The 55,793-nt window shown below is 64.5% G+C and carries 57 protein-coding genes and 1 riboswitch (1 of these 58 running past the window's edge); of the genes, 25 read left to right on the top strand and 32 right to left on the bottom strand.

Annotation, left to right across the window (positions count from 1 at the left end; genetic code table 11):
- Positions 1–16 precede the first annotated feature (16 nt).
- The 4 genes from K5R33_RS17165 to K5R33_RS17180 all read right to left on the bottom strand — a co-directional run bounded on the left by K5R33_RS17165 (position 17) and on the right by K5R33_RS17180 (position 2,932).
- The gene (locus K5R33_RS17165; RefSeq protein WP_220750314.1) at positions 17–427 is read right to left on the bottom strand and encodes a YonV C-terminus-related protein; all 411 of its coding nucleotides are present in this window, start codon (positions 425–427) and stop codon (positions 17–19) included.
- A 597-nt stretch (positions 428–1,024) separates the two neighbouring features.
- Complete coding sequence (locus K5R33_RS17170) at positions 1,025–2,074, bottom strand: YeeE/YedE family protein (RefSeq protein ID WP_373314191.1); 1,050 nt, start codon at positions 2,072–2,074, stop codon at positions 1,025–1,027.
- A gap of 44 nt (positions 2,075–2,118) precedes the next feature.
- Positions 2,119–2,412: an ArsR/SmtB family transcription factor gene (locus K5R33_RS17175; protein WP_373314192.1), complete on the bottom strand. Its 294-nt coding sequence runs from the start codon at positions 2,410–2,412 to the stop codon at positions 2,119–2,121.
- A gap of 115 nt (positions 2,413–2,527) precedes the next feature.
- On the bottom strand, positions 2,528–2,932 hold the full coding sequence (locus tag K5R33_RS17180; protein ID WP_220750317.1) for a thioredoxin domain-containing protein: 405 nt from the start codon (positions 2,930–2,932) through the stop codon (positions 2,528–2,530).
- A gap of 38 nt (positions 2,933–2,970) precedes the next feature.
- Between K5R33_RS17180 and K5R33_RS17185 the strand changes: the two genes are divergently transcribed.
- The 13 genes from K5R33_RS17185 to hemA all read left to right on the top strand — a co-directional run bounded on the left by K5R33_RS17185 (position 2,971) and on the right by hemA (position 14,074).
- Entirely contained in the window at positions 2,971–3,702 is a 732-nt protein-coding gene (locus tag K5R33_RS17185) for a cytochrome c biogenesis CcdA family protein (protein WP_220750318.1), read from the top strand.
- 13 nt (positions 3,703–3,715) lie between these two features.
- Positions 3,716–4,267, top strand: a complete 552-nt coding sequence (locus K5R33_RS17190) for a thioredoxin family protein (protein ID WP_220750319.1) — start codon at positions 3,716–3,718, stop codon at positions 4,265–4,267.
- Positions 4,268–4,360: 93 nt separating this feature from the next.
- Entirely contained in the window at positions 4,361–4,840 is a 480-nt protein-coding gene (soxX, locus tag K5R33_RS17195; protein ID WP_220750320.1) for a sulfur oxidation c-type cytochrome SoxX, read from the top strand.
- Between the two features lies 1 nt (position 4,841).
- Positions 4,842–5,267 carry a thiosulfate oxidation carrier protein SoxY gene (gene soxY / locus K5R33_RS17200; RefSeq protein ID WP_220750321.1) on the top strand — a complete coding sequence of 142 codons (426 nt, stop codon included), beginning with the start codon at positions 4,842–4,844 and terminating at the stop codon, positions 5,265–5,267.
- A gap of 23 nt (positions 5,268–5,290) precedes the next feature.
- Positions 5,291–5,620, top strand: coding sequence for a thiosulfate oxidation carrier complex protein SoxZ (gene soxZ / locus K5R33_RS17205; RefSeq protein WP_220750322.1), 330 nt, complete (start codon positions 5,291–5,293; stop codon positions 5,618–5,620).
- A 66-nt stretch (positions 5,621–5,686) separates the two neighbouring features.
- The gene (gene soxA, locus K5R33_RS17210; protein ID WP_220750323.1) at positions 5,687–6,532 is read left to right on the top strand and encodes a sulfur oxidation c-type cytochrome SoxA; all 846 of its coding nucleotides are present in this window, start codon (positions 5,687–5,689) and stop codon (positions 6,530–6,532) included.
- Between the two features lie 86 nt (positions 6,533–6,618).
- Positions 6,619–8,313: a thiosulfohydrolase SoxB gene (soxB, locus tag K5R33_RS17215; RefSeq protein ID WP_220750324.1), complete on the top strand. Its 1,695-nt coding sequence runs from the start codon at positions 6,619–6,621 to the stop codon at positions 8,311–8,313.
- A gap of 28 nt (positions 8,314–8,341) precedes the next feature.
- Complete coding sequence (gene soxC / locus K5R33_RS17220; protein WP_220750325.1) at positions 8,342–9,598, top strand: sulfite dehydrogenase; 1,257 nt, start codon at positions 8,342–8,344, stop codon at positions 9,596–9,598.
- Entirely contained in the window at positions 9,582–10,760 is a 1,179-nt protein-coding gene (locus K5R33_RS17225) for a c-type cytochrome (RefSeq protein ID WP_220750326.1), read from the top strand. The genes soxC and K5R33_RS17225 overlap by 17 nt, the downstream gene beginning before the upstream one ends.
- Positions 10,757–11,065: a c-type cytochrome gene (locus K5R33_RS17230; protein ID WP_220750327.1), complete on the top strand. Its 309-nt coding sequence runs from the start codon at positions 10,757–10,759 to the stop codon at positions 11,063–11,065. Before K5R33_RS17225 ends, K5R33_RS17230 begins: the two co-directional genes overlap by 4 nt.
- A gap of 30 nt (positions 11,066–11,095) precedes the next feature.
- Positions 11,096–12,364 carry an NAD(P)/FAD-dependent oxidoreductase gene (locus K5R33_RS17235; RefSeq protein ID WP_220750328.1) on the top strand — a complete coding sequence of 423 codons (1,269 nt, stop codon included), beginning with the start codon at positions 11,096–11,098 and terminating at the stop codon, positions 12,362–12,364.
- A 58-nt stretch (positions 12,365–12,422) separates the two neighbouring features.
- Positions 12,423–12,854 carry a DUF302 domain-containing protein gene (locus tag K5R33_RS17240; RefSeq protein WP_220750329.1) on the top strand — a complete coding sequence of 144 codons (432 nt, stop codon included), beginning with the start codon at positions 12,423–12,425 and terminating at the stop codon, positions 12,852–12,854.
- Between the two features lie 2 nt (positions 12,855–12,856).
- On the top strand, positions 12,857–14,074 hold the full coding sequence (hemA, locus tag K5R33_RS17245; RefSeq protein ID WP_220750330.1) for a 5-aminolevulinate synthase: 1,218 nt from the start codon (positions 12,857–12,859) through the stop codon (positions 14,072–14,074).
- Between the two features lie 68 nt (positions 14,075–14,142).
- Here hemA and K5R33_RS17250 read toward each other — a convergent pair whose 3' ends face one another.
- Positions 14,143–15,027 carry an MBL fold metallo-hydrolase gene (locus K5R33_RS17250; RefSeq protein WP_220750331.1) on the bottom strand — a complete coding sequence of 295 codons (885 nt, stop codon included), beginning with the start codon at positions 15,025–15,027 and terminating at the stop codon, positions 14,143–14,145.
- 257 nt (positions 15,028–15,284) lie between these two features.
- Between K5R33_RS17250 and K5R33_RS17255 the strand changes: the two genes are divergently transcribed.
- From K5R33_RS17255 to hemP, 9 genes are all read left to right on the top strand, one after another.
- Positions 15,285–16,613, top strand: coding sequence for an ABC transporter substrate-binding protein (locus K5R33_RS17255; RefSeq protein ID WP_220750332.1), 1,329 nt, complete (start codon positions 15,285–15,287; stop codon positions 16,611–16,613).
- A gap of 91 nt (positions 16,614–16,704) precedes the next feature.
- Positions 16,705–17,577, top strand: coding sequence for a carbohydrate ABC transporter permease (locus tag K5R33_RS17260; protein WP_220750333.1), 873 nt, complete (start codon positions 16,705–16,707; stop codon positions 17,575–17,577).
- A 3-nt stretch (positions 17,578–17,580) separates the two neighbouring features.
- Positions 17,581–18,408, top strand: a complete 828-nt coding sequence (locus K5R33_RS17265; RefSeq protein ID WP_220750334.1) for a carbohydrate ABC transporter permease — start codon at positions 17,581–17,583, stop codon at positions 18,406–18,408.
- A 33-nt stretch (positions 18,409–18,441) separates the two neighbouring features.
- A complete protein-coding gene (locus K5R33_RS17270) occupies positions 18,442–19,500 on the top strand; it encodes an ABC transporter ATP-binding protein (RefSeq protein ID WP_220750335.1) in 1,059 nt (352 codons plus the stop codon).
- A gap of 462 nt (positions 19,501–19,962) precedes the next feature.
- The gene (locus tag K5R33_RS17275; protein ID WP_220750336.1) at positions 19,963–21,000 is read left to right on the top strand and encodes a LacI family DNA-binding transcriptional regulator; all 1,038 of its coding nucleotides are present in this window, start codon (positions 19,963–19,965) and stop codon (positions 20,998–21,000) included.
- A gap of 35 nt (positions 21,001–21,035) precedes the next feature.
- Positions 21,036–21,746 (top strand): RraA family protein, encoded by a 711-nt coding sequence (locus K5R33_RS17280; protein ID WP_220750337.1) that lies wholly within the window; start codon positions 21,036–21,038, stop codon positions 21,744–21,746.
- Between the two features lie 52 nt (positions 21,747–21,798).
- A riboswitch (TPP riboswitch) is annotated at positions 21,799–21,893 on the top strand.
- Between the two features lie 396 nt (positions 21,894–22,289).
- The gene (gene thiD, locus K5R33_RS17285) at positions 22,290–23,090 is read left to right on the top strand and encodes a bifunctional hydroxymethylpyrimidine kinase/phosphomethylpyrimidine kinase (RefSeq protein WP_220750338.1); all 801 of its coding nucleotides are present in this window, start codon (positions 22,290–22,292) and stop codon (positions 23,088–23,090) included.
- A gap of 326 nt (positions 23,091–23,416) precedes the next feature.
- Positions 23,417–23,581 carry a hypothetical protein gene (locus tag K5R33_RS17290; protein WP_220750339.1) on the top strand — a complete coding sequence of 55 codons (165 nt, stop codon included), beginning with the start codon at positions 23,417–23,419 and terminating at the stop codon, positions 23,579–23,581.
- Positions 23,578–23,739 (top strand): hemin uptake protein HemP, encoded by a 162-nt coding sequence (gene hemP / locus K5R33_RS17295; protein ID WP_220750340.1) that lies wholly within the window; start codon positions 23,578–23,580, stop codon positions 23,737–23,739. The genes K5R33_RS17290 and hemP overlap by 4 nt, the downstream gene beginning before the upstream one ends.
- 19 nt (positions 23,740–23,758) lie before the next feature.
- On the opposite strand, the gene K5R33_RS17300 is transcribed toward hemP, so the two are convergent.
- The 5 genes from K5R33_RS17300 to K5R33_RS17320 all read right to left on the bottom strand — a co-directional run bounded on the left by K5R33_RS17300 (position 23,759) and on the right by K5R33_RS17320 (position 30,480).
- Positions 23,759–24,391, bottom strand: a complete 633-nt coding sequence (locus K5R33_RS17300; protein WP_220750341.1) for a ferric reductase-like transmembrane domain-containing protein — start codon at positions 24,389–24,391, stop codon at positions 23,759–23,761.
- Positions 24,363–24,863 (bottom strand): twin-arginine translocation pathway signal, encoded by a 501-nt coding sequence (locus K5R33_RS17305; protein WP_220750342.1) that lies wholly within the window; start codon positions 24,861–24,863, stop codon positions 24,363–24,365. The genes K5R33_RS17300 and K5R33_RS17305 overlap by 29 nt, the downstream gene beginning before the upstream one ends.
- 578 nt (positions 24,864–25,441) lie before the next feature.
- Positions 25,442–26,185, bottom strand: a complete 744-nt coding sequence (locus tag K5R33_RS17310) for an HAD family hydrolase (RefSeq protein WP_220750343.1) — start codon at positions 26,183–26,185, stop codon at positions 25,442–25,444.
- A 96-nt stretch (positions 26,186–26,281) separates the two neighbouring features.
- Positions 26,282–29,413, bottom strand: a complete 3,132-nt coding sequence (locus K5R33_RS17315; protein WP_220750411.1) for an efflux RND transporter permease subunit — start codon at positions 29,411–29,413, stop codon at positions 26,282–26,284.
- Positions 29,414–29,415: 2 nt separating this feature from the next.
- On the bottom strand, positions 29,416–30,480 hold the full coding sequence (locus K5R33_RS17320) for an efflux RND transporter periplasmic adaptor subunit (RefSeq protein WP_220750344.1): 1,065 nt from the start codon (positions 30,478–30,480) through the stop codon (positions 29,416–29,418).
- Positions 30,481–30,563: 83 nt separating this feature from the next.
- On the opposite strand from K5R33_RS17320, the gene K5R33_RS17325 reads away from it, so the two are divergent.
- A complete protein-coding gene (locus K5R33_RS17325) occupies positions 30,564–31,193 on the top strand; it encodes a TetR/AcrR family transcriptional regulator (RefSeq protein WP_220750345.1) in 630 nt (209 codons plus the stop codon).
- Here K5R33_RS17325 and K5R33_RS17330 read toward each other — a convergent pair.
- Positions 31,190–31,810 carry a TetR/AcrR family transcriptional regulator gene (locus tag K5R33_RS17330; RefSeq protein WP_220750346.1) on the bottom strand — a complete coding sequence of 207 codons (621 nt, stop codon included), beginning with the start codon at positions 31,808–31,810 and terminating at the stop codon, positions 31,190–31,192. The two genes, K5R33_RS17325 and K5R33_RS17330, sit on opposite strands and share 4 nt — an antisense overlap.
- 88 nt (positions 31,811–31,898) lie before the next feature.
- On the opposite strand from K5R33_RS17330, the gene K5R33_RS17335 reads away from it, so the two are divergent.
- Together K5R33_RS17335 and K5R33_RS17340 are read left to right on the top strand one after the other, a co-directional pair.
- Entirely contained in the window at positions 31,899–33,056 is a 1,158-nt protein-coding gene (locus K5R33_RS17335; protein WP_220750347.1) for an efflux RND transporter periplasmic adaptor subunit, read from the top strand.
- Positions 33,044–36,190, top strand: coding sequence for an efflux RND transporter permease subunit (locus tag K5R33_RS17340; RefSeq protein WP_220750348.1), 3,147 nt, complete (start codon positions 33,044–33,046; stop codon positions 36,188–36,190). The genes K5R33_RS17335 and K5R33_RS17340 overlap by 13 nt, the downstream gene beginning before the upstream one ends.
- Before the next feature lie 2 nt (positions 36,191–36,192).
- Here K5R33_RS17340 and K5R33_RS17345 read toward each other — a convergent pair whose 3' ends face one another.
- The 21 genes from K5R33_RS17345 to K5R33_RS17445 all read right to left on the bottom strand — a co-directional run.
- On the bottom strand, positions 36,193–37,077 hold the full coding sequence (locus K5R33_RS17345) for an MBL fold metallo-hydrolase (RefSeq protein WP_220750349.1): 885 nt from the start codon (positions 37,075–37,077) through the stop codon (positions 36,193–36,195).
- 79 nt (positions 37,078–37,156) lie between these two features.
- The gene (hypE, locus tag K5R33_RS17350) at positions 37,157–38,194 is read right to left on the bottom strand and encodes a hydrogenase expression/formation protein HypE (protein ID WP_220750350.1); all 1,038 of its coding nucleotides are present in this window, start codon (positions 38,192–38,194) and stop codon (positions 37,157–37,159) included.
- Positions 38,191–39,336: a hydrogenase formation protein HypD gene (hypD, locus tag K5R33_RS17355; protein ID WP_220750351.1), complete on the bottom strand. Its 1,146-nt coding sequence runs from the start codon at positions 39,334–39,336 to the stop codon at positions 38,191–38,193. Before hypD ends, hypE begins: the two co-directional genes overlap by 4 nt.
- Positions 39,333–39,623: a HypC/HybG/HupF family hydrogenase formation chaperone gene (gene hypC / locus K5R33_RS17360; protein WP_220750352.1), complete on the bottom strand. Its 291-nt coding sequence runs from the start codon at positions 39,621–39,623 to the stop codon at positions 39,333–39,335. Before hypC ends, hypD begins: the two co-directional genes overlap by 4 nt.
- Before the next feature lie 2 nt (positions 39,624–39,625).
- Positions 39,626–41,098 (bottom strand): sigma-54-dependent transcriptional regulator, encoded by a 1,473-nt coding sequence (locus K5R33_RS17365; RefSeq protein ID WP_220750412.1) that lies wholly within the window; start codon positions 41,096–41,098, stop codon positions 39,626–39,628.
- The gene (gene hypB, locus K5R33_RS17370; RefSeq protein ID WP_220750353.1) at positions 41,098–41,913 is read right to left on the bottom strand and encodes a hydrogenase nickel incorporation protein HypB; all 816 of its coding nucleotides are present in this window, start codon (positions 41,911–41,913) and stop codon (positions 41,098–41,100) included. Before hypB ends, K5R33_RS17365 begins: the two co-directional genes overlap by 1 nt.
- Positions 41,913–42,254 (bottom strand): hydrogenase maturation nickel metallochaperone HypA/HybF, encoded by a 342-nt coding sequence (locus tag K5R33_RS17375; RefSeq protein WP_220750354.1) that lies wholly within the window; start codon positions 42,252–42,254, stop codon positions 41,913–41,915. The genes hypB and K5R33_RS17375 overlap by 1 nt, the downstream gene beginning before the upstream one ends.
- Positions 42,247–43,128, bottom strand: a complete 882-nt coding sequence (locus K5R33_RS17380) for a hydrogenase expression/formation protein HupK (RefSeq protein ID WP_220750355.1) — start codon at positions 43,126–43,128, stop codon at positions 42,247–42,249. Before K5R33_RS17380 ends, K5R33_RS17375 begins: the two co-directional genes overlap by 8 nt.
- A complete protein-coding gene (gene hybE / locus K5R33_RS17385) occupies positions 43,128–43,925 on the bottom strand; it encodes a [NiFe]-hydrogenase assembly chaperone HybE (protein ID WP_220750356.1) in 798 nt (265 codons plus the stop codon). Before hybE ends, K5R33_RS17380 begins: the two co-directional genes overlap by 1 nt.
- Positions 43,922–44,749, bottom strand: a complete 828-nt coding sequence (locus K5R33_RS17390; protein ID WP_220750357.1) for a hydrogenase expression/formation protein — start codon at positions 44,747–44,749, stop codon at positions 43,922–43,924. Before K5R33_RS17390 ends, hybE begins: the two co-directional genes overlap by 4 nt.
- Complete coding sequence (locus K5R33_RS17395; protein WP_220750358.1) at positions 44,749–45,138, bottom strand: thioredoxin domain-containing protein; 390 nt, start codon at positions 45,136–45,138, stop codon at positions 44,749–44,751. The genes K5R33_RS17390 and K5R33_RS17395 overlap by 1 nt, the downstream gene beginning before the upstream one ends.
- A gap of 11 nt (positions 45,139–45,149) precedes the next feature.
- Positions 45,150–45,464 (bottom strand): HypC/HybG/HupF family hydrogenase formation chaperone, encoded by a 315-nt coding sequence (locus tag K5R33_RS17400; RefSeq protein WP_308442990.1) that lies wholly within the window; start codon positions 45,462–45,464, stop codon positions 45,150–45,152.
- A gap of 7 nt (positions 45,465–45,471) precedes the next feature.
- On the bottom strand, positions 45,472–46,080 hold the full coding sequence (locus K5R33_RS17405; protein WP_220750360.1) for a HyaD/HybD family hydrogenase maturation endopeptidase: 609 nt from the start codon (positions 46,078–46,080) through the stop codon (positions 45,472–45,474).
- 276 nt (positions 46,081–46,356) lie between these two features.
- Positions 46,357–47,139, bottom strand: a complete 783-nt coding sequence (gene cybH / locus K5R33_RS17410) for a Ni/Fe-hydrogenase, b-type cytochrome subunit (protein WP_220750361.1) — start codon at positions 47,137–47,139, stop codon at positions 46,357–46,359.
- Positions 47,136–47,330 (bottom strand): hypothetical protein, encoded by a 195-nt coding sequence (locus K5R33_RS17415; RefSeq protein ID WP_220750362.1) that lies wholly within the window; start codon positions 47,328–47,330, stop codon positions 47,136–47,138. The genes cybH and K5R33_RS17415 overlap by 4 nt, the downstream gene beginning before the upstream one ends.
- 13 nt (positions 47,331–47,343) lie before the next feature.
- On the bottom strand, positions 47,344–49,137 hold the full coding sequence (locus tag K5R33_RS17420; protein ID WP_220750363.1) for a nickel-dependent hydrogenase large subunit: 1,794 nt from the start codon (positions 49,135–49,137) through the stop codon (positions 47,344–47,346).
- A 3-nt stretch (positions 49,138–49,140) separates the two neighbouring features.
- Entirely contained in the window at positions 49,141–50,238 is a 1,098-nt protein-coding gene (locus K5R33_RS17425) for a hydrogenase small subunit (protein ID WP_220750364.1), read from the bottom strand.
- Positions 50,239–50,432: 194 nt separating this feature from the next.
- A complete protein-coding gene (gene hypF, locus K5R33_RS17430; RefSeq protein WP_255588517.1) occupies positions 50,433–52,652 on the bottom strand; it encodes a carbamoyltransferase HypF in 2,220 nt (739 codons plus the stop codon).
- A complete protein-coding gene (locus K5R33_RS17435; RefSeq protein WP_220750365.1) occupies positions 52,649–54,070 on the bottom strand; it encodes a nickel-dependent hydrogenase large subunit in 1,422 nt (473 codons plus the stop codon). The genes hypF and K5R33_RS17435 overlap by 4 nt, the downstream gene beginning before the upstream one ends.
- A complete protein-coding gene (locus tag K5R33_RS17440; RefSeq protein WP_220750366.1) occupies positions 54,067–55,059 on the bottom strand; it encodes an NADH-quinone oxidoreductase subunit B family protein in 993 nt (330 codons plus the stop codon). The genes K5R33_RS17435 and K5R33_RS17440 overlap by 4 nt, the downstream gene beginning before the upstream one ends.
- Positions 55,056–55,793, bottom strand: partial view of a sensor histidine kinase gene (locus tag K5R33_RS17445; RefSeq protein ID WP_220750367.1) — the 3' portion only. 576 nt of this gene lie beyond the right edge of the window; 738 of the gene's 1,314 nt are visible here — the last part of the coding sequence; its start codon lies beyond the right edge, outside the window; its stop codon occupies positions 55,056–55,058. Before K5R33_RS17445 ends, K5R33_RS17440 begins: the two co-directional genes overlap by 4 nt.

Here is a 55,793-nt window from a genome sequence, read left to right on the forward strand (position 1 = left end):
GGAGAACAGGCTAACTTCAAACCGCGGACCTTTCAGGGGAGCAGGTCAAGGCCGAGATCGCGAAGAGGTCTTCGTTGACCCTAATCCCCTGGGCAATGAAGTGGTTCCGCAGCGGCGGCAGAGCGAACCTATAGGCCAGGTACGCCGTCGCGGTCTTGTGTGCGAACTCGTTTGTGGCCTTGCCCGACGCGCCCCTCTCGAACACGCCCGAGGCGCCTTCCAGAAGCGCGCTCGCCATTGCGCTTGAACCAATGGCGCACAAGGCTCGCTCCAGTGGTGGATCAGCGTCGGGTGACCCTCGAACCGCGTCGCTAGCTCCGGCCACCGTCTGCTCGCCCGTTAGCGCCTCGAGCGCCACCTTCGCCTTGAACGCGGCCGCCTGCCGCGTCCTCTTCGCCATCTCGTCCGTCTGCTTCTCGGAGACCATGAGGGCCTCAAATCGTAGCTTCCGTCAGCGTCCAGCTTCCACGGAGCACCTTAGATCGCTGTCTCGCTGGACGCGATTCCGCCCTACGCCCCCCAATTTGACCCGGAAGGGGAATCCGGGGGAAACTTCACTAAAGAAGTGGTGTCTTGAAATTAAGGCCGACCGACAGTCAGGGTTCGGTGCCCCGGGCGGGGGATGGTGTGTCTTCACTGGAATTGTCATACGCGCAACAAACGTTCGTGTTTCCAGCAAAATGAAGTTCAGCGCCAGGACGGGCTGAGGGTAAGCCTCTGACGATCCGCAGACCGGTAGCAGCCTAATTGTTCAGCCCACGGTGGCAGGGTGCTTAGGGCTGGCGGTGAAAGCACAGGAGCACAGGCGGTAGGTCTCGAAACTGGCAGATGTCGAGACATGTCTGGAGTCGTCTGATCGTTAAGGATGGACGTCTTGGTCGGAATTCCTAACCACTCGTCAAGTCGTTCGCGAAGCGCAAGAGCGGTTCTGCGCTCTGTGGCCTGGCGCCGCCTCGCGAACCTCTTGCTGCACGCCACAAGCAAGCGCTTATGCCCGGTGTCTTCCCACTCTACGGCGACCACTTTAAGCCATCCGTAGCCCTGTGATGAGCTGTCGGAGGCCCAAGGCGGCGCCTGCGACGATGCAGACCGCAACAATTGGGGCAGAGAGCGCAAGGGCCGAGAATGCTGCAAGGCCTTGGCCGACGGTGCAGCCTACGGCTAGGACAGCCCCGATGCCCATCAGCGCCGCACCACCAATTTGCCGCCGCAACTCGCGCGGATCCTCGCAGGCTTCCCAGCGGAAATGGCCCTTGATCAGACTGCCGAGGAACGCCCCCATCAAGACCCCCGCAACGGATCCGACGCCAAAGGTGATTGCCGTTCCGCTGGCGGTCATCAGCCACATCATCGAACTGCCGAGGGGGGCCGCAAAACTGTGGGAGACGACCGGCGTTGGGTCGAACCCCACACGACCGACCCAGGTTGTTCCCACCCAGGCGCTGGCAACCGCGAAGGCTACGACAAAACCCCAGGCAATGGCCGTCCAGTTCTGCCGAAAGCCCTTGTCCGCTAGGGCAACGCTTAGCACAATGAGGCCCATGCCGATGCCAAATGCCCAGTCCGGCAGTCCGGTCAAGAGGGCGAGGGCGGTCGCCAAACTGGCGCTGTGATCGGCGGCAACCTCGGGGAAGAGCGAGACACGCAGTGCGGCAAAGGGTCCGGAGAGGACAGCCATTGCCGACAACCCCATGACCAGGACGATCACGAACGACCGCAGGTCGCCTCCCCCCAGACGGGCAAGGGCCCCAAATCCGCAATTGCCCGCGATGGCCATGCCATAGCCAAACATCAGCCCGCCCATGGCAGCAGGCAGGATCGACACGGACGTCGCGAGATAAACCGAGCGATCAATCTCGGCCCAGCCAAAAGCAACGGCTAGGAACGTCAGACAAATCGCGCCGCCGAGGGCCACGCCCCACATGCGCGCCCGGTCCCAAGACCCGCCATAAAGGCCGTCTTCGATGGCGCCTAGGGTGCAAAAGCGGCCCAATCGCGCCGCCAAGCCCAGCAATATGCCCCCAAGGCACCCGACCAGAGCCATGGCCTGGCTCTCTCCGATGAGATCAATCAGCATCCCCGATCCTCCCTCCTGAGGGAGGCGGTCAGGGTGTCCGCCTACCTCTCGTCTTCAGACCGGCAGAACAGGTCGTAGACGACATCTATGATCCTGATCGCACGATCATCGGTCAAGGAGTAGTATATTGTTTTGCCGTCACGCCGAGGTTGAACCAACCCCTCCAGCCGCAGCCGGCCAAGTTGTTGGGACACCGCAGCCTGGCGGGCCGAGAGCAATTCTTCCAGCTCGGTCACTGACTTTTCGCCAGACGCCAAGTGGCACAGGATCATCAGTCGACCTTCGTGGCTGATGGCCTTCAGGAAGTTAGACGCAGCCGTGGCGTTCTCGACCATGCGATCGAGGTCTTCCTCGCAAGTCTCGGGACCGAAGACCGGTAGGGACACGGCGGCACTCTCCTTCAGGGCCGCTGTGCCTAAGGGGTCTTGGGTGGCGGCAACCTCTGGCCTACTACCGTCCATCGCGCCACCCGTCCAGTTCGGGGATGTCTTCGGCTGCCGCATCCAACATCTGACCTAGCACGGGCCAAAAGAAGTCTTCGCCCGGGTATCCCTCGCGCCGGGCGACCTCCTGTCCGTCGTGCAACAACACAAAGGTAGGTGTGAAGCGCATACGGCTGGTCAGGCGAATGTCGTCGGGAAGAGGGTCGTGGATGTCGACCCTGCGGAGCGGCGCGGCCCGGCCCTCGGCGGTCTTGGCATAGGCGTCACCGACTTCGGCATCCCAGCGGGCGCACCAGATGCAGCCCTCTTCCTCGCCCATCAAAAGCGCGACCTGTGCCATGGCTGGCACCGGGATCGCGACCAAGACAGCCAAAGCAGCCGTCCGCAACAAAGGTTGCAATTCATAAATCATAATTTGAATATGTGTTGGGAGCGAGGGAAGGCAAGTACATGTTTGACGTCACCATAGCGGGGGCGACCTTGGCGGGTCTGCTGTCCTTTTTGTCACCCTGTATCTTGCCGATGGTGCCTTTCTATCTGTCATATCTGGCAGGCGGGTCCTTGATGGCGCTGGAGGAGGGCAACCTGCCGCAAGGTATGCGCCGCCGCGCGATCCTGTCGGCCGTGGCCTTTGCCTTGGGCGTCGCGACGATCTTTGTGGGTCTCGGGGCGACCGCGACGGCCTTCGGTCAGATCGTGCGCGATTGGTTCGATGTCCTGCGGTGGGTGGCGGTTGGGATCATCCTGCTCATGGGGCTGCACTTTCTCGGCGTTCTCAAGATCGGGCTGCTTTATCGGTCGTTTGGTCAGGGGGCGGGCGATGGCGAAGCCAAGGGCGGCATCGTCGCTGGCTACCTGATCGGCCTGGCGTTTGCCTTTGGGTGGACGCCGTGCGTCGGGCCCGTGCTGGCGGCGATTCTGTTCATGGCAGGCGCCCAAGACAGTGTGGGGCAGGGGATGACCCTGCTGCTGGCCTATGCATTTGGGATGACGGCGCCCTTCGTGGTCGCCGCCGCTTTCGTGGGGCCGTTCCTGCGGTGGATGCGTGGGTTTCGCCGCCATTTGCCCAAGATCGAAAAGACCATGGGCGCGTCCCTCGTGGTCTTTGCGCTGCTGATTGCGACCAACTCTATGAACGCCATCGCGAACTGGATGCTGCAATTCTGGCCGGCTATCGGCTGAACGGGAGGATAAGATGAGACACTGGATCGCGGCATTGGCCGTCGGCTTAGCGCTGCCTGCGGGCGCCGCCGAAATCGGGGACGACGGGCTGCATAAGGCGCCCTGGATGGTCGAAACCTTCAAGGACCTGCGCGAGGACTTGGCCGAGGCCACCGCCGAGGGGCGGCGCCTAATGGTGATCGTGGAACAGCGCGGCTGCATCTATTGCACCAAGATGCACGAAGAGGTGTTTTCCCAACCGGACATCGCCGCCACCTTGGGGACGGATTACTTCGTCGTGCAACTCAACATGTTCGGGGACGTCGAGGTCGTGGACTTCGATGGTGAGATCCTGTCCGAGAAGGCCGCTGTGCGCAAATGGGGGCTGAACTTCACCCCCCTGCTGCTGTTTTTCCCAGAAGAGGTGCCCGAAGGCGTCACCGCAGAGGACGCCGCCGTGGCCACTGTGCCCGGGGCCTTTGGGGCGGAGACGACGCGCAACATGCTCAGCTGGGTTCTGGAGAAGGGCTATGCCGGGGATGAGCCGTTCCAAGTCTACCATGCGCGCAAGCTGAACGGTGGCTGAAACATTTAAGTATTCACAAGTATGCATTCGTTCTTGCCAGATCACGGCCGCGTGAGCTAACCTCGGAGTCGGAGGACGACCAAGGGAGGTTTCATGGGACGCTTTGCGTTAGGCATTGCGGCGACATTCGCCGCTGCGACGATGGCTGTTGCCGAGGGTGCCATTGCGCCCGGTGACGTCGAATACGATGAATACGGTGCGGTTGCGGCGTCCCTGACGGGCGTGGCGGGTGACGCGGAAAACGGCAAGCTCTTGATGAACAAGGGGGCAGGCAACTGTATTGCCTGTCATGCCGTGAGCGCCCTGTCAGAGCTGAGCTTTCATGGCGAAATTGGCCCCATGCTGGACGGCGTGGCCGACCGCTGGACCGAAGCGGATCTGCGCGGGATCGTGGCCAACGCCAAGGTGATGTTCGACGGCACGATGATGCCGTCCTTCTACAAGACCACGGGCTACACCCGACCGGGTGACGCTTACACGGGCAAGGCCGCCCAAGGTGAATTGGCCCCACTTCTGACCGCGCAAGAGGTCGAGGACGTGGTCGCCTATCTGATGACATTGAAGGAGACCTGAGATGCAACTCACACGACGTGATGCGCTTGCGCTCGGCGGGGCGGCCCTGTCGCTGGCCGCGCTGCCAATGCGCGCCCTGGCCGCAACCGACATGGTGGGTGAGGCGATCACCGCGTTCACCGGTGGGGCAGACGTGGGCGAGCGCGGGATCACCCTGACCGCGCCGGAGATTGCCGAGAACGGCAACACTGTTCCGATCGAGGTCGACGCGCCGGGCGCTGCCGCCATCATGGTGCTGGCCGCTGGCAACCCGAACCCTGACGTGGGCACGTTCAACTTCGGCCCCTTGGCCGCCAGCCAGTTCGCTTCCACCCGGATCCGTTTGGCCGGCACCCAAGATGTGATTGCCATCGCCAAGATGGCCGACGGCAGCTTCGTTCGCGCCTCGCAAGAGGTCAAAGTCACCATCGGCGGCTGCGGCGGCTGAGTTCAGGACACAGGAGAGAGATCATGGCCACAGGCGTCAAACCCCGCGTCCGCGTTCCCAAGTCTGCTTCGGCGGGCGAAGCGATCACCATCAAAACGCTGATTTCCCACCAGATGGAATCCGGTCAGCGGAAGGACAAAGAGGGGAACATCATTCCCCGGTCGATCATCAACCGCTTCACAGTGGATTTCGACGGCGAGAATGTCATCGACGTCGCCCTTGAACCGGCGATCTCGACCAACCCGTACTTTGAGTTCGAGGCCACTGTGCCCGCCTCGGGCAGCTTCGTCTTCACTTGGTACGACGACGACGGCGACATCTACACCGAAGAGAAAGCCATTACGGTTTCCTGACCGACGGGGTCGGGCGCGACCGAGGAGGGGCGCGCCCAAACACCCGGTAGGCAAGGGAGGAACGACATGAAGAGAACGACCCTGACGGCCATCGCACTTGCGATGGTCACCGGCCCAGCCATGGCCGATCCAGATGCCGACGCGCTCGTGGTAAATGGCGAGATAGAGATGGTGACAGAGGCCTCGGCCCCCGCCCATTTGGAGGGCGCGCTGAAAACCGTCTACTCCGGCTGGCGCTTCCGGTCGGACGAGACTCAGGCCGTGCAAATGGATGATTTCGACAACCCCGGGATGCTGGGTGTCGAGGTCGCCTTGGATGCCTGGACCGAAGTCGCCGGGACCGAAGGCGAAAGCTGTGCCTCTTGCCACGGGTCACCCGAAGAGATGGCAGGCGTCAGCGCGACTTACCCCAAGTGGGATGCCGCCGCAGGTGAGGTTCAGACCCTGACCATGCAGATGAACGAATGCCGGACGGAGCGCATGGGCGCCGAGCCATACGCCTATGACAAAGGTGACGCGATCAACATGACCGCGCTGCTGACGTCCGTGTCGCGGGGCATGCCCATGAGCGTGGCCATCGACGGTCCCGCCGCCGAGACCTGGGAGATGGGCAAGGAGTTGTACTACACCCGCTTCGGTCAGTTGGAGCTGTCCTGCGCCAACTGCCACGAAGACAACTACGGTATGATGATCCGCGCCGATCACCTGTCCCAGGGTCAGATCAACGGCTTCCCCACGTATCGCTTGAAGAACACCAAGCTGAACGGCGTGCACTCGCGGTTCAAGGGCTGCATCCGGGATACGCGGGCCGAGACCTTTGCCCCTGGCTCGCCCGAGCTGATCGCGCTGGAGCTCTACGTCGCTTCGCGCAGCAACGGCCTGTCGGTCGAAGGCCCCAGCGTCCGCAACTAACGAACCGGGCCCGCCCGCCGGAAACGGTTGGCGGGCCCTTTCTTCTTCGCAAACATGCAAAATTGCGAATGTGATTGGAGGGTGAGATGATCTCACGGCGCGATTTCCTACAGGCAGCCATGGCGGCCTCTGCCATCTACGGCGGCAGCGCTTTTGGCAATTGGTCCCGCCTGGCCGCGCAGCAGGCCATGACCCAGGACGACCTGCTGTCGTTTGACACCTCGGGCAATGTGACGCTGATCCATATCACGGACATCCACGCCCAGCTTGTCCCCACCTGGTTCCGCGAGCCCGAGATCAACCTGGGCGTGGGCGAGGCCCTGGGCCAGCCGCCCCATATCACGGGTACCGACTTCCTGCGCCGCTATGGGATCGAGGCGAACTCTGCCCTGCAATACGCGCTGTCCTATCCCGATTTCTCGGCCCTCGCGCGCCAGTACGGGCGCATGGGCGGGGCGGATCGCATCGCGACCGTGGTGAAGGCCATTCGCGCGGATCGGCCAGATGCGCTGCTGCTCGACGGGGGCGATACTTGGCAGGGCAGCCTGACCGCTCTGCGCACCCAGGGCCAAGACATGGTCAATGTCTTCAACGCGCTGGGCACCGATGCCATGACCTCCCACTGGGAATTCACGCTGGGGTTGGACCGGGTCACCGACATCGTCGACAACCATCTGCAATTCCCCTTCCTCGGCGCGAATATCTTCGATGCCGAATGGGATGAGCCGGCCTATGAGCCCTATCAGATGTTCGAACGCGGCGGTGTGCAGGTCGCCGTCATCGGCCAGGCCTTCCCCTATATGCCCATCGCCAACCCTGGCTACATGTTCCCCGGTCTCAGCTTTGGCGTCCGGCAGGAGCGGATGGCCGAGGTCGTGGCCGAGGCGCGTGCGGCGGGGGCCGAAGCGGTCGTCGTCCTGTCCCACAACGGTTTCGACGTGGACCGCAAGCTGGCCGCCAATGTGCCCGGCATCGACGTCATCCTGACTGGTCACACCCACGACGCGCTGCCCGAGCCATTGCTGGTCGGCAAAACCCATCTGATCGCCTCGGGCAGTCACGGCAAGTTCGTCAGCCGTCTGGATCTGGATGTGCGCGACGGTGAGGTGAAGGGCGTCAATCACAAGCTGATCCCGATCTTCTCGGATGTGATCGCGCCGGACTCGGAGATGACGGCTTTGGTCGAGGCCGAACGCGCGCCTTTCAAGGACGAGTTGACCGAGGTTCTGGGCCGCACCGATGGGCTGCTCTACCGCCGGGGCAACTTCAACGGCACCTGGGATGACCTGATCTGCGACGCCCTGTTGGAAGAGCGGGAGGCCGATATCGCCCTCTCACCCGGCTTCCGCTGGGGCGCCTCGGTCCTGCCCGATCAGGACATCACCCGCGAAGACCTGATGAACGCCACGGCCATGTCCTACCCGGAGGCCTACCGCTCCGAGATGACGGGCGAGTTGCTGCACACCATCCTGGAGGATGTGGCCGACAACCTGTTTAACCCCGACCCTTACTACCAGCAGGGCGGCGACATGGTTCGCGTTGGTGGCATGGGCTACCGTATCGACATCAACCAGCCCCAGGGCAGCCGCATCACCGAGATGACGCTGCTCAAGACCGGCGAGCGGATCGACCCGACCAAGACTTATGTCGTCGCGGGCTGGGCCAGCGTGAACCCGGAGGTGGAGGGTCCCCCCATTTGGGACGTGGTCGAGGCGCATATCCGTCGCCAGGGCACCGTCTCCGTCTCCCCCAACGACAGCGTGCAAGTGGTCACAGGATGACCCGCACCCCGATCAAGGAGTATCTGCAATGACCGACAGAACCGGCCCCACACGCCGCGCCTTGCTGGGCGCCATGGCCGCCGGGGGTGCCGCCGCAGCCGCAGGCATCGCCCGCGCAGGCAGCGACCCGGCCATCACCGAAATCCAACCTTGGATGCAGGAGCTGGGCGAGGGCGTCGACGCCCGCCCCTATGGCACCCCCTCACGGTTCGAAGCCCATGTGAAGCGCCGCAACGTGGAATGGCTGACCGCCGATCCCGTGTCCTCGGTGAACTTCACGCCGCTCCATGAGATGGAGGGGATCATCACGCCCAACGGTCTGTGCTTTGAGCGTCACCACGCGGGCATCGCCGATGTGGACCCCTCGGTCCATCGGTTGATGATCAACGGGCTGGTGGATCGGGAATTGGTTTTCACCATGGAGGACCTCGCCCGCTTCCCGCGTCACAACCGGGTCTACTTCCTGGAATGCGCGGCGAACTCCGGGATGGAATGGCGTGGCGCCCAGCTCAACGGCTGTCAATTCACCCACGGCATGATCCACAACGTCATGTATACGGGCGTCATGCTGCGCGACGTGTTGAACGCGGCGGGCGTGCAGACGGCGGGCAAATGGATCCTGCCAGAGGGGGCCGATGCCTCGGGGATGACGCGCTCGATCCCCATGGAAAAGGCGCTCGACGATTGCATGATCGCCACGCACATGAACGGCGAGCGGTTGCGCCCCGAACAGGGCTATCCGGTGCGCCTAGTCGTCCCCGGTTGGGAAGGCAACATGTGGGTCAAATGGCTCCGCCGGATCGAGGTCGGGGATCAGCCCTGGCACCACCGGGAAGAGACGTCGAAATACACCGACCTTCTGGCCGATGGTCAGGCCCGGCGGTTCACCTGGGCGATGGATGCGAAGTCGGTCATCACCAACCCGTCCCCGCAGGCGCCGCTGACCCATGGTCCCGGGCCGACCGTTCTGACCGGCGTGGCCTGGTCCGGGCGTGGCACGATCCCGCGGGTGGATGTGACCCTGGACGGTGGCAAGAACTGGCACCAGGCGCGGATGGACGGGCCCAGCCTCGATAAGTCCATGCACCGCTTCTACTTCGACTTTGAGTGGGACGGGAAACCCCTGCTGCTGCAAAGCCGGGCCCATGATTCCACGGGCTATGTGCAGCCCACTAAGAATCAGCTTCGCGCCGTGCGGGGCGAGAACTCGATCTATCACAACAACGGCATTCAGACCTGGCATGTGGATGCGCGCGGGGAGGCTGAAAATGTCGAAATTGGCTAACCTTATGGTGCCCGGCGTTGCGGGTGCGGGTGTGATGATTGGCGCGGCCTATATGCTGGCCAACACAATGGTGCCGGAAGTCCACGCGCCCGTGGCGGAAACCATGGGCCTGACCGCTAAGGCCGAAAGCGCCCCAGCGCCGGTGCCCATGGTCTATGCGCTTGGGCGGCCAGCCACACCCGAGGAGGTCGCCGCCTGGGACATCGACGTGCGGCCAGATGGCCATGGCCTGCCCGATGGGTCCGGCGATGTGTGGACTGGCGAAGAGCTCTACATCGACAATTGCGCGGTGTGTCACGGCGACTTTGGTGAGGCGATCGGACGTTGGCCCGTGCTTGCGGGCGGGCAAGGCAGCCTGACCGACGACCGCCCGGTCAAGACCATCGGCAGCTATTGGCCCTATCTGTCCACGGTCTATGATTACGTGAACCGGGCCATGCCCTTCGGGAACGCGCAGTCCCTGAGCGACGATGAGGTCTACGCGATCACGGCGTATCTGCTGTATCTCAACGACCTCGTAGACGACGATTTCGTATTGGATCAAGAGAGCTTCGCGGCCTTCGAGATGCCGAACCAGCCCGCCTTCTACATGGATGACCGGGCCGATACGGAATACGCGCTGTTCACCGGTGAGCCCTGCATGACGAATTGTGCCGAGACCGTGCAGATCACGGCGCGCGCGGCCGTTGTTGACGTGACGCCCGAGGACGAAGCTGCCCGCGAGGCACGCGCCGCGGCACACGAGGCCGAAGAGGCCGTCGTCGAGGTCGCAGCCGTCGCCGCCGAACCCGCGGCCGTGGAGGCAGAGCCCGTCGCCGTCACGGAACCCGCCGCTGCGGGGCCGGATCTGATCGCTGCGGGCGAGAAGGTGTTTAAGAAGTGCGCCGCCTGCCACCAGGTTGGCGATGGGGCCCGTAACCGCAGCGGCCCAGCGCTCAACAACATCTTGGGCCACCCGGCGGGCGCGGTCGATGGCTTCCGCTATTCCAGCGTGTTCCAGGACATGCAGGCGGCGGGTCTTGTCTGGACCGAGGATGAGTTGGCCGCCTTCCTGACGGCGCCAAAGACCTATGCCGCTGGGACCAAGATGTCGTTCCGCGGTCTGTCGGATGAGGAGGATCTGACAGCCGTGATCGCCTATCTCGGGTCCTTCGCGGAATGATCCGCAGGGTCCTCGGTTTCTCCCCAGTTGTCGCGGCGGGCCTCGTGTCCGTCGCGGCGGCGGAGGGGGATGTGGCCTACGGCGAATACCTCGCCTCGGAATGTACCACGTGCCACCTGTTGGGCGCGACGGAGGCCACTGGCGGCGTGCCCCTTATCACTGGATGGGATGCGGAGACCTTCGTTCTGATCCTGAAGGATTTCAAAACCGGAGTGCGTGATAACGCTGCCATGGAATTGGTGACCGCCCGCTTGGGCGAGGAGGAGATGGCGGCGCTGGCCGCATATTTCGCACAGGCCGAATAGGACCGTGCGACCGTCTTGGGAGGGACGAACATGACAAACAGAAGAACCGTTCTTCGGGGCTTGGCCGCCGCTGGGGGCCTGCTGGCAGCGCCTGCCGTGCTTGCCGATGGCCACGGCAAACCCCGCGTCGTTGTGATCGGCGGTGGATCCGGTGGGGCCACGGCTGCGCGCTATCTCGCGAAAGACTCGGGCGGGGCCTTGGATGTGACCTTGGTTGAGCCGTCGCGGACCTATTTCACCTGCTACTTCTCGAACCTCTACCTGGGCGGCTTCCAGGACATGAAAGACCTGGGCCACACCTACGGGACCTTGGCCGGCGCCCATGGGGTGAATGTCGTCCATGATTGGGCGGTTGACGTGGACCGAGACGCCAAGACGGTCGCTTTGGCGGGCGGGGCGGTGCTGCCCTACGACAAACTGATCCTGTCGCCGGGCATCGACTTCGTGGACGGGGCTGTACCCGGTTGGGATGTCTCCAAGCAGAACAAGATGCCCCATGCCTATAAGGCGGGCAGCCAGACCGAATTGCTCAAGGCGCAGTTGGAGGCCATGCCCGAAGGCGGCACCTTCGCCATGGTGGCACCGCCCAATCCCTACCGCTGTCCGCCGGGGCCCTACGAGCGGGTCTCCATGGTGGCGCATATGCTGAAGGCTCGGAACCCAACGGCTAAGATCCTGATCGTGGACCCAAAGGAGAAGTTCTCCAAACAGGGTCTGTTCGAGGAAGGCTGGCAGGCCCATTACGCGGGTATGATCGACCGTATCGGCCCCGATTTCGGCGGGGACGCGGTGTCTGTCGACCCAGAGGCGATGACCGTGGACATCGACGGATCGGTGGAACAGGTCGACGTTTGCAACGTCATCCCCGCCATGAAAGCCGGGCGCATCGCCGATATGGCGGGCGTGACCGATGGGCGCTGGGCGCCGGTGAACGCCGCTGACATGTCGTCAAAGGTGGACGCGGATGTCTACGTTCTGGGCGATGCGGCGCAGCAGGGCGACATGCCCAAGTCCGGTTTCTCGGCCAACAGCCAGGCCAAGGTCTGCGCCAACGCAGTGCGCGGTGCGCTGACCGGCAGCCGCGTCTTCCCGGCGCGGTTTTCCAACACGTGCTGGTCGCTGATTTCGACTGAGGACGGTGTGAAGGTCGGCGCCACCTACGAGGCGACGCCCGAGAAGATCGCCAAGGTGGACGGCTTCATCAGTCAGACCGGTGAGGACAGCGCCCTGCGGAAGGCAACCTATGAGGAAAGCCTGGGTTGGTACGCGGGCATCGTCAGCGACATGTTCGGCGTCTGATCCCATCCGTCCAACGGCGGTCCCGCCCAGGGGCCGCCCCGTACCTCAGAGACCGATCATGATCCGCAGCCTACTCGTCGCGACCTTAACCCTAACGGCGTTGCCAGCGCTTGCGCAGCAGACCGCCACCGCGGTGTTCGATGGTGAGGTCGAGGATGCCGCCTTCGCCGTCGAGAGCGCGATACTCGGCCAAGGGCTGGTGATCGACTACGTCAGTCACGTGGGCGACATGCTCAGCCGGACGGGTCACGACCTGGGCCTCGGCGCGTCCCCGGTGGGCGAGGACGCCCAGATCTTCGTCTTCTGCTCCGCCACAATCAGCCGTCAGGTGATGGAGGCGGACCCGATGAACATCGTCCACTGCCCGTACGGGATTTTCGTGGCTGAGATCGACGGCGCGACCCTGATCGGTCACCGCGTCTATGGCGACGACAGCATGGCTCCGGTGAATGCTCTGTTACAGGGGATCATCGCCGAGGCATTGGAGTAGGCATGGATTTTGAACGGCACTTTTGCGAGGCCCTGGATGCCCTTCGGGACGCGGGCGACTATCGTGTTTTTGCGGATCTCGAACGGCATCGGGGCGCCTTTCCCCGGGCCACGGATCACGGGACCGGTCGGGATGTGACCGTCTGGTGTTCCAATGATTATCTCGGGATGGGACAGCATCCCGACGTCCTTGCCGCCATGCACGGGGCCATTGATCGGGTTGGCGCCGGGGCAGGGGGCACGCGCAACATCTCTGGCACTACCCACGCCCATGTGGCGTTGGAGGGGGAACTGGCGGACCTGCATGGAAAGGAGGCGGCGCTGCTGTTCACCAGCGGCTATGTCTCGAACTGGGCGGCCCTGGGCACGTTGGCGGCGCGTATCCCTGGTTGCGTGGTGCTGTCGGATGCCAAGAACCATGCGAGCATGATCGAAGGCATCCGCCATTCGCGCGCGCAGAAGGTCATCTGGCGGCACAATGATCTGGCGGATCTGGAGGCCAAGTTGGACGCGCTGCCTGCCGAGACGCCCAAGCTGATCGCTTTTGAAAGCGTCTATTCCATGGACGGTGATATCGCCCCGCTCGAAGGGATATGCGACTTGGCGGAGCGGTACGGTGCCTTGACCTATCTCGACGAGGTCCACGCCGTTGGTCTGTATGGTCCACGCGGGGGAGGGGTGGCCGAGGCCCGTGGCCTGATGGACCGGATCGATGTGATCGAGGGGACCTTGGGCAAGGCCTTTGGCGTCATGGGCGGCTATATCGCGGCCTCGGCGGCGCTCTGTGATTTCGTGCGCAGTTTTGCGAGCGGCTTCATCTTTACCACGGCGCTGCCTCCGGCGGTTGCGGCGGGCGCCTGTGCAAGTGTGCGTCATCTCAAGACCAGCGAGGCGGAGCGGGCGGCCCACCAAGCCACGGTCGCCGAGGTGCGTGCGCGCTTGGATGCGGCGGGCATCCCCCATGTGGCAAACCCAAGCCACATCATCCCGGTCATGGTCGGGGATCCGGTGAAGTGCCGCTACATTTCGGACGTGCTGATGCGGGACCACGGGATCTACATCCAGCCGATCAACTATCCGACCGTGCCTAAGGGGACCGAGCGGTTGCGGATCACGCCGTCGCCTGTGCATGGCCCAGCCGATATCGACCGGCTGATCGACGCCCTATCGGTCCTGTGGACTCAGTGTGAATTGGCGCGGCGTCCCATGGCGGCGCAGTAGCAGTGGCTGGCGAGGCCTGACGCGTGCGGGCCGCGCCGCCCGGTCCATCGCGGATAGATGGGGTGAGCCTAGGACGCCACGAAGCGATAGCCGTCCTGACCCTTCTCCACCTGGCCAATGCCGCCCTGTGGCAGGTGAAAGCCCACGACCGGGCGGTCATCCGCACTGATCCGATCAAACAGGGCCACGCGCGTTTCGGCGGCCAGTGCTTGGTCCTGATCGCTCCCCGAAAGCCACTCGGGCCGGGCAAAGGCCACGTGGTGGTTCCCGATTGCGTCCCCCAGAACGATTGCGCCGCCCAGGTCGAAGGCCATGTGACCCGGCGTATGGCCCGGTGTCAGGATCGCCTCGACGCCCGGCACCACCTCTTGCCCGTGGTCAAACGTCTGAAGCTGGTCGGCGATGGCCTCCAACCTCCGCTTGGCACCGACGGCAAAGCTGGCCCTGGCCGTGCCGATGGATTCCACCGTCTGCGGGTCGGACCAATAGGCCATTTCGGTCGCGCCGATATGGTGGGTGGACTGGGAAAACAGCGGATCGCCAAAGTCGTCCAACACGCCCCAGATGTGGTCTGGGTGGGCGTGGGTGAAAACCACGTCGGTGACGCTCTCAGGGTCAATGCCCAGATGGTCCAACCCGTCTAGCAGTCGACCGGCGCTTAACTGGAAATCGCTGCCCGCGCCTGCGTCGAACAACACGACCCGATCCCCCTGTTGGAGCAGCGCTAGATTGCAATCTGGCGTCAGCTGCGGCCCGCTCATCCCGAAGTCGTTGAGGACAGCCGACAGGTCGTCCTGCGGCATTGGGTCAAAGATCATGTTGGAGGGGAGGGTCAGGTGCCCGTCGCTGACCGTGGTCAGGGTCGCGCCTTCGCTCAGGTCGATCTGTGCCGAGACGAGACGCGGCACGGTGAGCGCCGCCACCGAGGCAGCAAGGAAAGACCGGCGATGCATCTATGAACCCCCTCACTAATTCACGTTTAAGAATATGATATTTTGCGTGTTCTGCCAAGGGCGTATGACATAGATCAGAGGCCAGTCGCGGCGGTTTCACTGGACCCTAATTGTCGGATCGGGGTAGGCGACGACCAGCCCACGTCGTCGCATGGGACACCAGTTCCAGTCCCTTTGAATACCTAGTCATTTTATGTTGAATGCGCATTCATTTGCCGTATGGTCAACGTCAGGGAGGCGCTGAACGGGAGGATATCATGCGCAAACGGACATTTCTGGCCTCGGTGGCGACGGCTGCGGCGCTGGCGTTGACGCCTGTCGCGGCGCTCGCCGACGGGCATTCGGAGAAGTATAATCTGCTGCCCGGTAAGCCTTTTGAGGGGACCAAGCTGAACATCCTCAGTGTGGTGACGCCGCAATTCGATGGCCTGATGCTGCGTGACGCTGAGTTCACCGAACTGACCGGGATCGAGACGGAATGGACCTTCATTCCGTTTGGATCGCTCCAGGAAAAGATCAACGCCGAGGGGATTGCCGCGAACGGGACCTTCGACGTTGTGAACTATTTGGACAGCTGGGGTCCACCGAACGCCCATTGGTTGACGCGGATCGACGATTTGATGGCGCGCGATGGCATTTCCATGGATCGCTACCCCGCCGCCTTCGCGCGCTCTGCGCAATTTGAGGGTGAAACGCTCGGCTTTCCCCTGCGCGCCCATCCGCAGTTGATGTTCTACCGCAAGGACTTGATCCCGGAACCGCCCCAGACCTGGGAAGACGTGGTCCGCATCGGCAAGGAGTTGCAGGAAACCAACCCTGATATCTCGCCGCTCGCGCTGTACTACAACAACGACGGCAATCGGCAGAACCTGTTCATCTGGATCAATTTCCTGTGGGCCGCGGGTGCCGATATCTTCAACGAGGATGGCACCGCCGCTTGGGCCAGCCCCGAAGGCCTGCAAGCGACCAAGGATTACATCGCGCTGCACACCGAACATGGCGTGACGAACCCGAATTCGCTCGCCTTTGTGGAGCAGGACGCGCGCCAGTCGTTCATGCAGGGGAACTCCGCGATGATCCCGGTGTGGTGGTGGGCCTATTCGGGCTTCTACAACCCTGACAGCTCAACCCTGACCAAGGACCAGGTCGGCTTCGTCGGGATGCCCTCCTATCAGGGCACGACGAAGACCTATGCGATTTCCATGCCCTTCTCGATTTCCAGCTATTCCGAGAACCAGGATGCGGCCTGGGAATTCCTCAAGTGGCTGTCCAATCCAGAGATGGACAAGGCCAACGCAGTCGAGCGTGAGGTCGGTGGCAAAACCATCGTCAACAACGTGGTCACCCATATCTCGTCTTTGCAAGATGAGGCAGTGAATGCGGCGAACGACGGCATCCAGGCGGCGGCGTGGGACAGCTTGCAGCAGTCCGATATCATGCCCCAAATCCCCGAGTGGCCCGAGGTCGGTGACATCCTGTCGGCCGCCATCGCCGAAGCGGCCGCAGGCGGCGACGTGGAGGAGCTGATGACCGCCGCAGCCGAGCGGGCCGATAAGGTGCTGCGCCGCGCGGGCCGGATCGAGTAAGCAACGGGCGCGGTGGGGAGGTCTCACCCTACGACGGATGCCGTAGGGTGGGATCACCCCGCCGCGCCACCCCCACAAGCGGGACGGACCCATGCGTGACAACACGTTGAAATACCTGCTGGTCTTGCCAGCGGTCCTGGTGGTCTTTGCCACTGCAATCTGGCCTTTGATCGAAGCGGCTCGGCTGTCGTTCACGGTGGGGCGGTTGAACAGACCGGGATCGCTGGACCAATACCTGGGCTGGGAAAACTACACCTGGGCGTTTTTCGAGGAACCGGCGTTCTGGAACTCCGTCTGGGTGACGGCGGTCTATACGGTTCTGACCGTGGGGCTGACGACGATCCTGGCGCTCGGGCTTGCGCTATTGTTGGCGCCCGGGGGGCGGTTGCGGAGCGCCGCGCAGACGCTGCTGATCCTCCCCTTCGCCATGAGCCCCGCGCTGATCGGCGTATCCTTCCGGTTCATGTTCAATCCCGAGTTCGGCCTGTTCGATGCGTTCTTCGGCGTGGTGATCCCGCCCTTGGCCGATGTCAGTTGGCTGGCGGATCCAACGCTTGCCTTCGCCGTGGTGGTCATGGCGGACGTCTGGGGGTGGATCCCGTTTCTGACATTGGTCTTGATCGGCGGATTGGCCAGCGTGCCCCGCGACACCATCGAAGCGGCCCAGGTCGACGGCGCCAGCGGATGGCGCGTGTTTCGCGACGTGACCCTGCCACAGCTTGGGCCGGTCCTGGCCGTGGTCATCATCCTGAAGGCGATTTTCAGCCTCAAGACCTTTGACCAGGTCTTTATGCTGACCAATGGCGGGCCGGGCACGGCGACCCAGACGCTAAGCCACTACATCTATTTCAACGGCATGAAGTACGGGCAGATCGGCTACTCGGCCTCGGTCGCCTGGTTGATGGTCATCCCAATGATCTTCCTGACCTACGCCTATGCCAAATTCGTCTTTCGGAAGGCCTGACCCATGACCGGTAAGCAACGCCAACGCCTGTTGGGGACGGTCCAAGTGTCCCTGATCCTGGCAGCCATCTTCGTGATGCTGGTGCCGATCGCGTGGATCTTTTTGGCGGCGTTCAAGACCCATGTGGATGTCTACCAGTTGAAGCTGTTCTTCACGCCCACGTTGGAAAACTTCGGCACCGTGTTCGACGATCCCTATCGGTTGGGAGAGAAGCTGTTCAACTCGACAATCGTGGCCTTGGTCACTGTGGTCATCGCCATACCCATCGCGACCCTGGCCGCCTATTCCTTCAGCCGGTTCAGCCTGCGCGGCGAGACGCTGATGCTGGTCATCATTCTTGCGACGCAGTTCGTGCCAGCCGTTGTGATCATCCTGCCGTTCTTTGTGATGTTTCGGGACATTGGCCTGCTGGATACGCGCCTGGGTTTGATCCTCGTAAACCTGGCCATCGTGATGCCCTTCGCCATTTGGATGATCAAAGGCTTTATCGACGGCATCCCCATGGACACCGAAGAGGCGGCGATGGTCGACGGCTCCTCCCGCCTTCAGGTGATCCGCAACATCGTGCTGCCCATGGCGGCGCCGGGCCTGCTGACCTCTGGCATCTTCTGTTTCATCATTGCGTGGAACGAATTCCTGTTTGCGCTGATCCTGACCAACAAGGACGCAGTGACGCTGCCCATCGGCCTTGCGCTGTTCAAGGGCGAGGAGGGGGACCTGTGGAACCTGCTCTCCGCCGCTGGGATCATCATCATGGCGCCGATGTTCGTGCTGGCCCTGATGATCCGCAAATACTTCGTCCAAGGCATGACTATGGGGGCCGTGCGATGACCGCTCCCGTCTCGACCGCAAAGGAGCCATCCCATGGCTGAGGTCCACCTCAAAAACCTGACCAAACGATGGGGCGACTTCATCGGTGTGGACGACCAGTCTCTGCATATCGCCGATCAGGAGTTTCTCGTGCTGCTGGGTCCCTCGGGTTGCGGCAAGACCACGACAATGCGCATGATCGCCGGGCTAGAGGACCCCACAGGCGGAGAGATCTGGATCGGGGACCGCATGGTCAACGACGACCTGCCCAAGAACCGAGACGTGGCCATGGTGTTCCAAAACTACGGCCTCTATCCCCATATGACGATCTTTGACAACATCGCCTATCCCCTGCGGGTGCGAGGTGTCGCGAAGGCGGAGATCGGTCCCCGCGTGGAGAAGGCCGCCGCCCAAGTGGAACTGACGGAGTTCTTGCACCGCAAACCCAAGGCCCTATCGGGTGGTCAACGCCAGCGCGTGGCCTTGGCGCGGGCCATCGTGCGCACGCCCAAGGTGTTCCTGATGGATGAGCCACTGTCCAACCTGGACGCCAAGCTGCGCGTGACCATGCGGGCGGAGTTGAAGCACCTCAGCCGCGCGCTCAAGATCACGACGGTCTATGTGACCCACGACCAGATCGAGGCGATGACATTGGCCGACCGGGTGGCCGTCATGCGGCATGGCGTGATCCAACAACTCGGCACCCCGGATGAGATCTACAATGATCCGGCCAACCTGTTTGTGGCGGGGTTCATTGGATCGCCTGCGATGAACTTGATCAATGGCTCGGTCCAAGACGGCATGTTCGTGACCACGGGTGGGACACGTCTGGTTAAGGTGAAGGCGGCCGATCGAGCCAGGGCGATCCTTGGTGTCCGGGCAGATGACCTGACCGTGCATGAGGCCGGGCAGGGGGACATTGACGTCACGATCTATGCCTTTGAAAACACGGGCGAGAGCACGCTTTTGACGGTGCAATGGGGCAAGCAGCGGGTGATCGCCCGTGGCGACCGTCATTTGCGCAAGGATCAGGACGATGTGGTCGGCATTCGGCTCAATTCCGATCACCTTTATCTGTTCGACCCAGAGACCGAGCAGCGGATTGACGTGTGACAGATCCCGGTCGTGACACCATATGCCGCGACACCGTCGCAAGGCGCGAGCGTGCAACCGTGGTGTCTCGACATCGACGCCGTCATCAGGACCTTGCGTTGGACGGTTTCTATGCGAGGCGGAGGCCGTCGGTGCGGATGGACCCTGCCATGAAGCGTGGTGACAAGGGTCGCCTGGTATCCGTTGGAACGAAGATGTCTCACGTTGGTTGTGGTCCCCCTCCGTTTGGCGACGTAGTACCCTGGGCGTCGGGGCAGTAGAACGTGGGTATGATGTCAAACAGGGGCCAGTATAGCGGGACCGCCGCCCATATGTCATTCGTCTGGGTGCCGCCGGCCCGTGACCATATGTGGCCAGCCAGTTGCGCGGGCCGTGTCGAGACCTTTGCGGGCAGTGGGGGCCCGATGACGGCCCGGCGAACCCTCGGCCCGCGTGCCAAGCTGGCCTCGGAGTAGCGGCGCCATGGTCGGAAAACGTGTCACCGCCAGCGATGTCGCCAGGGCCGCCGGGGTCAGCCAACCAACCGTCAGCCGTGTGTTTTCCAGCGCGGCCACCGTCTCTCCTGAAAAGGCGAAGCGGGTGAAACAGGTGGCCGAAGAGCTGGGCTATGTGCCCAACCTCCTGGCGCGGTCACTCAATTCCGGGCAGTCGTTCCGCATCGGTGTGGTGTTGGCCTACCTCAAGAATGAGTTCTTCGGAGAGGTTCTGCAAAGCCTCTCCAAGGCGCTGAACGCAAAGGGTTATTCCGTGACCGTCTACTTCGCGGGCAACAGCCCCGATGAGGTGGACGGCATCGTCGGCGATTTGCTGGCCGACCGCGTGGACGGGATCGTCTTGGCCTCGGTCAGCCTGTCGAACGCCCTTGTGCCACGGGTGCAGAAGGCGGGCATTCCTTGCGTCTTGCTGAATCGCGGCCAAATCTCGCCCGGCGCTCCGACGGTCACAGCCGCCAATGTCGCGGGCGGGCGCCTTGCCACCGAGTTCCTGATCGCTGCCGGACATCGCCGGATCGCCCATCTGGCCGGGTGGAGCGGGGCGTTAAACGCGGTCGACCGGCAACGCGGCTTTCACGAGGCTATGGCTGCCCATGGGTTGGAGCCACTGGCCTGCATCGACTGCCATTTCCGCCGGAACGTCGCCATGGAGGCCTGCCGGGATCTGTTCGCCCAGCCAGTGGTCCCCGATGCGCTCTTCGTAGCGAATGATCACATGGCGCTCGGTGTGTTGGAGGTGCTGCGGGAGGAGTTGGGTCTGCGCGTGCCCGAGGATGTGTCTGTCATCGGCTACGACGACGCGCCGATGGCGGCCTGGAAGACCTTTGACCTGACCACGGTCCGCCAACCATTGCCCGAGATGATTGAGGCGACCATCGACCTTCTCATTGGCCAGCTTGCGGATGGGGTCGAGGTCGCGGAGGTGCGCGAAATCCCCAGCGTTCTGGTGGTCCGTGGCAGCGCGCGGCGACCCGAAGGCTGGTCGGACACCGCTGGAGCAATCTGAAGACAGACATCGCGACCTAACGGTAGGAGGGGCCAATGGCACGCAGACACATCCCAGACGGCCTTTTGCAGCGGTTGCAGCAGGTGGACACACCAACGGTCTGCAACGCCATCGAAGTGGTTCAGGGCCGCCGCGGCTTCAACCGGTTCACGCGGGGCACGATGGTCCATTGTCGGCCCGGGATGCCTGCGATGGTTGGGCGCGCGCGCACCGCGCGGATCGCGGGCGTGGCGCCGCCCACTGACCCGCCCGAGGATGTGCGCGCCCGCCGCCTGCAATACTTCCGCGCGATGGCCCGTGGTCCCGGTCCGACCGTCGCTGTGGTTGAGGATCTGGATTATCCCAATTGTATCGCTGGATGGTGGGGGGAGGTCCATGTGGCGGTCCACAAAGGCCTCGGGCTCGCGGGTGCGCTGACCAATGGCGTCATGCGCGATCTGGATGTCATAGACGACGGTTTTCCGATCCTCGCAGGGTCCATTGGTCCGAGCCATGGCTACGTCCATGTGGTCGATCTCTGCACCGAAGTGTCCGTCAAAGGGCTGCGCGTGGCCGAAGACGACCTTGTTCACGCGGACCGCCATGGGGCCGTGGTGATCCCCGAGGACGTGATCGGTGACTTGGCGGCTGCCATCGAGACCGTATTTGCAAACGAAGCAACTATCCTGGGACCCGCCCGCGCGCCTGGGTTTTCGATTGAGGTGCTGGAGGCCGCCTGGGCGGAGTTCGAACGCAAACGAACATGAGCGCCATGGCGGTCCCGGATTGACCCGCCCCCGGTGCCATGGCACGTGACAATCAACGCGACAGGGGCGCCCGACACCGTCGGCTGAGAAGCACCCTTCGAACCTGAACCGGATAATGCCGGCGGAGGGAGGCGCAGCCGCAAGGGACACCCCCGATTTTGCCGCTGACGTGCGCCCTTCCGGCTCAATGGAGGCGCCTGTGACGGGCAAGGATGGATGTCAGCAAGCGGCGACTGTCGCGCGCCTGATGACTGGCCCAACAGCCTTGGGCAGGGCGTGTCGGACGGGCGGTCTTTGGCGTCTTGTCTGCGTGCCATTGGGGGGCCCCGTTGAGGGACGAGCTAAGGACCGCGATGCGGTTGCGGGTAGGTTTGGCCGCTTTGCGCCTCCTTTGTCGGGCGTCGACGGTGTACGCTATGCGACCCCGTCGGTCACAGAGCCTAAGGGTCGGTTCGGTACCCGGGTAAGTGTCTCCACGTTCTCCTTTGGCCAGGGTCACAAGACTGCGGCCCTCCAACGCTTTACACATATCGAGAGGTCAACATGATCCCTAACATCCTTTCCATCGCCGGATCCGACAGCTCTGGCGGCGCGGGTATTCAAGCCGACATCAAGGCGATTTCGGCCAATGGCGGGTTTGCCATGACGGTCGTGACCGCAATCACAGCCCAGAACACCCAAGGGGTGACCGCCGTCTCACCAGTCCCGCTGGATGTGATCGCGGCCCAAATCGACGCGGTGCGGGCCGATGTGGATATCCACGCCGTAAAGATTGGGATGCTGGGCGGCGCGGAGGTGATCCGCACCGTGGCCGAGGGTCTGCAGGGTCTGGACGCGCCCATCGTTCTGGACCCGGTGATGGTCGCAAAGAGCGGCGACCGCCTCCTGGCCGCGGATGCAGTGGCGACGTTGGCCGATACGCTGCTGCCGCGCGCGACCGTTGCAACGCCGAACCTGCCAGAGGCAGCCGACCTGTTGGGCGTGGAGGAGGCCCAAGATCGGGAGGACATGCGGACCCAGGCGGAGCGGCTCCGCGCCCTCGGCCTGTCTGCGGTTCTGATGAAGGGGGGGCACCTGATGGGGGAGCGGAGCCCGGATTTGCTGCTTCAAGACAGCGGTGAGACCTGGATAGATGCGGCCCGTGTCCCCACGCGCAACACCCATGGGACGGGGTGTACCTTGTCTTCGGCTTTGGCAACGCAGCTTGGGGCGGGGCGGACCCTGCCGGAGGCGGTGAGCGCCGCAAAATCCTACATCACCGGGGCAATCGCGGCAGCGGATCGTTTGTCCGTCGGGTCGGGGCACGGCCCCGTTCACCATTTCCACGGCCTCTGGACGTCCTGATCCGAAACGAAGGAGACCCCGCGGAACGGGGGAATCGGCGGTGGACCGCCGATGGTCCTCCGTTCGCCAGTCAGGCCTGCCAGTGGCAGTTGAGGTGCTGTTGGCTCACCCGGAGACGGCGCGCCTCTGCTCTGGCGTGCGATGCGCATGGTCCTCGGGGTGAGACCAAGCCGGGCGATAGCGGTTTTCCGACGCCTGTTCGGCCCGCTCCGTGACTGCCCTTGTTTTATCCGATGAAATTTGTCAGGTTTAAGGAGTCGCAGCCAGTCCCACCTCTCGCGGATCAGCCGGATTGTCGTTTTGCCATTGGACCGGAGGACCTCACCATGGGTTCAGATCAGATTAGGACAGCCGATTTGCGGGACGTGCCTGTCGCCATTCCTGCGGAGGTCAGGCGCGGAGCCTTGCTGCAGCTTCTGTTTCAGTCCTTCCCGTCGGTGGAGGCGCGCGTCGATGCGGCTTTTGCGCCCCATGGTCGGAGGTCCCTATGACCGTCCTCCAATCCTCCGACAGCTGGCAATCCCCGTCGGAGCCGTCCTATCGCGTCGAGGATCTCTTGCGGGACAGTCCAACGGCCCGGATCATCCTAGACGAGCAGGTCTACATTCTGCGGAAGACACGCGCTGGTAAGTTGATCCTGACCAAGTGAGGGACGATTTGGTCGCCCCCTAGCGGCCCCGTCTCCACCCGATCCGGCTGTGATAGAGGGCATGGCCCAAGGCCAAGAGTGCGGCACCTGACAGGGCGACCTTGGACCAGGTGCCCATTGTGCCGACGATGAGCATGGCATGGATGACAGTGGTTGTGACAGCCACCGTGGTCGCGGCCAGATGGACCCGTCGCCATACCCTCGGAGGCATCCGGTCTCTGACCAAGGCCCCTGTCCCCGCCAAGCCCAAGGCCCAGAGCGCGATAACACCCCAGACCGAGAAGGGTGTCGGCGACCTAAGTGTCAGCGCGTCAATCACATCGGGCGGGCTGGTCAGCCAAAGGCCACCGATATGCAGCGCCACAGTTAGCAGCAGCAGCGCGCCGCCCCAGCGGTGCCACCGTCGCCCGTGTAGACCGTCAAGACCCGGCAATACCCCGCGCGCCAGAAGTGGTTGGACGGTCATGAGAGCCAAGCCAAAGACGCCAGACAGCCCAGCGGCAATGTAGATCGAATCGCGCCACGCCAGCAGCGGGCTGGTCGCCGCCACCGCCATTGGCCAAATCAGGACGATGGCGACCGTGCCCCAGATCAGCAGGTTTCGGATCACGGCAGGTTGGCGCTCAGACGGGCGCGAGGACGAAATCCACATGCAACGTCTTGTCGTCCACGCGCGCCATGACCGGGCGTAGGAAAACGGTGGCAAAGGCCCCGTCATCATATTCGGCATCATAGGCGAGATGCCCGTGGGGCTGGCCGAAGGCTGGCACGATCTGCGGCATGTCCATCTGGAACGTCCCGTCCTCGCGGGACAGGGTGGCTCCGTGGCTGGCCGCGTCCCGTTCATGCCCTTCAGTCGTATGGGCCCAAACCTGTATCCTGCGGCCCGGCAGCGGGGTTCCGTCCCCGGCACGGCGCACCGTTCCTGTCATCAAGAACCCTCCGCCGCCGATACGGTCCACCAGGGGTGCGCCCGGGCGATAATTGTTGGCGCCCCCTCGCATGGTCGGTGTGGGGGCAAGACCCTCCGCACGCGCGGGGGTCATCAGTCCAACCGCCGCAAGCCCGGCAAGTGCGCCAGCGCGCGCGACAACAGCACGTCGAGTGGGTCGGATCAGCGGCATGGCTCGGGCTCCTTCGGCTGAGGTAGGGGCGGTGGTTTCTCGGTAGATATGGAGAGACAGGCTACGTTCAAACATCAGCACGGTTTCGTGACTGGCGTTGCCTGCCCTCGTGGGGTGTTTCGCGCCAAGTGAGTGTCATTGCATCGGCGTGACGCCGGAATAGGCGTGCTAGAGAGAGCGCGCGGAGACCACTGTCGGAGGATCAGTCGGTCCCGCGCGCAACGGGGATACTGCTGCGCTGTACGGCCACCATTGATCGTTTCCATTAGATCAGGCCATGGCCGACGGTTCCGTCATACGACACACTTGGCATTAGCAGCAGCGGCGCGTGCTTTGCATCATATCGCGTTGCCGCCTCGGTCCGGATCGACTGGATGAGGGCGGGACGCTACTGCCAGGGCTTGGCTTTGCCAGGTGACGACCCTGACGAACAGGTCCCATGTCTAGGCATTGGTAGATACCTGCCTAGGCGACCTGTTCGCCGAATGGGGTCCCGTCAAATCAAAGCGCCACCAAGGGCCGCACAACTGCCAGGGCACGTCCCACCCTGTCGACCGGCCGAAACGCCAGCGCCACACTCACTGCGCCGCGGGAACGTATCGTCCGGCCAACGCCTTGGGAAGCTGCCCAGCCAGGGCCGGTCCGCCGGGACGATGGCGCAGGTCCCAAGCAACACAGGTCGCCAGGTCTTCGCGCAGGGTCGTGGACGCGGTCGCATCCGCAGACGACAAGTCCTCGGCGATCTTCACTTGGCCAGGCACCGCAAATGTGAAGAGACCGGCTGACCGGGCCGCCGCGATCCCGTCCGCAGTGGTTTCATAGGCAAACGCTTGGTCCGCCGTCGTCCCGATTGCGTCCAAGGCCACATCATAGAGATCCGGCGCTGGCTTGGCCGGGGCGCCGCAGTCCGCGCAGATCACCGCGTCAAATACCGTCGAAGCCCTGGACCCGAAAAGTGCGGCGAGGACCCGCAGCACGGTCTGGCGTTCCGCGCCGGACACGAAGGCGGGACGCAGCCGTTGCCGTCGGGCATCCAGCAAGCTGGCTTCCAGACCGGGCCGCAGGCTCAATTCCGCACTGTCGATGGCCTCCCGGAAGTGGTGCTCCAACCTGTCGGCCAGTTGCGCAATATCGGCGCCCAGTTGCGCCACGAGGACAGTGGGGCCCCCATAGCGCCCGTGCTCCTTGAGGATGGCTTGGTATTGATCCTGGCTCCAAAATAGATCCAGGCCCGCTTCGGCAAAGGTGTTGTTGAAGGCGTGACGCTCCAACGTGGTCAAATCCGTCAAAGCCCCCAATGATCCCAAAAGAACAGCTTTCATCACAAATCCCTCCTGATGTTATTTACGCGTTGCGGCCCGTTCCGTTGAAGATGGGGCGTGCCATGGCCGCTCGCCAGATGTGCGCGGCCCTCGGCATCATTCCGCCGCCACCCGCAGCGGTGGTTGGTCTGGGCCGGTCTGAGAGTCCTTTGGTTCGGCGTCTTTGGGTCCGGCGTCGCGCCCAGCCTGTTCTGCCCGTCGCTCCGCCCGCAAATAGGTGTGGTACAATACTGGCACGCCCAGCAGCGTCAGGACCGTTGCGAAGGCCAAACCGCCCATGATCGTCACCGCCATGGCCGCGAAAAAGCTATCGCCCAGCAAGGGGACCATCCCGAGGATCGTCGTCGCCGCCGCCAGGACCACCGGTCTGAGACGGGAGGTCGAGGCTTCGATCACCGCCTTGGACTGTGGCAGGCCATCCGCCTTTTGCGCGTCGATCTCTTCCACAAGGACAATGGCGTTCTTGATAAGCATCCCGGACAGGGACAGCAGCCCGAGCAAGGCGGTGAAGCTGAAGGGAAGGCCGGTCACGGTCAATCCGATCGCGACCCCGTTCACCGCCATGGGCACGATGGTCCAGATCACCGCCGTTTGCCGCAGTTTCCCGAACAGCAGGATGGTAATCAGCAGCATGATCCCAAAGCTCAGCGGCATTTGCTTGCCCAAGCTGGCCTGAGCCTCGCCCGCGCTCTCGAACTCACCGCCCCAGGCCAGGGAGTAGCCCTGCGGCAGGTCGATGGCCTCAATGAGCGGGCGGACCGTGCCAAAGACCTGTGGCGGGGTCAGGCCGTCGATCACATTGGCCTGCACCGTGATCGTCGGCACGCGGTTGCGGCGTTCGATCAACGTGTCCCGGGACAGCACCTCAAAGCCGTCGATGGCTTGGGCCAGGGGCACATAGGTTTGGGCAGCGGGGGACCAGACCGGCTGGTCCAGCAGGACGCCTTCTGCCCCGTCGCCTGCCTGGTCCGCGCGGACGATGATGTCGATCTGACGCTCCCGCTCGCGGTAGGTGCCAGCCGGAACGCCGTCGGTGACCAGGGCAATGGCCGTTGCGACGTCTGCGCGTTGGATCCCGGCGGCCAGGGCTCGGTCCTCGGCGTAGATGGGGCGCGTCACGACCTCCCGTTGGTGCCAATCCGTCGTTTCGGTGTGCAACTCCGGCACGTCCCGCAAGATCGCCTGGGCCTGCTGGGCCAGGTCACGCAGAACGTTGGCGTCCGGTCCAGAAAAGCGCGCCTCGATATCCGCAGGCACGGGCGGGCCATAGATGATGCGCTTGGTCGTCACCTGTGACTGGGGCAGGGCGCGCGCCGCGAATAGGTCCAGATCCGCCCGCAGGGCCGGGATCGCCTCGATGCTGGCGGCGCGGATGACCAACTCACCATAGGACGGCTCCGGCGCTTCGGGCTCATAGGTCAGGATGAAGCGCGTCAGGCCACGCCCCACGCTTGTCGTGACGGCCTCCACATCGTCGCGCGCCAAGAGCCAGTCTTCGAGGACGGTCATTTGCTCTGCCGTGGCGTCGATGGCCGTGCCTTGGGCCGCCTTCAGCTCCAGATAGAACAGCGGCGTTGTGGCGGGCGGAAAGAACTGCTGTTTGACCCCGCCCATGAGCCCGACGCAGGCCACGGTCGTCCCGATAAGGGCCACGATGACCAACCACCGGACGCGCAGCGCCCCGCGAACCAGCCAGCGATAGGCCCCAAAGAGACGACCACCGTAAGCATCTTCGCCCTCGGCCAAGCCGCCGCGTTGAAAGATGTAGGACGCGAGCAGGGGCGTGACGGTGACCGCAAACAGCCATGACAGCATCAGCGACAGCCCGATGACCGCAAAGAGCGAAAACAGAAACTCGCCGGAGGCATCGGGGCTGAGCCCAATCCCCGCGAAGGCCATGATCCCGATCACTGTGGCGCCAAACAGGGGAATGCCCGTCCGGCCCACGGCCTCCTCTGCGGCGTCGGAGGCCGTGTCGCCACGCCGCATCCTCTGCTGCATGGCTTCCGCGACCACGATGGCGTTGTCCACGAGCATACCCATCGCGATGATCAGCGCGCCGAGGGAAATCCGCTCCACCTTGATGTCAAAGAGGTACATGGCAAAGAAGGTGGCCGTGACCGTCAGCAGTAGAGACAGCCCCACGACCGCCGCGGCCCGAAGGCCCATAAACAGGGCCAGAACAGCGATCACGACGGCGACCGACAGACCGAGCGAGGTCAGAAACCCTGTCGACGCCTCATCGACGACGCGGTGTTGTTGGTAAACAGGCTCCACTGTGACGCCGACGGGCAGCCGCTCCATCGCGTCGGCCAGTTTGGCCTCGATGCGGTCGCCAACGGTCACGATGTTGAGCGATTGCAACCCCGCGACGCCCAGGGTGAACGCTTCGACACCATTGTGGCGGATAATGTGCGATGGATCGTCGACCCGCTGTCGGGACACCTCTGCCAGGTCCCTTAGATTGACGATCCCACTGTCGATCCCAAACGGAATCGCTGCGATGTCGCTTAAGCTGTCGTCGGCGATGGGGGGCGCAATCCGCTGCTGACGGTCCGAGACGGTCGCCGTGCCGGTGGGCACCACATCGGTTGCGGTGGCAATGGCGTTCAAGATGCTGTCGGGCGCAATGCCCGCTTGGGCCAAAACGCGGTTGTCCAAATCCACGAAGATAGCCTCTTCGGGCAGGCCCAGGATCTCTGCGTTGGCCACACCGTTTACGGCCAGAACCTCGCGCCGAAGAAAGGTTGCGATTTCGTGGATATCGGCATCGGAGTACCCCGGCGCTGACACCGCGTAGTAGAGGCCGTAGACATCGCCAAAGTCATCATTCACCGATGGTGGCAAGGCGCCCGCTGGCAGCCGTCCGCTGGCGTTCTGCACCCGGTCGCGCAGATCGTCCCAGACTTGGGGCAAATCTCCGCCATCGTAGCGGTCCTTGGCCTCCACCTCGATCACCGACAGACCAGGCGCATTGCGCGAGGTGATCTTTTTGACCTCGTCCATCTGCTGGATTTCCGTCTCCAGCACTTCGGAGACTTCGGTAGCCACCTCCGCCGCCGTGGCCCCGGGATAAGGCGTGATGACGAGGGCCGATTTCAGTGTAAACGTCGGATCTTCGAGTTTGCCCACGGCCATATAGCCAAAGGCCCCACCAAACAGCGCGAACAGGATCAGGAGCCATCCGTACAGGGGTCGCGTCACGGACAGGCGGGCCAGGGTTTTCATCATCACCGTTCCTCCACCACGAGACCGTCATAAGCGCGCACGCGCTCGCCCTCTTCCAGGAGGTGCCCACCGGCGGCGATGATGCGCGCATCCTCGGGCAGGCCCGCGACAGCCAGTGTGACCCCATCGGGTGAGCTGACCTGGACCTGGGCCGCGCGGGCCACGCCGGTGCCATCGCCTTCGGGGGCGAAGATCATCACCTCAAATCCCCGGTCCGACCGGCCCAGAATTGCTGAGGCGGGTAGGATCTGGCCCGCCTCCCGAACCGGCATTCTGGCGGTCACTTCCATCGTTGCGCCGGGCAGCAGACCGGCGGCCCTGTCCTGCGGCACCTGCAGCGCGAGGCGGAAGGACTGCCCGACCTGTCCCGTCTGCGCCTCGAAATCCCGCAGCGTCAAAGGCACATCCGAGCCGTCGGGCAGGGTTCCGGTAAAGGTCAGCGCCTCGACACCGCCAGCCCGTAACAGGACCCGTTCGGGGAGGTCGATCTCCACCCGGATCTCACTCAGATCATGGAGGGCCGCGATGGGCTGGCCCTGTTCGACATTGGTAAAGACGGCGGCCAGACGTTCCGCCACAAGCCCATCGAACGGCGCGTAAAGGGTGGCATCTGCCAGGGCCTTCCGCGCGTCGCGCAGGGCCACATCGGCCAGGTCCCGCGCGGTCCGCGCGTCTTCGGCCCGGACGTCCGCGGCGACGTTACGTTCGGCCAAGACCGCCAGCCGGTCGGCATCGCGCGTGGCCTGGGCCAGGGTCAGCTCCGCCCGTTCCACGGCGCGTTCCAGCGGCTCTGGGTCCAGACGCGCGATCACGTCGCCTTGGGACAGACGCGCGCCCTCGGCCACGTCCAACGCCACCATGCGCCCGCCGATTTCAAAGGATAGACGGGCAGTTTCCCGTGCGGCGATGCGCCCAAAGAAGACACGGTCCCGCGTCTCCGCCGCCCCCAAGGGTTCGACCAAGCGAACGGACCTGAGCGGCGCCGGGTCGCCCGACGGCAAAAGATCCTGCGACGCGATCGGACTGGCGGACAGGGCGAGAAGGAGGCTGGACAAGACAATGCGCACGGGGGACCTCTTGACGGAGACGGATGTTAGACAGACATACCAACCGAACGGTCGGTGGGTTAGAGCGCGATATGGGGTGGCAGATGTCTGAGTCAAATGCCGAGACGGCAGAAAAGTTCGACGGCAGGCGGCAAGAGATTGCCCAAATCGCCTTGGCCGTCTTTCTGAATAAAGGGTACGCCGGGGCCTCCATGGCGCAGGTCGCGCGCGAGGCGGGGATCCATAAGTCCTCGCTCTACCATCACTTTTCTTCGAAAGAAGCGATGTTCCTGGCCGCCCTGACCAGCGATACGGCAACCCTTTTGGAAACGGTCGATCGCCTTGCCGCAGCCGAGGGGCCTGGGGCCGATGCGCGCTTTCTGGAGGCGCTTGGCGTCTATTTTGACGTCATGCGCGGCTCATCAATCGGTGCGTTGTCCACGGTGATCGCCGAAACCGCGCGCCAGGTCCCCGAGGTCTCGGTGGGGTTCCACACCGGGTTTATCGCGCGGTTTCGTCGGACGGCTCAGGTTCTGTATGGCGAGGCCGTCGCGCAAGGCAGCCGAAGACCTTTGCGCGAAGGGACCATCGAGCGGATCATCTTTGGCCCGTTGCTTGCGGATGCCATGGAGGACCTGATGATGGACGGTGTGCCCGCCGAAGACGTGGAAACCTTCGCAACCCGCGACAAGGCGACGTTTATTGCAATGATTGATGAACTGACTGCGGCCTAGCCCGCCGCACGCGGGCCCAGGATCGACCGGCCCACCATATCCAACAGCCGATCTTCGGGCACTGGCATTTCCAGGGTTTCCAGCTTGCTGTCGATGACAAGGAAGCTGTGGCCATGGACAAAGGTCCAAAGCGCATAGGACTTCAGCCCCGCCTCCGGCGTCTCCGGCGCTAGGCCCAAGTGTTCCGCCACAGCGCGCCGCACGACACCCAGCGAGGCCTGCCCCTTCCGCAGCAGGTCTTCGTCCTGGCCATGGCCTTCGGTCAGGCCGAACATGGTGCGAAAGACACCGGGCTCATGGCGGGCGAAATCGATATAGGCCTGCCCGATCGCGCTGACCCGCGCGATGGTATCGTCGGGGTAGGCATCGGATGCGGCTTGCATGGCGCCCTGCAGCCGATCCATCGCCAGATCCACCACGCCGCGCAGAATATCGGTCCGATCCGCAAAGTGGCGGTAGGGCGCCGCTGTGCTCACGCCCGCCAGACGGCAGGCCTCTGAAATGGAGAATCCATCGGGGCCGCTGATCTCAATCAATTGGCGCACGGCTTCCAGCAACTGCCCGCGCAGGTCCCCGTGATGATATTTCTTTTTACTTTCTATCAGGGGTTTAGGCATGTTTTCCCGCTGAGGTCCTCTGGTTCTGTTTGACTGTGTTAGAGTCTCTTACATATGTAAGCAACACTAACTTAGAAAGGGGCGGCCCATGGCGCAGTCACGACCATCACTCCCGCGACGGATGTTGTCCGCAGCGCTGCGGACCTTCGTTACGTTGATTGTGGTGGCCGTGGCGGTTGCCGCGGGCATCGTTGGATATGGCGCGCTGGCAACGCGGGCCGCCGCGGTGGATGAGCCTGCGGTGCTGCCGCCGACCTCGGTTCGCGTAGCCTCCCTCACCGTGCAGGACACCTACCTGGTGACGCGTGAGGTGTCCGGTCAGGTGGAGGCGCCGCAGCAGGTGGCCCTGGCCCTGGAATTGGGGGGCACCTTAGCTGAGGTCGCCGTGCGCGAGGGGGATACCCTGGCCGCAGGGGACGTGGTCGCCCGGGCTGACATTCGGGCGTTGACCGCTGAACGTGCCCGCATCCAGGCCGGTGGCGACGCCATCCGAGCGGAGTTGGACCTGGCCCAACGGACCAACGCGCGCCAAACGGAATTGCGGAGCAGGGGGTTCGCCACGGACCAGCGGGTTGATGATACGTCGTTGACCGTTGCCCGACTGGAGGCGCGCCTGGCCGAAGTTGAGGCCGGGCTGGAGGCCATCGACGTCTCCCTCTCCAAGGCGGAGGTCCGCGCGCCGTTCGCGGGAACGGTGGGCGCGCGTCTCATGGACGTGGGCGCCGTGGCCGGGCCTGGCGCACCGATTGTTACCCTCTTGGAAGCGGGCGCCCAAAGGTTTCGCGTCGGGCTGCCGCCCGATTTGGCGGCCAACGTGTCCCTGGGCGATGAGGCCGAAATCTCCGTTGCGGGCCATACGATTTCGGGTCGTTTGACGCGGTTGAGCCCGGACTTGGACCCCGCCACCCGCAGCCGGACCGCGCTGTTTGAAGTGACTTCATCCGATGTGACGCTGGCGGCTGGCGCCACGGGGCAGATCGCCGTGACCCAAACTCTGGCGGGGCAGGGCGCCTGGGTGCCCCTGTCGGCGCTGCGGCCGGGTCCAGGTGGGAGTTGGACGCTGCTGACGGTTGAAGATGCGCGCGTTACTGTCGAGGCGGCGACGGTTCTGCATCTCAGCGGAGATCGGGCCTACATCCGAGGCACTTTTGCGGATGGGACCGACTACATTCCGGACGGGGGCCACCGCGTCGTTCCCGGCCAAACCGTGGCCCCGCAGTCGGAGGTGATCGCATGGGCGCGCTGACATTCCGCCAGCCCCGCTTGGTGGCGCTGGCTCTGATGGTCATCTTGGCGGCGGGCCTGTCGTCCCTGCTGGCCATCGGTCGGCAAGAGGATCCAACCATCACCAACCTTTTTGCGACGGTCACGACGGCCTATCCAGGGGCGGAGCCGGCACGGGTCGAAAGCCTGGTCACCGCCGAAATCGAAGACGCCCTGCGCGAAGTAGCGGAGGTCGATACCGTCGAAAGCGTCTCCTCGACCGGCATCTCCATTGTTCAGGTCGAGTTGTTGGAGACCTTAGCCGACGACCGCATCGAACAAGTCTGGTCGGAGTTGCGCGATGCCCTCTCCGATGTGGCCGCAACACTGCCCAGCGGTGTGCAAGAGCCAGAGTTGAACACCGACGGCGCGGGCGCCTACGCCGCTATTGTGGCCTTGACGGCGGATCGTCCCTCCGTGCCGATGGCCCTGACCGCCCGTTGGGCCGATGCCTTGGCCGATGACCTGCGCAGCGTGCCTGGCACCAAACTGGTCGAGACATTCGGGACGCCCGAAGAAGAGGTGCTGATCACCTTGGACGCGGCGCGCGCCGCTGGCTTGGGCCTGACCGCCGATGCGGTGTCTTCTGCCGTGCGGACGGCTGATGCAAAGGTGCGGGCCGGTCGGGTGACAGGCGCGGGCGATGACTTCGTCTTGGAAGTGACGGGTGAAATCGACAGCCTCGATCGGCTGCGCGGCATCGTGCTGCGCGATGGCGCCGACGGCCGCACACTGCGCCTGGGCGATGTGGCCCAGGTAACACGTGGGCCGCGCTTGCCCCTGGCAGAGGCCGCGCTCCACGACGGCAAGCCCGCGATCCTGGTGGCGGCCAAGCTCGAAGACGGCTTGCAGGTCGATCTCTGGGCCGCCGATATCCGCGCCCAAGTCGCCGACTTCCAGGCCACCCGGCCCGGTGGGATCGGCGTGACGCTGGTGTTCGATCAATCGACCTATACGGCGGATCGCTTGGCCGAGGTCGGTGGCAACATGGCCCTCGGTATAGGTTTGGTGGTCGTTGTGCTGTTGGTCACCCTGGGTCTGCGCGCCGCGTTAATCGTCGCGTTAATCCTGCCGGTGGTCAGCCTGGCAACGCTGGCCACGATGAATGCCATTGGCTTGCCGATCCATCAGATGTCGGTCACGGGTCTGATCGTGGCGTTGGGTTTGTTGGTCGATGCTGGCATCGTCATGACGGATGAGGTGGGGCGCCGCCTGCGCGACGGACAGGCCCGGGCCGAGGCCGTTGGACAGGCTGTCCGTCGCCTGACCATGCCGCTCTTTGCCTCGACCGCCACGACAGCGCTGTCGTTTGTGCCGATGATCTTGCTGCCAGGGCCCGCCGGGGATTTCGTGGGATCTATCGCCTTGGCCGTGGTGATCATGCTGCTGTGGTCCTTTGTGGTGGCCGTCACAATCACCCCGGCCGTCGCGGGGTGGATCTTGCCCGAGGGCAGCACCCGGGGCTGGTTGGCCCAGGGGATACCCGCCGGACCCCTCGGTCGTTTGTTCCATTGGAGCCTGCGGCTGTCTGCCCGCAATCCCATCCGCTCCATCGCTTTGGCGCTCGTATTGCCGGTTCTGGGGTTTGCCTCCATGCCGCTGCTCACGGCGCAGTTCTTTCCAGGGGTGGACCGAGACCAGTTCCATATCGAAGTGGACCTGCCCCCGGGCACGGGCATCGACAGGACCCAGGCCGTTGTGGACCGCCTGGACGACCGTCTGCGCGGGACCGACGGGATTGCCTCGGTCACCTGGACGCTGGGACGGTCGGCGCCTGCGTTTTACTACAACATCACCGGCGGGCGCGATCAGGCGCCGCGCTACGCGCAGGCTCTGATCCGCACGGATGGGCCCGCCGTGACCGAAGCAATCCTGCCTGATCTGCAACGAACGCTGCCCACAGTGGCGCCCGAGGCGCAGGTCCTTGTGCGTGGGTTGGTCCAAGGGCCGCCGGTCAACGCCCCGGTGGAATTGCGTCTGGTTGGCGATGACTTGGCTGACTTGACAGAACAGGGAGAGATTCTGCGTCGCATCGCGTCGGATGCACCCGCTGTGACGATGGCCCGGGCCTCGATCACGCCCGGGGCCGCGAAACTCTCCGTTGACTTGGATGAGGCCCGGGCGCGGCTGGTGGGCTTGGACCCGGGTGCCGTGGCCCTCCAGTTGGAGGCAGCACTTGTGGGTGTGACGGGCGGCTCCCTTCTGGAAGGGACCGAGGATTTGCCCGTCCGCGTCCGCTTGGGCGATGCTCTCCGCGCCGATCCGGCTGCGATCCGTGATATGTCCATCCTGCCTCCCGGCGCTCCGGCGCGGGCGGCGACGGGGGCATTTCCCGGGATTCCGCTGTCCTCCCTGGCGGAGGTTGAGTTGATCCCGGGGCAGGGCGAGATCACGCGGCGCAACGCGGAACGGGTGAACACGGTCCAGGTGTTCCTGATCCGGGGTGTTCTGCCGGAAGAGGGCCTCGCCGCGATCCGAGAGCGTATCGACGCGGCTGGCTTTGAGCTGCCCCAAGGTATGCGGCTAGAGATCGGTGGGGACGCCGATGCCAGATCGTCGACCTTGAACAACTTGCTGGCGTCCTTGGGGCTGATCGTGACCCTGTCTATCGCCGTGGTGGTGCTGACCTTCTCCAGTTTCCGTTTGGCGTCGGTCGCGCTCGTGGTGGCGGGGCTGTCGGCTGGGTTGTCGATGTTGGCTTTGGCGGTTTTCGGCTATCCGTTCGGGATCAATGCGATCATCGGTCTGATCGGGTCCATCGGGGTCAGCATCAACGCCGCGCTCATCATCATGACGGCGCTGCAAGAGGATCCCAAGGCGCGCCTAGGCGATGCCGCGGCCATGGCACAGGTGGTGATGAACTCCGCCCGGCACATCGTCTCGACGACGATCACGACCTTCGGGGGGTTCTTGCCGCTGATCCTGGCCGGGGGCGGCTTCTGGCCACCTTTCGCCATGGCCGTTGCCGGGGGTGTTCTGCTGTCGACGGTGGTCAGCTTTTACTTCACGCCGCCGGCCTACAAGCTGGCCTATGGGCGGTGGCAAAAGGCGCCGACGCCTAAGCCGCAAGCCCAGGGCACCGCGCAGGCCCCGCTTCAACTGGTGGCTGCGGAGTAGGGCTACAGGCCGTTGACGGGCACCTTCATCATAGGGTGCCCGTCGTCGTCGCGGGGCACCTCACCGGCGCGCATGTTGACCTGAAGCGAGGGAATGATCAGCGCGGGGACCTTCAACTGCGCGTCCCGTTCCGTGCGAAAGGCGATGAAGTCGTCACGCGTTTTGCCGCCGCCCACATGGATGTTGGCGCGCCGCTGCTCGGCCACGCTCGTCTCCCACGCGATGGCGCGCCCGCCTGGGCCATAGTCGTGGCACATGAACAGCCGCAGATCATCGGGCAGGGTCAGGATCCGCTGGATGGAGTCATAGAGTTGCCCTGCGTCCCCACCGGGAAAATCACACCGGGCAGAGCCGCCATCGGGCATGAAGAGCGTATCGCCCACAAAGGCCGCGTCGCCCATGACATGGACCATGCACGCAGGCGTATGGCCCGGCGTGTGCAGGGCCAGCGCCTGCATCCCCCCGACAGAGTAGGTGTCGCCATCTTGGAAAAGGGCGTCGAACTGGCTGCCGTCGCGTTGGAACTCTGTGCCCTCGTTGAAGACCTTGCCGAAGGTCTCTTGTACCTCGGTGATGCCCGCGCCGATCCCGATCTTGCCGCCGAGCGCGTCTTGCAGGTACGGCGCCGCAGACAGGTGGTCGGCGTGCACATGGGTTTCGATGATCCACTCCAGCGAGAGGCCCTGTTCGCGGATATGGGCGATTAGGCGGTCCGCCCCGCCATAGGTGATGCGCCCGGCGGCGTAGTCGATGTCGAGAACCGGATCGATGATCGCGCAGGCCGTGCTGCCCGGATCGCGGACCACATAGCTTATGGTGTTCGTGGCCTCGTCGAAGAACCCACTGACCTCGGGTGTCACGTCCATCTGGATGGGCAGATCGGGCATCATCTCTCCTCCGGCTGGCTGTTTTGCCAGAGGCTAGCGCAGGTGCGGCCAATATCGAAGCAAAAGCCGTACCCGCCGGTCAGCAGATGCGCGGCAATTGGTCCCCGATCAACATGTCTACGATGCGAGTGCCGCCAAAGGCGGTGCGCATGGTCACGGGCACTGGCCCCTTGGCCTGGGCACGGCCAACGATCACCGCGTCGCGGCCTGCCTCGGTCCCGCGCATGGCGGCCAGCGCGGCCTCGGCCTGATCCTCGGGGACAAAGACCACAAGGGCGCCTTCGTTCGCCAGGTAAAGCGGATCCAGGCCCAGGATTTCGCACATGCCCTTCACTTCGGGGTGCAGGGGCAGGGCCGTTTCGTCCAATTCGACCGTGACGCCCGCCGCTTCGGCCATCTCATTGAGGGCCGAGGCCAGCCCGCCGCGGGTCGCATCCCGCGCGGCGCGTGTGTCCGGGGCGGCTGTGATCACGGCCTCCATCAGGTGACCCAGGCCCTGGCAATCGCTTTCGATGGCGGTGGTCAGCGCCAGATCGCCCCGTGCGGCCAGGATCGCCGCGCCGTGGTTGCCCAACACGCCATTGACGATGGCCACGTCGCCGGGCTGGATCGCCTCGGCGCGCAGGTCCCGGCCCGGCGGGATCACGCCAACGCCGCTGGTCGTGATGAACACCGTGTCAGCTGCGCCGCGCCCGACAACCTTGGTGTCGCCGGTGACGATGCTGACGCCTGCCGCCGCCGCCTCTGCCGCCATGGAGGCCACGATCCGCCGCAGCAGCGCCACCTCGCACCCCTCTTCGATGATGAAGGAGGCCGACAGCCACAGGGGCCGCGCGCCCCCCACCGCCAAGTCATTGACCGTGCCGCAAACGGCAATCTTGCCGATGTCACCACCCGGGAATTCGACCGGAGAGACCACGAAGCTATCGGTCGTCATCGCCAGTTGTGCGCCCGGTTCTGTCAGGGCGGGATGGGACAGGCGGGCCTGATCCTCCATGCCCGGCGGCGCGAAGACCGAAGTGAAGACATCCTCGATCAGGTCGCGCATGGCTTTGCCGCCGCCGCCATGGGACAGGGTCACGCGCTGGTCGCGCAAGGTCCGGGGTTGGGCGGTCATTCCGCCGCCTCCAGGGCGCGCACACCGCCGTATTGCCAGTAGGCGGCGCAGGCGCCCTCGGAGGAGACCATCAGTGCGCCGAGCGGCATCTCAGGGGTGCAGCCCTTGCCGAACTGTGCGCAGGCGGTGGGTTTCATTCGACCGGTCATGACGGCCCCGCAGGCGCAGCCCTCCGGCTCTGGCGTAGCTGCCCGCACCTCGGCCCCATAGCCGACACCGAACTTCGCCTCCGCGTCCCAGGCGCGAAAGGCGTCGCGCATGCGCAGGCCGCTGGCGTCGATCTCGCCCAACCCGCGCCATTCGAACGACGGGCGCGGTTCATAGACAGCGTCCACGGCGGCAATGCTGATAGGGTTGCCATGTTCGGGCACGACCCGCGCATATTGGTTTTCCACCTCGGCCCGGCCTTCGGCGATCTGGGTCAGCACCATCAGGACGGAATGGAGCAGGTCCAGCGGCTCGAACCCGGCGACCACGATGGGCTTGCCGAACTCCTCGGCGATGAAGTCATAGGGGTGCGTGCCGATGACCATCGACACATGGCCCGGTCCGACGAACCCATCGAGCATCATGTGGGGGTCATTCAACAGGGCGCGCAGCGGCGCGGGCACCGTGATATGGTTGCAGAAAATGCTGAAGTTCATCACCCCGTCCCGCGCGGCCTGTTGCACGGACATAGCGGTAGAGGGCGTCGTCGTCTCAAACCCCAGGCCGAAGAAGACGATTTCTCGGTCGGGATTTCGGCGCGCCAGTTCCAGGGCATCGAGCGGGGAATAGACCATGCGGATGTCCGCCCCGTCGGCCTTGGCTTGCAGCAGTGACTTGCGCGTGCCCGGCACCCGCATGGCATCCCCGAAGGTGCAAAAGATCACTTCGGGGCGTTCGGCAAGCTCGACGCATTCGTCGACCCGCGCCATGGGCAACACACAGACCGGGCAGCCGGGGCCGTGGATGAACTCGATCCCCGGATGGACCATCTTGTCGAGGCCGTAGCGAAAGATCGCGTGGGTGTGCCCGCCGCAGATCTCCATGATGCGGACTGGGGCCTCTGGCGTGGCGCCAATGCGGTCAGCCACGGCGGTGATGGCGGCCAAGACACCCCGGGCGGCGACCGGGTCGCGGAATTCTTCGACGTATTTCATTGGACCCCCTCCAAAGCGCGCTGCCCTTCGGCCATGGCCTCCAGGGTTTCCTGTGCTTCCCCCAGGCCGCGCAGCGCCTCTAGGGTGGCGGCGGCCTCATCGGCGTCGATCACGGCCATGGCAAAGCCCACGTGGATCAATACCCATTGACCCAAGAGGTCCTCTAACGGGCCTGTCGCGACGGGCGTTAATGACACCTCTCGGCGCACGCCCGAGACATCGGCCATAGCCATCTGTCGGTCCGCATCCGTGATCTCGACGATCTGTCCAGGGATCCCCAAACACATGGCTAGTCCTCCTCCGATGACACGGCGTGGGGTTCGATCCCGTACCGGTCCAGTTTTGCCCTCAGGCCCACGCGGCTCAGCCCCAATTCGGTGGCGGCGCGTGATTTGTTCCATTTGCAGCGGGTCAGGGTCTCCCGCAGGATGCGGGCTTCCATCATCTCAACCCGGTCCTTGAGTGTGCCATCCAGCGTGCCCACCTGCGCCGCCTCGCGGTCGGCACCGGTTTCACCCGGCTCCGCCTGCAGGATATGGCGAGAGATCAATTCGGGGCCCAGGGTCATCTCCTGCGCGAGGACCAGCATCCGCGTCACCTCGTTGCGCAATTCGGGAATGTTGCCGGGCCAATCGTAGCCCTCCAAGAAGTCCAACGCGGCATTGGAAAACCCGCGCGCGGGCTTGCCATGGGCGTCCGCCGCCTCCGCCAGGAGGCGGTCGGCCAGCAACGCGATGTCGCCCGGACGCCCGCGTAGGGGCGGCACGGCAAGTTCTGTGACCGCCAGCGCATAAAACAGATCCGTGCGGAACCGCCCGTCGGCCACGGCGGCGCGCAGGTCGCCATGGGCGCCCGCGATCAGCCGCGCGCGGCTAGTCAGGGTCTCATGCCCCCCGATGGGGTCAAAAGCGCCTTCGGTCGCCACGCGCAGCAAGGCGATCTGCATCCCAGGCGACAGGCTGTCGATCCCATTGAGGAACACTGTGCCCCTATCGGCCCGCTGCAACAGGCCCGTCCGTGCGGGCGCACCATCGCGCAAAGCCCCACGCTTGGCGCCGAACAACTCCAGCCGCAGCACATCGTCGGTTAACCCGGCGCAGTTCAGCTCGTAAAACGGTCGATCCGCCCGCAGCGATCCGTAGTGCATGGCCCGCGCCAGGTCGGTCTTGCCCGTTCCAGGCTCGCCCGCGATCAAGACCGGTACGTCGAAACTGGCGTAGTGACGGGCCAGTGCGATCGTGGCGTTCAGCGATGAATTCGGCCCGCGCAGCACCTTGTCGAACCCCAGCCCCTCCTGGAGGGCGCGCCGCTGTTGCTCCAGCTTGGCATCAGCGGTGGAGCCGAGATAGCGCATCTCCAGGGACATACGTTCATGGTCGCGGGCCAGTTGAAAAAGCCGGGCAGCGTTCCGTACCGCCATGAGCAACTGGTCAGGGTGCCAGGGCTTGGTGATGAACTGGTAGATCCCGGCCTCGTTGATGGCCTGGATCATGTCGTTCGACTCCGTGTAGCCGGTGACGATGATGCGCACCGTCTCGGGCCAACGGTCGCGCATTTCGGTCAGCAGTTCGATGCCCGTCTTCCCCGGCATCCGCTGATCCGACAGGACGACCTGGACCCAGTGTTCCTCCATGAGCGCCCAGGCCTGTTCCGCGTTCCCGGCCTCCAGCACTTGAAAGTCGTCCTCCAACGCCATGCGCATGGCGGCGACGGAGTGCGGCTCGTCATCGACGACCAGAACCGTGGGCAGGGTGGTGGCCATCAGGCCGCTGCCTGCGCCCGTTGGGCCGCCAGCCAGCCGAGCCACGCCTCCATCCCCTCGCCAGTGCGGGCCGAGATGCGGATGACGTCGATGGTTGGGTTCACACGGCGCAGGTTCGCCTCATAGAGGTCCAGGTCCACGTCACAATGGGGCGCCAGGTCGATCTTGTTGAGCAAGGCCACGCGCGAGGCGGTGAACATATCCGGGTACTTCAAGGGCTTGTCCTCGCCCTCGGTTACCGACAGGACGGCGACTTTGGCCGCTTCGCCCAGGTCGAAGGCCGCGGGGCACACCAGATTGCCGACGTTTTCGATGAACAGGGTCGTGCCGGGGGCCGGGTCCAGATGGTCCAATGCATGGCCGACCATATGGCCGTCCAGGTGACAGCCCTTACCGGTATTCACTTGGCAGGCGGGGGCGCCGGTGGCGCGGATGCGTTCGGCATCATTGGCGGTCTGTTGGTCGCCTTCGATCACAGCCACGGGGCCGGTCCCCGCCGCCTGCATCGCCCGGATCGTCGCGCAAAGCAGGGTCGTCTTGCCCGATCCGGGGGACGACACAAGGTTCACCGCCAGGATGTCCAGCGCGGCCATCCGCGCCCGGTTCGCCGCCGCATGGCGGTCGTTTTGCGACAGGATACCGGTCTCGATCTCGATCAGACGGTCCTGGGACATGCCCGCCACGGCGACACCGGCAGGCCCCTGACCGAAATGCAGGTCCTGGCCGCGGTGATGATGGTGATGGTGGTCGTGGCTGTGATCGTGGGGCGTCTGTCCCTCGACCACGCTATCGCCGCATCCGCAAACGGTACACATCACGCCACCTCCATATCTTTTACGCGCATTTCGTCCCCTCCCTCGGGCATCAGCTTGCCGCCGCCGCAATCGGGGCAGGGGGCCAAGCGGTCGTTGATCTCCACGGGTTTGGCGCAGTCAAAGCACATGGCCCGCCCGGGCAAGTCGATCACCTCAAGCACGGACCCTTCGGCCTTGGAGCCGCGCATCACGACCTCCCAGGCGAAATCCAAGGCGCCCCGTTCGACCCCTGCAAAGCGCCCGAGTTCCAGCCGCACGCGGGTCACGCGGGCGATGTCAGGCGCCGCGGCGGCGTCTTCGACCACGCGGCGGATGCCTTCGCAGATCGACATTTCATGCATGGGTCCCCTCCCGCAGCCGCACGGGGCTGCATGGATCCAGAATATCCAGTAAAAGCGGTGCCAGTCCCGCTTTTTCCGCAGGCAGCGACGACAGGGCGCGGTCTAGGATGCCCTCCTGCGCCAGCAAATGATCCGTTGGGGTCACTCGGGCGAAGGCGGTCACGCAGCCATCCTCGACCGTCAGCGCGATCCCATAGAGGCCACGGGTCGCTGGCACCACGGCCCAACCGGGGCCTGTCGTGGGGGCAGGCAGGCAACCATCCATGGCGGCCTGGACATCGTAGACCCGCGCCACCGCGCGCCAAAGCGGACCCTGTCCAGCGCGGTCCCCAAGGGCGCGTAACGCTGGGTGATCCGCGTGCCGCGCCGCCACCGAGTTCTCGCCCGCGTGGATGTCCCAGATCGTATCGGCCGTGACCCGTGGCGCCTGTGCGGCTGCTTCGCCGGGGTCAAAGCACCCGGCGATACGGCGCAGGACGGGGGCCACGCCCAGGTCCGAGGCCACAAAGCCGTGCAAGGCCTCTCCCGTTTGGGGCGCATGGCCTGTGGGTCCGAAAACCGCCTGGGCCAAATCCGCGCCCCCGTCGGCCCAGCCCGGCGGCAAGGGCAGCGGGGCCATGCCGAAGTGTCCGGGCCAAGACACGAACAGTTTCATCACGTGGTCGCGCAGGACCTCTGCCGCGATGCCGTCCGTGGTCACGGGCTTCCCCAAGGCCGCCTGCACGCCTGCACCTTGGGCCGCGCGACACAGGGAAAACAGGCGCGGCAACAGGGCCTCAACCTCCGCCACCGGCTTGCCCAGAACCATACGGTCGATGGGCAGCGGTGGGGCGGCTTGGGCCCGCAGGCGTGTCTGAGGCCCTGCGTCCAACATCAGGCGGCGTCGCCTGCGGGCGCCTCGGCCAGACCGCCGGTGATGACGGCGCGACGGCTTGGGGTCGGGTCGAGGGTCTCCGCTTCGTCCTCGGCCGTTGGGGGGGCCAACTCCGCCTCTCGGGCGGCGCGGATGTCTGCGGTGCGGTCCGTCTCGGCTTGGTTTTCTGCGTCGAACAGGGCGACCATGACCGCGCGGGCCACATCGACCGCATCCTTCTGGGTCTTGAACTCGCCCATGGGCGAAAACAGCGAGCACGCCTTATAGCCGCCAACCATCTCCCGCGTGTTATGCAGGAACTCATAGGCGCCAGAGGGGAAGGTTATGACCTCCTTCTCTCCGGCGACGAGGTCCGACCAATCGGCACCATCGGGCAGCATCACCAGGTTCATGAACCAGGGGCTGATGAGAACGCCCAGCAGGGTGCCCTCATGGACGCGGAAGCCAACGGCCTCGACCGAGAGGGCTTTGTTCACGATGGGAACATCGCGCATTTTGGCGTGCCAGACCTCGGTGAAGTCCGCGACCAGCCGGTCGGTGACGGCGGCGATGCGCTGGGCCTCGCGCACGGCTTCGGCGCCCGGGTCCTCGACCACCATGAATTGGGCCTTGGGCGCGTCGCAGCCGGGGCAGGACCAATCGTCCGGCAGGGCAAAGAACGGGGTGCCTGGGTCCACTTGGCGATAGTCGTCGCCTTCCGCCGGGTCGTAGGGCGTCCAGCAAATCTTGCATTCCATGATGGCCTGGGGGCTGATTTTGTCCTTGGCGCCCAGGAAGCTGCCCTCAAAACCGCTCATAGGATCGCCTCCCGCACCTGGGTCAGACGCTTGCCGCTGTCGGCCAGATCCTCGGCCGCGGCGAGCGCCACCTCCGGCAGATCACCGACCTCGAAAGTGTCCAGGATCAGGCTGTCCATGGAGTTGAAGAACCGGACGCGCCAGACATGGGGCGTGGCCGTGGCCTGGACCCGGCAATTGCCATAACCCCGCGATAGGATGTCCGTGGCCCCACGCCCTAGGCGCGCATCCAGCCAGTCCAAATCGCCCTCGGTGTGGGGCAGGAGGGTCAGGTTCACAACATGGGGCGTCCCGCCGGTATAGGCCGCGCTTTTGTCCGTCAGTTCGGCTAACAGCGAAGGCGCATTGACCACCTGCGGGCCCGGCGCCTCGTCGGAGGCGGGGCGCACGGGGTCGAAGGCGCGGGTGCGGGCCGCCTCGGGCGCCTGGGCGACTTCGATCCGGTCGATGCCCGCTGCCGTGATGCACCAGATCCCGGCAAAAACGCTTTCCTGTACCGACAGCGCCGGGCGCCCGTGCAGCTTCATCGCGACCTCGCCTTCGCCCATGGTCTCGGCCACCAGACGGCGATTGTCTGCGTCGAGGCCGGACAGATCGAAGACCTCTGGCGCGCCACCATCGGCCACACGGGCGCAGGCGGCGGCCACCTTGGCCAACAGGTCCAGAGCGGCGTCCAACCCAGTGGTTTCCTCCACCATGGGGATGCGCGGCGCATAGGTCACCATGTCGCTGGGCATCTGCATGTATTCGAGCGTCTCGCCCCCCTCATCGGTTTGGGAGCCGGGGCCGAACCCCGTGGGCGGCATCTGGAAATCGCGGATCATCAGATCGCCTCCTCAGCGGCGGGTTGGTTCAGGAAATGGGCGGTGCGGGCCATGTAATCGTCCCAGTCGCGCACCTTGGGGATTGCGCCCAAGCAGCGTCCGTCCCGGTAAAAGATCAAAGACGGCGTCTTGTGGGCTTGGCCGTCGTCCTTGGCGCGGGCCTCGGCCTCGCCCGCGACGACCGCGCAGTCGAACCGACCTTGGAACGCCAGCCGCAACTCCGGCAGGATCACGGCCACATCCGCCGTCTCCAGGTTGCGCTTGGGATCGCCGGGGCAGAAGGCCACATGCACCCCCTCGCGGGCGGTCCAGTTGGAAAGGGCTGTCGCCTCGGTCAGATGGGGCCAGCCCATCTCCTCGGTCAAACGGTCGATCAACGGGTGTCCCATGGCGCCCTCCCTCAGGCTTTGGTCTGTCCGGCGGCCTGGGCGGCGGCCAGGTGCGGGGGCAATTGTGGCCCGCGTGTTTCGATGTCGGCGAAGGCGTCGCCCAACTCGCCGCCCTGCATGAGGCGCCCAAGGCCAGCCAGCGCCGCGCGGATCAGATCGGCGTCCCGCTCGGTCAGCACCTCACGCGCGGCGCCAAGGTGGGTCAGGACCCAGGTGCCCGGCGTTTGCGTGCCGACCAGCGCCAGGTCCACCGTTTCGCGCCGGGCGCCATCGGCGGCCACGGCGGTCAGCCCATCCACGGTTTCGATCCGCAGGGGGATGCCCATGCACATTTCAGGCGCCCTTGGGGAAGAAGCGCGCGTCGCCAGTGCGACACGCTTCGGAGGCCGTGGGCCGTCCGCCCTCATAGGCGTCGTGGCGGATGGAGACGTCGGCGAGGTTGTCCGTGATGGTTTCGCCGTCCGCGCTGGCGAAGCCCTCGGCGGCTAGCCAGTCGCGGGCAATGCGCACCGCTTCGGGGATACGCGCGGCGACAACCGGGCGCAGGCCGCCGCCGTAGTCTTCAAGCTCTTCGGGCTGGCACCCCACCAGCAGCAGACGCGCGGGGCAGGTTCCCATCAGTTGCGACGTGGCGATGACGTCTTGGAAGCCCGTTTGATGGAGGCTCATCTTTTTGGCGCCCATGAAGCGCGGGACCTCATCGTCTTCGACGATCTTCATGGTGCCAGGCGTCAGGCCGTAATCGACGGCGTCGAACACCAGCAGCGTATCGGCCGCGTCCAAAAACGGGAGGAGGTAGAGGCCCTGGGTTCCGCCATCCAAAAGCGTCACCTCGGGGCCGAAGGTCGCTGTCTGAGCTAAATGCTCCACACAGCGCACACCAAAGCCTTCGTCGGCCCAGAGCACGTTGCCGATGCCCAGGACCAGAGCCGTTCCGGTCATAGTCTTCCTCCCTTGGGTGGCCGGGTCGGTCTGACGATCCGGCTGCCTGGTTGTCAGGTTATCGGTTCAAGGTCAGGGTGGATCATGATTTTCCATCAAAACGAGATTTCTATTAAATAGCTGTGTTTATTTGATAAAAATCAAGAAGAGGTTATAAGTATCAACGGCAACTGAATGGATAGTATCCAATATCTAGAAAATTCGAAAACTATGTGTCCACCCATGAAAAACGGGCGCCGGAGCGCCCGTCCACTGCTCTTTCCGAGTCGGTTGCCCCTATTCCACTCGGTCGTCCTTGAACGTCCGATGCCCGGAGATCATCGTCGAGACCATGGATTGGCGGCTCATGATGTCTTCGCGGATGGCGGCGTAGATGTGGATCATCATGAAGATGATGATGAACCACATGCCCAGGTGGTGCAGTTGGTGCAGCACCATCGTGTTGCCCACGTAGGCGATCAGGGGCCCAAAGATCCGTTCGGCCCAGGACCCGGCGCCCAGCCCTTCGGCGTACATGGCAAAGCCGGTCACGATCATGAAGGTCATGCCGACGGTCATGAACAGGAACATGGCGATCTGCGCCAGCGGGTTGTGGCCCACGTATTTCTTAGGCGTGTTGGTGGCGAAGGCGTACCATTTCACCTCGTGCCACAGCTCCGCCCAATAGGCGCGGCGCCAGACCGGCACATAGAACATCTGCCGCGCGTGGCTGTTGCCCATGAACGCCCAGTAGATGCGCCCAAAGAACCCGACGGTCATAATCATCGCCGCCGCAAAATGGGCAAAGCGGATGTAGCCGAAGATGAACTGATGGGTCGCCTCGGCGATCTCGACGGTGGGCAGGGGGCTGCCGATCAGATAGCCGGTGGCGATCAACACCATGATGCAGCCCGCGTTGATCCAATGCCACAGGCGCACCGGCGCCTCATAGACGTAGACGCTGGTGCGGCGTTGCAGGGTGGCGCGGTCGGCGTCGGTGGCGTCGCCCGTCAGGGGCGCGGTGGGATAGACATCCACCGCGCCGCGGGGGACGGCGACCTCGGTCGGATCGTCCTTCATTCCCGCGCCCTCCAGATGGCCAGGGCCGCCGCCAGGGCGATAACCGCCACATAGGGCGCCAGGTGCAATAGGCCGTGGGCCGCGCCCGCCTCGGGGTGGCCGCCGTGGGCCAGAGCGGCGCCGGGCGTCGCCAGCACCATGCCCATCAGGCAGAGCGAGCGTGCTTTTGTTGGTCGTTGTGCGTGTGTCATCTCCACTCCTCCCTCAGCGGACCTTGACGGTCGTCAGCTCATCGCCGTCGGGCGACATGACATGGGTCGAACAGGCCAGGCAGGGATCGAAGCTGTGCAGGGTGCGCAGGATCTCCACCGGCTCTTCGGGGCGCTCCATGGGCGTGTTCATCAGGCTGGCCTCAAAGGCGCCGATGTTGCCCTGGGTGTCGCGGGGCGAGCCGTTCCAGGTGGTGGGCACCACGCATTGGTAATTCTCGATCCGCGCATCTTCGATGCTGATCCAATGGCCGAGCGCGCCGCGGGGTGCCTCGGTCATGCCGACGCCGCGGGATTTCGGCGGCCAGGTCGAAGGCTCCCACTTGGCGATGTTGGCCGTGGATTCGTCGCCGTTGATGCAGTTCTTGACCAGCTTGTCGAAGAAATACTTTTGCAGGCGCCCGCAGTATTCGGACTCCAGCGCCCGCGCCGCCGTGCGGCCCAGGGTCGAGAACAGCGCCTCCACCGGCAGGTCCATGGTGCGCAGCAAGCCGTTGACCTGATCGCTGATGTCCTCGTGGCCTTGGGCGTAGCCCACGACGTAGCGCGCCAATGGCCCGACCTCCATCGCGTGGCCTTTCCAGCGGGGCGCCTTGATCCAGGAATACTTGGCGGCCTCGTCCAACTCCTTGATGTTGGTCTTGGTGCCCTTGGCGTTGGGGCCCAGTTCGAACTTCGCCTCGGTGACGCCGTCCCAGGGGTGCAGGCCGACGCCTTCCTCGCCATATTGGTACCAGGAATGATCGACGAACTCCTGGATCTGCTCGGGGTCGCGGACGTCCACCTCGTGGACCTGGGTCAGGTCGCCGTTGATGATCGCGCCGCGCGGCAGATACAGCTGCTCGGGCGAGAAGTCGTTGGGATGCTCCGGGATGTCGCCGTAGGCCAGGCAGGCCTGGGACGACAGACCGCCACCATAGAGCCAATTCTTATAGAACCCGCCGATGGCGATCACATCGGGCACGTAGACGTTCTTGTTGAACGCGTCGCACTTGTCGATGATCGACGAGACGAGGTTCAGCCGTTCCATGTTGATGGCACCCGTGGCGCCGTTGCCGTGCAGGTTGATCGGGCAGGGCACCCCGCCCACCAGCCAATTCGGATGGGGGTTCTTACCACCAAAGATCGCATGGACCTTCACGATCTCTTTCTGAAGGTCGAGCGCCTCCAGATAGTGGGTCGTGGCCATCAGATCCGCCTCTGGCGGCAGTTTGTAGGCCGGGTTGTCCCAATAGCCGTTCTTGAAGAGGCCAAGCTGGCCCGATTCCACGAATTGCTTTAGCCGGTTCTGCACGTCCCGGAAGTAGCCGGGCGAGGACAGCGGGTGGCTGGGCGAGACAGCCTGCTGCAATTCCGACGTGGCCTTGGGATCGGCGCGCAGGGCGTTGATCGGGTTCACCCAATCCAGCGCGTGCAGGTGGTAGAAATGCACAACGTGGTCATGGATCTGCAGGTTCAACTGCATGATGTTGCGAATGGAGTTGGCGTTGTCGGGGATCTGGATGCTCAGCGCATCTTCCACTGCGCGTACCGAGGTCAGCGCGTGGGTGCCCGTGCAGACGCCGCAGATTCTTTCGGTGAAGGCCCAAGCATCGCGCGGATCGCGGCCCTTCAGGATGACCTCCAGGCCCCGCCACATGGTACCGGTGGAGACGGCGTTGCGGATAACGCCTTGTTCGTCCACGTTCACTTCGCAGCGCATGTGACCCTCGATCCGGGTCACGGGGTCGACGACGATGCGCTTGCCTGAATTGTCGAGCGTATAGCCGTTGGGGGTTTGCACGACCATGGATCAGGCCTCCTCGTTTTGCGTCGGGGCGTCTTGGGTTTTCTTCTGGGCCGATTTCAGCGCGCTGACGGCGGCGTGCAGCGCGATGCCGCCGCCGACGACACCGGCGGCCGCCATACCGACTTGATCGGCATTGGATTCGACCCCGAACTGGGTCAGGTCCGTGACGCGGTCATAGAACGACCCCTGGTCCCAGAACCCATCCTCGGAACAGCCGATACAGCCGTGGCCCGATTGGATGGGGAAGGACGTGCCCTCGTTCCAGCGCACCGTTGAACAAGCGTTGTAGGTGGTCGGGCCTTTGCAGCCCATCTTATAGAGGCAGTAGCCCTTGCGCGCGTATTCATCGTCCCATGTCTCGACAAACTGGCCCGCGTCGAAGTGGGGACGGCGATAGCATTTGTCGTGGATGCGCTGGCTGTAGAACATCGCCGGGCGGCCCTGACGGTCCAACTCGGGCAGGCGGTCGAAGGTCAGCATGTAGGTGATGACGCCGGTCATGACCTCAGCGATGGGCGGGCAGCCCGGCACCTTGATGATCGGCTTATCGGTGATGACCTTGTGCACCGGCGTGGCTTGGGTCGGGTTCGGCTTGGCCGCCTGCACACATCCGTAAGACGCGCAGGCGCCCCAGGAAATCACGGCCTTGGCGTCCTTGGCGGCATACTTCAGCTTTTCCAAGAACGGCTTACCGCCCGAGATACAGAACATCCCATCTTCGGCCAGGGGCGGGTTGCCCTCCACGGCCAGGATGTAGTTGCCCTTGTACTTCTGGATGGTCTCTTCAAGCGCGGCCTCGGCCTGGTGACCGGCGGCCGCCATCAAGGTGTCGTCGTAATCCAGCGAGATCATCGACAGGACCACATCCTTGGCAAGCGGATGAGCCGAGCGGATGAAGCTTTCGGAGCAACAGGTGCATTCCAGCCCGTGGACCCAGATAACCGGCGTGCGCGGTTTCGTCTCCATGGCGTGGGCGATCTTGGGGACGAAGGCGGGGCCAAGCCCCAGGGCCGCCGCCGTCAGCGAACAGTATTTCATGAAGCTGCGTCGGGTGATCCCCTGACTGCGCATGACCTCGTAAAAGGTTTCGATTTGGCTCACGGGCGGCCTCCCTCGACGCTTGCCGGGTCCAATGGGACTCGGTCCTCCGAGGGTAACTTGCATGGTGTGCCACGGTATGCGGGGTGAAAAGGCCGGTGGGTGGTGGGTCTGATATTTGTAGAAATATCAGACGTGTAAGGAGATCGAGCGCCGCGTCGAGCGGTAAGGATCTAACCGGCCCGGTCGCAGCGCGGTCAGCCCGCTTCCAGACGTGCCAAGGCCACCAGCGCCTGACCATAAGCGAGGCCGCCGTCGCCTGGCGGCACCTCGCCCGGCAGGCACAGATCTAGATCGGATAGGGCTTCCGCCACCAGCGTGAGCAGGGTGACGTTCTGAAAACACCCCCCCGACAGCGCGACGGTGCGGGTCCCGGCCTGGGTGGCGACCTGCCGTGCGGCTCGGGCGACCACATCGGCCAAGCCTGCGTGAAAGGCGCCCGAGATTTCTCCCACGTCGCGGCCCGCGTCCAGATCCCGCGCCAGCGCGCGCATCATCGGGGCAGGGTCGATCACCTGCCCATCCCAGCCGAACACATAGAGCGCGGCGGGGCGTGCCACGGCCTCCAGGGCCATCGCGGCCTCACCCTCAAAGCTCTGCCGGTCCCCACATAGGCCGAGACAGGCTGCCACGGCATCGAACAACCGCCCCGCGGATGAGGACAAAGGCGCCTGTGGCCCCCCCACCATGCGCCGCGCCACGTGCAAAGGATGGTGCCCAAACAGCCGGTCGGCCAGCGCCTGCTCCCCCGCCGCGTCCAGCCGGACGAGGGCATTGCGCCAGGGCTCCGACTGGGCCCGGTCTCCGCCGATCAGCGGGGCGGGCGTCAGATGGGCGGCCCGGGTGACGGCGCCATAGCCGCCCATAAGGATTTCACCGCCCCACATCGTGCCATCCGGCCCCAACCCAAGCCCGTCCAGCACGATGCCAACGGCCACCTCGCCACGCCAACCGGCTTCGCCCAGGGCGGCGGCCATATGGGCATGGTGATGTTGCACGTCGATGACGGGAACACCCAACCGGTCCGCCTTGGCCCGCCCCAGGCGCGTGGACTGAAACGCGGGGTGCAGATCAACGGCAATCGCTTCTGGTCGATGGTCGAACAGGTCCGAGAGGTCCTCATCCGCGCGGGTGTAGTCGGCCAACGTCAAGGGGCTGCCCAGATCGCCGATGTGATGGGACAGCAGGGCTTGGCTGCCCTTCGTCAAGCAAATCGCGGCCTTTAACTCACCACCAGCAGCGAAGACCTGGGGTCCATCCAAGGGCAGGGGCAGGGTCCCCGGCACGCGTCCCCGCGCCCGTCGCATCACGAAAGGGCCGCGCGGACCGATGGCTTCGACCCCGTCATCCAAGCGCCGCGCAATATCGCGGTCATGCATGAGGAACGCGTCGGCAAAAGCCGCCAGGTCCCGGCGCGCGGCGTCATTGTCGGTCACTTGGGGATCGCCGGAGAGGTTGGCGGAGGTCATCAACAAGGGCCTCCCAACCGCACGCAGCAGTAAGTGGTGCAGCGGTGTGGCGGGCAGCATCCAACCCAATCGCGCCTGTCCAGGGGCCACGCCGTCGGGAAGCGCGTCGCCCTGCATGGGTAGCAAGACGATGGGTGCCGCAGGGTCCGTCAGCCGCGCCTCGGCAGCCGCGCCGACCTGTGCGTACCGACCAATCATGTCGAGAGAGCCCATCAGGGCAAAGGGTTTCGCAGGCCGCCGTTTGCGCCTGCGCAAGGTGGCAAGCGCTGTGGCATTCGTGGCGTCGCAGGCCAGGTGGAACCCGCCCAACCCTTTGATCGCGACGATGGCGCCAGCGCGGAGCAAGGTGGCGGTGGCGGTGATCGGATCTCCGTCGTGGTCCGGCTCCAACCAGAGGCGTGGGCCGCAGGCGGGGCAGGCAATGGGCTGTGCGTGGAACCGCCGGTCGCGGGGGTCGTCGTATTCCGCGGCGCAATCGGCACACATGTCAAACCCGGCCATGGTCGTGTTCGCGCGGTCGTAGGGCAAGGCCCTCAGGATCGAAAGCCTTGGGCCGCAGTTCGTGCAGTTCGTGAAAGCGTAGCCCGCCCGTCGCCCGGACCCGCTGATTTCCTCCAGGCAGTCCGCACAGGTGGCCGCGTCCGGCGTGACCCGCGTGTCGGCCCCGCGCGGTCCGCTTTGGATGATCGAGAAGCCCTCGGCCAAGACATCCGCCGGGGTGCTTTCGACCGCATCGACGCGGGCTAGCGGCGGCGCCTGACCGCTCAGCGCGGTTTCAAAGGCGTCTAGGGCATCGCCCGCCACATGGATCAAGACACCTTCGGCGTCGTTCGCCACGGTGCCGCGCAGACCCATGTCATGGGCCAAACTCCAGACAAAGGGACGAAATCCCACACCTTGCACCTGGCCACGCACGCGGATGCGGCGTCCCTGCGCCGGGTCGGTCAATGGACCGTACAGACCATGCAGGGGTCGAAGCTGCGGACCACATGTTGGGTCGCTAGCGTCGCGTCCTCGCCATCGGCGGGCGTGCCCTCAAGCGCGGCTTCCAAAGGACCGGGCTGACCAGCGGCATCGCGCGGTGAAAAGTTCCAAGTCGTGGGCGCCACGATTTGATAGTTGGCGATCCTGCCATCCTCGATGCGAACCCAATGCCCAAGCGAGCCGCGCGCCGCCTCCACAAGGCCAACACCATGGCCTTGCTGAGGAAGGGTCACGTCGGACATGAACGCCGCGCTTGGGTCGATGGTGCGCACCCAGTCTTCCAGTTGGATCTGCGTTCGGGCGATCTCTAGCAGGCGCCCGCCAATCCTGGCACGCACCCCGCCCTCGACCGCCAGGGCACGCGCCAAGGGGTGACCATCCACGGCATGCCGCGCCAAGGCGCCGACTTCGGCGGTCCGTCCAGCCAGACGCGGTGCCTTGCACCAGCTATAGGCGCTGTCGGCCATGTTCTCATCGGGCTCGGTCAAGCCGTCGTAGGGATGGGCCGCGTCCCCCAACATCCAGGAGCGTGTCAGATCCTCGGCAATGTCGCCTGGGTCCACCCGCGACACGGCGCCCTCAGACAGCATGCCGGGCTTCGTCGCACGGCCGTTAAACATGGGATAGGCGCCGAACGACATGTATCTCTGGGGACCAATCCCCAGGGCCGCCAGATCTAGGTCTTTTGCGATCTCTAGGAACAGGCCCGCATCACCCGTGGACCAGGCGGCAAACTCGGCGACCGTGGTCAGGCCCGCGAAGGCTTCGAGGGAGTCGCCAAACAGCGCCTGTTCCAGATGGGCGCGGAACGCCCGGAGCGTCGCCCCCATGCGTACCTTGTCCGACAGCGTGGGGGTACGCGTCATGCCCCCGGGTTGGATGGCCAGCGTATGGGGCCATTTGCCGCCCAACACGCCGGTGATGTGCATCAGCTTGGCGCGGGCCTCGACCGCCGCGCGTGCGCCGCTGCCCTTGGTGGCGGTAAACCGTTCGACCGCGCGGGCATGCCAAGGACGGCCAGCATAGGCCGCGCGGGCGAAGTCCGGCATGAAGAATAAATTGAAGTGCGTGACGTGGTCGGCGAGGTTCTCGACACCATGGAGGATCGCAGCCGCCAGTTGCGCCTGGGGCGGTGGGGTGGCCCCCGCCGCATCGGCCAGGGCGAAGGCTGCCGCCGCCGATTGGCTAATCGAACAAATCCCGCAGATCCGAGGCGTAATCGTCAGCGCGTCACGCGGGTCGCGGCCTTGCAGCATCACTTCGAACCCGCGAAACAGGGGCGCATTCACCTGAGCGGATCGCACTCGACCGTCTTCGATGTCGAGCGTGACCTCTAAATCGCCTTCGACCCGATTGAACGGGCCCACAACCAGTCGCGTCATGTCTTCTCGCGTTTGGGTTGCGGGGGTACGGTGATCCGGTCTGAGGTCGCATTGGTCCCGATCCGCTTCGGCGTCGCCGCCTTGGAGAGGGACGCAAGGGCCATGAACCAGGCCTTTGGCATATCCGTCGGCAGCCCCACCGGAATCCCCGCAATCTTTGGGGTTTCGGTGAAGGTCAGGCGCGGGCTCTCGAACTCGGGCGCGGTGCAGGCGATGCAGGGATAGCCGCCCCGTGTGCAGGACCCGGACCCGTTCCAGGGGCGGATGTTGCAATCGCCAACGGCTTGGGTGCCGATACACCCCAAGTTTTCCATCATGCAGCCCATGTCAGATAGTCGTTCCGCGCTGGCCTTATACTCGTAGAATTCGTTCTTGGGGCAAGCATGGTGCACAAGATGATCGGCATAGAACCGGGGACGGCCCAACGGGTCAAGCGCATGTTCGGAAATAACCCCGTCGACCAGCAACATAAGGGTCTCGGTCACCCAGTTGGGATGCGTCGGGCAGCCCGCGATGTTGATCACCGGCAGGCCCGCCGGGTCGCGGAAATCGGGGGAGAGAACGCCGCCCTCCAGCGCGCCGTCGTATTGCAGGCCCATGGCTCCGGCGGGATTGCCGCCTGCCGCAGTCATCCCACCGTAGGCCGCGCAGGTGCCCACGGCGACCACGTGACCGGCCAAGGGGGCCAGATCGCGCACCCAGTCCAGCATCGACCGTCCGGTGCCCGCGAACATCTGATAGCGACCCGTGCCCTTGGGCCCCGTCACGACGGAGCCTTCGATGGCCAGAATGTCCAAGGGAACCCGCCCCTCCAGCACATCCGCCAGCAGGTCACGCACTTCGGCGCCCGTGGCCTCTGACAGGGCAGGGTGCCACAGCAGGTCGATCCCTGCGCCGTCCAGAACGTCGAGAACACCGGGATTCTCAGCGCAGAGCAGGGACATGGTACAGCCTCCGCAGCCCGCCGATTGCAGCCAGAGCAGGTTCATCGGGGGGCCTCCAGCGGCAGGGTCAAATCAAAGCGTGTGCCGGTCTCGCAGGGGATCAGGCGCAGGGTGCCGCCATGTTCCTCGGCAATCTTATGGCTGATGGACAGGCCAAGGCCCGTGCCCGCGCCCACAGGCTTGGTTGTAAAAAACGGGTCGAAAATGCGCGCGGCGGCATCCTCGGGAATGCCGGGGCCGTTGTCCTGCACAGTAACCAAAGCCATGCCTCTAGCGCGGCGCAGCGTCACCTCAACCTTTGGGGCGCGATGATCGGTCAGCGCGTCCATGGCGTTCTGCACCAGGTTCATCACCACCTGCTGTACGTGGCCCGAATTGCCCTGCACCGTGAGCCCGTGGTCCACGGTCACCGTCACGGGCACACCGGACTTGGATCCGCGATCGACCCATTTCACCGCCACCTGCACCGCTTCGGCCAGGTCAAACGGCGCAATGGCACCGCCTCCATCGCCCGATAGGCGGCGCAGATCGTCCACGATGTCGCGGACCCGCTCCGCCCCGTCGCGGGCGCCGTCGATGGCCACGCGCAAGTTGCGCAAATCCCGCTCCAGCTTCAGATCCTGGCGCATGGCCACCAACTCCGCCCGCGGCGCGCCCGCTTCGACGGCGGCGAAATACGTCTCGAACCGTGCGAGGTATTTCTCCAGCGCGTGGGTGTTGGCGTAGACGAAGCTGATGGGATTGTTCAGCTCATGGGCCACCCCCGCCAAGAGGCGGCC

It is taken from the genome of Jannaschia pagri (assembly GCF_019655435.1).
GTDB lineage: Bacteria > Pseudomonadota > Alphaproteobacteria > Rhodobacterales > Rhodobacteraceae > Jannaschia > Jannaschia pagri.

Excerpts from the sequence above, each read along its gene's own strand:
- K5R33_RS17300 (WP_220750341.1), bottom strand. The coding sequence starts at position 24,391 with ATGTGGATTTCGTCCTCGCGCCCGTCTGAGCGCCAACCTGCCGTGATC.
- K5R33_RS17395 (WP_220750358.1), bottom strand. The coding sequence starts at position 45,138 with ATGGGACACCCGTTGATCGACCGTTTGACCGAGGAGATGGGCTGGCCC.
- hypB (WP_220750353.1), bottom strand. The coding sequence starts at position 41,913 with ATGTGTACCGTTTGCGGATGCGGCGATAGCGTGGTCGAGGGACAGACG.
- K5R33_RS17330 (WP_220750346.1), bottom strand. The coding sequence starts at position 31,810 with ATGCCTAAACCCCTGATAGAAAGTAAAAAGAAATATCATCACGGGGAC.
- soxX (WP_220750320.1), top strand. The coding sequence starts at position 4,361 with ATGGGACGCTTTGCGTTAGGCATTGCGGCGACATTCGCCGCTGCGACG.
- K5R33_RS17340 (WP_220750348.1), top strand. The coding sequence starts at position 33,044 with ATGGGCGCGCTGACATTCCGCCAGCCCCGCTTGGTGGCGCTGGCTCTG.
- K5R33_RS17255 (WP_220750332.1), top strand. The coding sequence starts at position 15,285 with ATGCGCAAACGGACATTTCTGGCCTCGGTGGCGACGGCTGCGGCGCTG.
- soxC (WP_220750325.1), top strand. The coding sequence starts at position 8,342 with ATGACCGACAGAACCGGCCCCACACGCCGCGCCTTGCTGGGCGCCATG.
- K5R33_RS17400 (WP_308442990.1), bottom strand. The coding sequence starts at position 45,464 with ATGGGCATCCCCCTGCGGATCGAAACCGTGGATGGGCTGACCGCCGTG.
- K5R33_RS17280 (WP_220750337.1), top strand. The coding sequence starts at position 21,036 with ATGGCACGCAGACACATCCCAGACGGCCTTTTGCAGCGGTTGCAGCAG.
- K5R33_RS17405 (WP_220750360.1), bottom strand. The coding sequence starts at position 46,080 with ATGACCGGAACGGCTCTGGTCCTGGGCATCGGCAACGTGCTCTGGGCC.
- K5R33_RS17290 (WP_220750339.1), top strand. The coding sequence starts at position 23,417 with ATGGGTTCAGATCAGATTAGGACAGCCGATTTGCGGGACGTGCCTGTC.
- K5R33_RS17440 (WP_220750366.1), bottom strand. The coding sequence starts at position 55,059 with ATGAACCTGCTCTGGCTGCAATCGGCGGGCTGCGGAGGCTGTACCATG.
- K5R33_RS17420 (WP_220750363.1), bottom strand. The coding sequence starts at position 49,137 with ATGGTCGTGCAAACCCCCAACGGCTATACGCTCGACAATTCAGGCAAG.
- K5R33_RS17335 (WP_220750347.1), top strand. The coding sequence starts at position 31,899 with ATGGCGCAGTCACGACCATCACTCCCGCGACGGATGTTGTCCGCAGCG.
- K5R33_RS17345 (WP_220750349.1), bottom strand. The coding sequence starts at position 37,077 with ATGCCCGATCTGCCCATCCAGATGGACGTGACACCCGAGGTCAGTGGG.
- soxZ (WP_220750322.1), top strand. The coding sequence starts at position 5,291 with ATGGCCACAGGCGTCAAACCCCGCGTCCGCGTTCCCAAGTCTGCTTCG.
- K5R33_RS17415 (WP_220750362.1), bottom strand. The coding sequence starts at position 47,330 with ATGACACACGCACAACGACCAACAAAAGCACGCTCGCTCTGCCTGATG.
- K5R33_RS17185 (WP_220750318.1), top strand. The coding sequence starts at position 2,971 with ATGTTTGACGTCACCATAGCGGGGGCGACCTTGGCGGGTCTGCTGTCC.
- hemP (WP_220750340.1), top strand. The coding sequence starts at position 23,578 with ATGACCGTCCTCCAATCCTCCGACAGCTGGCAATCCCCGTCGGAGCCG.
- K5R33_RS17365 (WP_220750412.1), bottom strand. The coding sequence starts at position 41,098 with ATGGCCACCACCCTGCCCACGGTTCTGGTCGTCGATGACGAGCCGCAC.
- K5R33_RS17235 (WP_220750328.1), top strand. The coding sequence starts at position 11,096 with ATGACAAACAGAAGAACCGTTCTTCGGGGCTTGGCCGCCGCTGGGGGC.
- K5R33_RS17190 (WP_220750319.1), top strand. The coding sequence starts at position 3,716 with ATGAGACACTGGATCGCGGCATTGGCCGTCGGCTTAGCGCTGCCTGCG.
- soxA (WP_220750323.1), top strand. The coding sequence starts at position 5,687 with ATGAAGAGAACGACCCTGACGGCCATCGCACTTGCGATGGTCACCGGC.
- K5R33_RS17380 (WP_220750355.1), bottom strand. The coding sequence starts at position 43,128 with ATGTTGGACGCAGGGCCTCAGACACGCCTGCGGGCCCAAGCCGCCCCA.
- K5R33_RS17270 (WP_220750335.1), top strand. The coding sequence starts at position 18,442 with ATGGCTGAGGTCCACCTCAAAAACCTGACCAAACGATGGGGCGACTTC.
- K5R33_RS17435 (WP_220750365.1), bottom strand. The coding sequence starts at position 54,070 with ATGACGCGACTGGTTGTGGGCCCGTTCAATCGGGTCGAAGGCGATTTA.
- hybE (WP_220750356.1), bottom strand. The coding sequence starts at position 43,925 with ATGAGCGGTTTTGAGGGCAGCTTCCTGGGCGCCAAGGACAAAATCAGC.
- hypD (WP_220750351.1), bottom strand. The coding sequence starts at position 39,336 with ATGAAATACGTCGAAGAATTCCGCGACCCGGTCGCCGCCCGGGGTGTC.
- K5R33_RS17230 (WP_220750327.1), top strand. The coding sequence starts at position 10,757 with ATGATCCGCAGGGTCCTCGGTTTCTCCCCAGTTGTCGCGGCGGGCCTC.
- K5R33_RS17265 (WP_220750334.1), top strand. The coding sequence starts at position 17,581 with ATGACCGGTAAGCAACGCCAACGCCTGTTGGGGACGGTCCAAGTGTCC.
- K5R33_RS17250 (WP_220750331.1), bottom strand. The coding sequence starts at position 15,027 with ATGCATCGCCGGTCTTTCCTTGCTGCCTCGGTGGCGGCGCTCACCGTG.
- K5R33_RS17310 (WP_220750343.1), bottom strand. The coding sequence starts at position 26,185 with ATGAAAGCTGTTCTTTTGGGATCATTGGGGGCTTTGACGGATTTGACC.
- thiD (WP_220750338.1), top strand. The coding sequence starts at position 22,290 with ATGATCCCTAACATCCTTTCCATCGCCGGATCCGACAGCTCTGGCGGC.
- K5R33_RS17175 (WP_373314192.1), bottom strand. The coding sequence starts at position 2,412 with ATGGTCGAGAACGCCACGGCTGCGTCTAACTTCCTGAAGGCCATCAGC.
- K5R33_RS17375 (WP_220750354.1), bottom strand. The coding sequence starts at position 42,254 with ATGCATGAAATGTCGATCTGCGAAGGCATCCGCCGCGTGGTCGAAGAC.
- K5R33_RS17390 (WP_220750357.1), bottom strand. The coding sequence starts at position 44,749 with ATGATCCGCGATTTCCAGATGCCGCCCACGGGGTTCGGCCCCGGCTCC.
- K5R33_RS17325 (WP_220750345.1), top strand. The coding sequence starts at position 30,564 with ATGTCTGAGTCAAATGCCGAGACGGCAGAAAAGTTCGACGGCAGGCGG.
- K5R33_RS17260 (WP_220750333.1), top strand. The coding sequence starts at position 16,705 with ATGCGTGACAACACGTTGAAATACCTGCTGGTCTTGCCAGCGGTCCTG.
- K5R33_RS17240 (WP_220750329.1), top strand. The coding sequence starts at position 12,423 with ATGATCCGCAGCCTACTCGTCGCGACCTTAACCCTAACGGCGTTGCCA.
- hypC (WP_220750352.1), bottom strand. The coding sequence starts at position 39,623 with ATGTGTTTGGGGATCCCTGGACAGATCGTCGAGATCACGGATGCGGAC.
- K5R33_RS17180 (WP_220750317.1), bottom strand. The coding sequence starts at position 2,932 with ATGATTTATGAATTGCAACCTTTGTTGCGGACGGCTGCTTTGGCTGTC.
- K5R33_RS17225 (WP_220750326.1), top strand. The coding sequence starts at position 9,582 with ATGTCGAAATTGGCTAACCTTATGGTGCCCGGCGTTGCGGGTGCGGGT.
- hemA (WP_220750330.1), top strand. The coding sequence starts at position 12,857 with ATGGATTTTGAACGGCACTTTTGCGAGGCCCTGGATGCCCTTCGGGAC.
- soxY (WP_220750321.1), top strand. The coding sequence starts at position 4,842 with ATGCAACTCACACGACGTGATGCGCTTGCGCTCGGCGGGGCGGCCCTG.
- K5R33_RS17275 (WP_220750336.1), top strand. The coding sequence starts at position 19,963 with ATGGTCGGAAAACGTGTCACCGCCAGCGATGTCGCCAGGGCCGCCGGG.
- soxB (WP_220750324.1), top strand. The coding sequence starts at position 6,619 with ATGATCTCACGGCGCGATTTCCTACAGGCAGCCATGGCGGCCTCTGCC.
- hypE (WP_220750350.1), bottom strand. The coding sequence starts at position 38,194 with ATGACCGCCCAACCCCGGACCTTGCGCGACCAGCGCGTGACCCTGTCC.
- cybH (WP_220750361.1), bottom strand. The coding sequence starts at position 47,139 with ATGAAGGACGATCCGACCGAGGTCGCCGTCCCCCGCGGCGCGGTGGAT.
- K5R33_RS17165 (WP_220750314.1), bottom strand. The coding sequence starts at position 427 with ATGGTCTCCGAGAAGCAGACGGACGAGATGGCGAAGAGGACGCGGCAG.
- K5R33_RS17315 (WP_220750411.1), bottom strand. The coding sequence starts at position 29,413 with ATGAAAACCCTGGCCCGCCTGTCCGTGACGCGACCCCTGTACGGATGG.
- K5R33_RS17305 (WP_220750342.1), bottom strand. The coding sequence starts at position 24,863 with ATGCCGCTGATCCGACCCACTCGACGTGCTGTTGTCGCGCGCGCTGGC.